This is a genomic window from Bradyrhizobium sp. 604_D8_N2_3, from assembly GCF_051810765.1.
In the GTDB taxonomy this organism is placed as follows: domain Bacteria; phylum Pseudomonadota; class Alphaproteobacteria; order Rhizobiales; family Xanthobacteraceae; genus Bradyrhizobium; species Bradyrhizobium barranii.
Genome location: NZ_JBPWPM010000001.1, coordinates 567,044 through 623,762, shown reverse-complemented (window position 1 = coordinate 623,762; position 56,719 = coordinate 567,044). Strand labels below are relative to the sequence as shown.

At 63.4% G+C, this 56,719-nt stretch carries 52 protein-coding genes, 1 tRNA gene and 2 pseudogenes (1 of these 55 only partly in view); 20 read left to right on the top strand and 35 right to left on the bottom strand.

The genetic code is table 11. The features are described from left to right. Together AB7245_RS02935 and AB7245_RS02930 are read right to left on the bottom strand one after the other, a co-directional pair. Positions 1-362: the start of a PLP-dependent cysteine synthase family protein gene (locus AB7245_RS02935; RefSeq protein WP_439033881.1), read on the bottom strand. It extends 802 nt beyond the left edge of the window; only the first 362 of its 1,164 coding nucleotides appear in the window; it begins with the start codon at positions 360-362; its stop codon lies beyond the left edge, outside the window. A gap of 106 nt (positions 363-468) precedes the next feature. Next, a complete protein-coding gene (locus AB7245_RS02930; RefSeq protein WP_038943290.1) occupies positions 469-933 on the bottom strand; it encodes an Lrp/AsnC family transcriptional regulator in 465 nt (154 codons plus the stop codon). A 163-nt stretch (positions 934-1,096) separates the two neighbouring features. Between AB7245_RS02930 and AB7245_RS02925 the strand changes: the two genes are divergently transcribed. Further along, complete coding sequence (locus AB7245_RS02925) at positions 1,097-2,110, top strand: 1-aminocyclopropane-1-carboxylate deaminase (protein ID WP_439035695.1); 1,014 nt, start codon at positions 1,097-1,099, stop codon at positions 2,108-2,110. Between the two features lie 104 nt (positions 2,111-2,214). On the opposite strand, the gene recQ is transcribed toward AB7245_RS02925, so the two are convergent. The 5 genes from recQ to AB7245_RS02900 form a co-directional block, all read right to left on the bottom strand. Next, on the bottom strand, positions 2,215-4,080 hold the full coding sequence (recQ, locus tag AB7245_RS02920) for a DNA helicase RecQ (protein ID WP_166346308.1): 1,866 nt from the start codon (positions 4,078-4,080) through the stop codon (positions 2,215-2,217). Positions 4,081-4,381: 301 nt separating this feature from the next. After that, entirely contained in the window at positions 4,382-5,125 is a 744-nt protein-coding gene (locus AB7245_RS02915) for a polysaccharide deacetylase family protein (RefSeq protein ID WP_439033880.1), read from the bottom strand. Between the two features lie 106 nt (positions 5,126-5,231). Beyond that, the gene (gene metA, locus AB7245_RS02910; protein ID WP_439033879.1) at positions 5,232-6,233 is read right to left on the bottom strand and encodes a homoserine O-succinyltransferase MetA; all 1,002 of its coding nucleotides are present in this window, start codon (positions 6,231-6,233) and stop codon (positions 5,232-5,234) included. A gap of 12 nt (positions 6,234-6,245) precedes the next feature. Then, a complete protein-coding gene (locus AB7245_RS02905; RefSeq protein ID WP_439033878.1) occupies positions 6,246-7,547 on the bottom strand; it encodes an O-acetylhomoserine aminocarboxypropyltransferase/cysteine synthase family protein in 1,302 nt (433 codons plus the stop codon). A gap of 306 nt (positions 7,548-7,853) precedes the next feature. Continuing rightward, positions 7,854-9,428, bottom strand: a complete 1,575-nt coding sequence (locus AB7245_RS02900) for an amidase family protein (protein ID WP_439033877.1) — start codon at positions 9,426-9,428, stop codon at positions 7,854-7,856. Between the two features lie 250 nt (positions 9,429-9,678). On the opposite strand from AB7245_RS02900, the gene AB7245_RS02895 reads away from it, so the two are divergent. Further along, on the top strand, positions 9,679-10,497 hold the full coding sequence (locus AB7245_RS02895; protein ID WP_354246814.1) for a uracil-DNA glycosylase: 819 nt from the start codon (positions 9,679-9,681) through the stop codon (positions 10,495-10,497). Beyond that, positions 10,494-12,104: an amidohydrolase family protein gene (locus AB7245_RS02890; protein ID WP_439033876.1), complete on the top strand. Its 1,611-nt coding sequence runs from the start codon at positions 10,494-10,496 to the stop codon at positions 12,102-12,104. Before AB7245_RS02895 ends, AB7245_RS02890 begins: the two co-directional genes overlap by 4 nt. Positions 12,105-12,111: 7 nt before the next feature. Here the strand turns inward: AB7245_RS02890 and AB7245_RS02885 are convergent, their stop codons facing one another. After that, a complete protein-coding gene (locus tag AB7245_RS02885; protein WP_439033875.1) occupies positions 12,112-13,146 on the bottom strand; it encodes an aldo/keto reductase in 1,035 nt (344 codons plus the stop codon). Positions 13,147-13,156: 10 nt separating this feature from the next. Next, a complete protein-coding gene (locus AB7245_RS02880) occupies positions 13,157-14,338 on the bottom strand; it encodes an MFS transporter (RefSeq protein WP_439033874.1) in 1,182 nt (393 codons plus the stop codon). A gap of 98 nt (positions 14,339-14,436) precedes the next feature. Here AB7245_RS02880 and AB7245_RS02875 point away from each other — a divergent pair, with 98 nt between their 5' ends. Continuing rightward, positions 14,437-15,387 carry a LysR family transcriptional regulator gene (locus AB7245_RS02875; protein WP_439033873.1) on the top strand — a complete coding sequence of 317 codons (951 nt, stop codon included), beginning with the start codon at positions 14,437-14,439 and terminating at the stop codon, positions 15,385-15,387. A gap of 47 nt (positions 15,388-15,434) precedes the next feature. Here AB7245_RS02875 and AB7245_RS02870 read toward each other — a convergent pair whose 3' ends face one another. From AB7245_RS02870 to AB7245_RS02860, 3 genes are all read right to left on the bottom strand, one after another. Next, positions 15,435-15,869, bottom strand: coding sequence for a cupin domain-containing protein (locus tag AB7245_RS02870; RefSeq protein ID WP_439033872.1), 435 nt, complete (start codon positions 15,867-15,869; stop codon positions 15,435-15,437). Between the two features lie 186 nt (positions 15,870-16,055). After that, positions 16,056-17,021: a LysR family transcriptional regulator gene (locus AB7245_RS02865; protein ID WP_439033871.1), complete on the bottom strand. Its 966-nt coding sequence runs from the start codon at positions 17,019-17,021 to the stop codon at positions 16,056-16,058. Between the two features lie 228 nt (positions 17,022-17,249). After that, a complete protein-coding gene (locus AB7245_RS02860) occupies positions 17,250-18,659 on the bottom strand; it encodes an amidase (RefSeq protein ID WP_439033870.1) in 1,410 nt (469 codons plus the stop codon). 100 nt (positions 18,660-18,759) lie between these two features. Between AB7245_RS02860 and AB7245_RS02855 the strand changes: the two genes are divergently transcribed. Further along, positions 18,760-19,320 carry a TetR/AcrR family transcriptional regulator gene (locus AB7245_RS02855; protein ID WP_354180251.1) on the top strand — a complete coding sequence of 187 codons (561 nt, stop codon included), beginning with the start codon at positions 18,760-18,762 and terminating at the stop codon, positions 19,318-19,320. Positions 19,321-19,415: 95 nt separating this feature from the next. Here AB7245_RS02855 and AB7245_RS02850 read toward each other — a convergent pair whose 3' ends face one another. From AB7245_RS02850 to AB7245_RS02840, 3 genes are all read right to left on the bottom strand, one after another. Beyond that, positions 19,416-19,742: a hypothetical protein gene (locus AB7245_RS02850; protein WP_439033869.1), complete on the bottom strand. Its 327-nt coding sequence runs from the start codon at positions 19,740-19,742 to the stop codon at positions 19,416-19,418. Next, entirely contained in the window at positions 19,675-21,408 is a 1,734-nt protein-coding gene (locus tag AB7245_RS02845) for a long-chain-fatty-acid--CoA ligase (protein ID WP_439033868.1), read from the bottom strand. Before AB7245_RS02845 ends, AB7245_RS02850 begins: the two co-directional genes overlap by 68 nt. A 104-nt stretch (positions 21,409-21,512) precedes the next feature. Continuing rightward, positions 21,513-22,289, bottom strand: a complete 777-nt coding sequence (locus tag AB7245_RS02840; protein WP_439033867.1) for a hypothetical protein — start codon at positions 22,287-22,289, stop codon at positions 21,513-21,515. 326 nt (positions 22,290-22,615) lie between these two features. Here AB7245_RS02840 and AB7245_RS02835 point away from each other — a divergent pair, with 326 nt between their 5' ends. Next, on the top strand, positions 22,616-23,005 hold the full coding sequence (locus tag AB7245_RS02835; RefSeq protein ID WP_439033866.1) for a hypothetical protein: 390 nt from the start codon (positions 22,616-22,618) through the stop codon (positions 23,003-23,005). 154 nt (positions 23,006-23,159) lie between these two features. After that, positions 23,160-23,255 (top strand): annotated as a pseudogene (locus tag AB7245_RS02830) (VapC toxin family PIN domain ribonuclease); the annotation flags it as partial. Positions 23,256-23,296: 41 nt separating this feature from the next. Here AB7245_RS02830 and AB7245_RS02825 read toward each other — a convergent pair. Both AB7245_RS02825 and AB7245_RS02820 read right to left on the bottom strand, forming a co-directional pair. Continuing rightward, complete coding sequence (locus AB7245_RS02825) at positions 23,297-23,764, bottom strand: metallophosphoesterase family protein (RefSeq protein ID WP_439033865.1); 468 nt, start codon at positions 23,762-23,764, stop codon at positions 23,297-23,299. An 80-nt stretch (positions 23,765-23,844) separates the two neighbouring features. Continuing rightward, positions 23,845-24,771: a Ku protein gene (locus AB7245_RS02820; protein ID WP_439033864.1), complete on the bottom strand. Its 927-nt coding sequence runs from the start codon at positions 24,769-24,771 to the stop codon at positions 23,845-23,847. A gap of 168 nt (positions 24,772-24,939) precedes the next feature. On the opposite strand from AB7245_RS02820, the gene AB7245_RS02815 reads away from it, so the two are divergent. Genes AB7245_RS02815 through AB7245_RS02805 form a run of 3 tightly spaced genes read left to right on the top strand, consistent with a single transcriptional unit; the run spans position 24,940 to position 26,528 of the window. Further along, positions 24,940-25,308 carry a hypothetical protein gene (locus AB7245_RS02815; protein ID WP_439033863.1) on the top strand — a complete coding sequence of 123 codons (369 nt, stop codon included), beginning with the start codon at positions 24,940-24,942 and terminating at the stop codon, positions 25,306-25,308. A 30-nt stretch (positions 25,309-25,338) separates the two neighbouring features. Next, entirely contained in the window at positions 25,339-25,788 is a 450-nt protein-coding gene (locus tag AB7245_RS02810) for a hypothetical protein (protein ID WP_439033862.1), read from the top strand. A 2-nt stretch (positions 25,789-25,790) separates the two neighbouring features. Then, positions 25,791-26,528, top strand: coding sequence for an SOS response-associated peptidase (locus tag AB7245_RS02805; RefSeq protein ID WP_439033861.1), 738 nt, complete (start codon positions 25,791-25,793; stop codon positions 26,526-26,528). A gap of 410 nt (positions 26,529-26,938) precedes the next feature. Here the strand turns inward: AB7245_RS02805 and AB7245_RS02800 are convergent, their stop codons facing one another. The 4 genes and pseudogenes from AB7245_RS02800 to AB7245_RS02785 form a co-directional block, all read right to left on the bottom strand. Beyond that, positions 26,939-27,322 carry a helix-turn-helix domain-containing protein gene (locus AB7245_RS02800; RefSeq protein WP_439035694.1) on the bottom strand — a complete coding sequence of 128 codons (384 nt, stop codon included), beginning with the start codon at positions 27,320-27,322 and terminating at the stop codon, positions 26,939-26,941. Positions 27,323-27,352: 30 nt separating this feature from the next. After that, positions 27,353-27,552 (bottom strand): annotated as a pseudogene (locus AB7245_RS02795) (RES family NAD+ phosphorylase); the annotation flags it as partial. Then, positions 27,549-27,983: a type II RES/Xre toxin-antitoxin system antitoxin gene (gene parS / locus AB7245_RS02790; protein ID WP_439035693.1), complete on the bottom strand. Its 435-nt coding sequence runs from the start codon at positions 27,981-27,983 to the stop codon at positions 27,549-27,551. The gene parS and the pseudogene AB7245_RS02795, both read right to left, overlap by 4 nt. 325 nt (positions 27,984-28,308) lie before the next feature. Then, positions 28,309-29,340, bottom strand: coding sequence for an IS110 family transposase (locus AB7245_RS02785; protein ID WP_439033860.1), 1,032 nt, complete (start codon positions 29,338-29,340; stop codon positions 28,309-28,311). A gap of 142 nt (positions 29,341-29,482) precedes the next feature. Here AB7245_RS02785 and AB7245_RS02780 point away from each other — a divergent pair, with 142 nt between their 5' ends. Continuing rightward, complete coding sequence (locus AB7245_RS02780; RefSeq protein WP_135217323.1) at positions 29,483-31,039, top strand: ISL3 family transposase; 1,557 nt, start codon at positions 29,483-29,485, stop codon at positions 31,037-31,039. A gap of 22 nt (positions 31,040-31,061) precedes the next feature. On the opposite strand, the gene AB7245_RS02775 is transcribed toward AB7245_RS02780, so the two are convergent. Together AB7245_RS02775 and AB7245_RS02770 are read right to left on the bottom strand one after the other, a co-directional pair. Then, on the bottom strand, positions 31,062-31,286 hold the full coding sequence (locus AB7245_RS02775; RefSeq protein WP_439033859.1) for a DUF6538 domain-containing protein: 225 nt from the start codon (positions 31,284-31,286) through the stop codon (positions 31,062-31,064). A 95-nt stretch (positions 31,287-31,381) separates the two neighbouring features. Continuing rightward, positions 31,382-31,471, bottom strand: a tRNA-Ser gene (locus tag AB7245_RS02770). Between the two features lie 196 nt (positions 31,472-31,667). Between AB7245_RS02770 and AB7245_RS02765 the strand changes: the two genes are divergently transcribed. Then, positions 31,668-32,009 (top strand): hypothetical protein, encoded by a 342-nt coding sequence (locus tag AB7245_RS02765; RefSeq protein ID WP_071908548.1) that lies wholly within the window; start codon positions 31,668-31,670, stop codon positions 32,007-32,009. A 37-nt stretch (positions 32,010-32,046) separates the two neighbouring features. On the opposite strand, the gene AB7245_RS02760 is transcribed toward AB7245_RS02765, so the two are convergent. The 5 genes from AB7245_RS02760 to AB7245_RS02740 all read right to left on the bottom strand — a co-directional run bounded on the left by AB7245_RS02760 (position 32,047) and on the right by AB7245_RS02740 (position 40,871). Continuing rightward, a complete protein-coding gene (locus AB7245_RS02760) occupies positions 32,047-33,510 on the bottom strand; it encodes a trehalose-6-phosphate synthase (RefSeq protein ID WP_085403638.1) in 1,464 nt (487 codons plus the stop codon). A 235-nt stretch (positions 33,511-33,745) separates the two neighbouring features. Then, a complete protein-coding gene (otsB, locus tag AB7245_RS02755; RefSeq protein WP_063980508.1) occupies positions 33,746-34,567 on the bottom strand; it encodes a trehalose-phosphatase in 822 nt (273 codons plus the stop codon). Between the two features lie 3 nt (positions 34,568-34,570). Continuing rightward, positions 34,571-36,058, bottom strand: coding sequence for an MFS transporter (locus tag AB7245_RS02750; RefSeq protein WP_439035692.1), 1,488 nt, complete (start codon positions 36,056-36,058; stop codon positions 34,571-34,573). Positions 36,059-36,560: 502 nt separating this feature from the next. Continuing rightward, positions 36,561-38,594: a methyl-accepting chemotaxis protein gene (locus AB7245_RS02745; protein ID WP_439033858.1), complete on the bottom strand. Its 2,034-nt coding sequence runs from the start codon at positions 38,592-38,594 to the stop codon at positions 36,561-36,563. A gap of 237 nt (positions 38,595-38,831) precedes the next feature. Continuing rightward, positions 38,832-40,871: a methyl-accepting chemotaxis protein gene (locus tag AB7245_RS02740; RefSeq protein ID WP_439033857.1), complete on the bottom strand. Its 2,040-nt coding sequence runs from the start codon at positions 40,869-40,871 to the stop codon at positions 38,832-38,834. Positions 40,872-41,212: 341 nt separating this feature from the next. On the opposite strand from AB7245_RS02740, the gene AB7245_RS02735 reads away from it, so the two are divergent. From AB7245_RS02735 to AB7245_RS02720, 4 genes are all read left to right on the top strand, one after another. Further along, positions 41,213-41,698 carry a (2Fe-2S)-binding protein gene (locus AB7245_RS02735; protein WP_071908555.1) on the top strand — a complete coding sequence of 162 codons (486 nt, stop codon included), beginning with the start codon at positions 41,213-41,215 and terminating at the stop codon, positions 41,696-41,698. A gap of 85 nt (positions 41,699-41,783) precedes the next feature. Continuing rightward, positions 41,784-44,126 (top strand): xanthine dehydrogenase family protein molybdopterin-binding subunit, encoded by a 2,343-nt coding sequence (locus AB7245_RS02730; RefSeq protein ID WP_071908556.1) that lies wholly within the window; start codon positions 41,784-41,786, stop codon positions 44,124-44,126. Positions 44,127-44,139: 13 nt separating this feature from the next. Continuing rightward, positions 44,140-44,940 carry an FAD binding domain-containing protein gene (locus AB7245_RS02725; RefSeq protein ID WP_028149283.1) on the top strand — a complete coding sequence of 267 codons (801 nt, stop codon included), beginning with the start codon at positions 44,140-44,142 and terminating at the stop codon, positions 44,938-44,940. Positions 44,941-45,171: 231 nt separating this feature from the next. Beyond that, on the top strand, positions 45,172-46,278 hold the full coding sequence (locus AB7245_RS02720; RefSeq protein WP_071916985.1) for a CaiB/BaiF CoA transferase family protein: 1,107 nt from the start codon (positions 45,172-45,174) through the stop codon (positions 46,276-46,278). 138 nt (positions 46,279-46,416) lie between these two features. On the opposite strand, the gene hppD is transcribed toward AB7245_RS02720, so the two are convergent. Then, on the bottom strand, positions 46,417-47,535 hold the full coding sequence (gene hppD / locus AB7245_RS02715) for a 4-hydroxyphenylpyruvate dioxygenase (RefSeq protein ID WP_071908557.1): 1,119 nt from the start codon (positions 47,533-47,535) through the stop codon (positions 46,417-46,419). A gap of 119 nt (positions 47,536-47,654) precedes the next feature. Here hppD and AB7245_RS02710 point away from each other — a divergent pair, with 119 nt between their 5' ends. Together AB7245_RS02710 and AB7245_RS02705 are read left to right on the top strand one after the other, a co-directional pair. Beyond that, positions 47,655-48,134 carry an Lrp/AsnC family transcriptional regulator gene (locus AB7245_RS02710; protein ID WP_071908558.1) on the top strand — a complete coding sequence of 160 codons (480 nt, stop codon included), beginning with the start codon at positions 47,655-47,657 and terminating at the stop codon, positions 48,132-48,134. 73 nt (positions 48,135-48,207) lie between these two features. Beyond that, positions 48,208-48,519 carry a DUF1272 domain-containing protein gene (locus AB7245_RS02705; RefSeq protein ID WP_071908559.1) on the top strand — a complete coding sequence of 104 codons (312 nt, stop codon included), beginning with the start codon at positions 48,208-48,210 and terminating at the stop codon, positions 48,517-48,519. A 113-nt stretch (positions 48,520-48,632) separates the two neighbouring features. On the opposite strand, the gene fahA is transcribed toward AB7245_RS02705, so the two are convergent. The 5 genes from fahA to AB7245_RS02680 all read right to left on the bottom strand — a co-directional run bounded on the left by fahA (position 48,633) and on the right by AB7245_RS02680 (position 54,300). Beyond that, positions 48,633-49,904 carry a fumarylacetoacetase gene (gene fahA, locus AB7245_RS02700; protein ID WP_071916986.1) on the bottom strand — a complete coding sequence of 424 codons (1,272 nt, stop codon included), beginning with the start codon at positions 49,902-49,904 and terminating at the stop codon, positions 48,633-48,635. Positions 49,905-50,121: 217 nt separating this feature from the next. Beyond that, positions 50,122-51,468 (bottom strand): homogentisate 1,2-dioxygenase, encoded by a 1,347-nt coding sequence (gene hmgA / locus AB7245_RS02695; protein WP_259259876.1) that lies wholly within the window; start codon positions 51,466-51,468, stop codon positions 50,122-50,124. A 2-nt stretch (positions 51,469-51,470) separates the two neighbouring features. Continuing rightward, positions 51,471-52,427 (bottom strand): MBL fold metallo-hydrolase, encoded by a 957-nt coding sequence (locus AB7245_RS02690; protein WP_439033856.1) that lies wholly within the window; start codon positions 52,425-52,427, stop codon positions 51,471-51,473. A 23-nt stretch (positions 52,428-52,450) separates the two neighbouring features. Continuing rightward, on the bottom strand, positions 52,451-52,675 hold the full coding sequence (locus tag AB7245_RS02685; RefSeq protein ID WP_071908562.1) for a DUF2783 domain-containing protein: 225 nt from the start codon (positions 52,673-52,675) through the stop codon (positions 52,451-52,453). 8 nt (positions 52,676-52,683) lie between these two features. Beyond that, positions 52,684-54,300: an FAD-dependent oxidoreductase gene (locus tag AB7245_RS02680; RefSeq protein ID WP_071908563.1), complete on the bottom strand. Its 1,617-nt coding sequence runs from the start codon at positions 54,298-54,300 to the stop codon at positions 52,684-52,686. 110 nt (positions 54,301-54,410) lie between these two features. On the opposite strand from AB7245_RS02680, the gene AB7245_RS02675 reads away from it, so the two are divergent. Continuing rightward, entirely contained in the window at positions 54,411-54,953 is a 543-nt protein-coding gene (locus AB7245_RS02675) for a MarR family winged helix-turn-helix transcriptional regulator (protein WP_071908564.1), read from the top strand. 45 nt (positions 54,954-54,998) lie between these two features. Further along, positions 54,999-55,763, top strand: a complete 765-nt coding sequence (locus tag AB7245_RS02670) for a class I SAM-dependent methyltransferase (protein WP_439033855.1) — start codon at positions 54,999-55,001, stop codon at positions 55,761-55,763. 19 nt (positions 55,764-55,782) lie between these two features. Here the strand turns inward: AB7245_RS02670 and AB7245_RS02665 are convergent, their stop codons facing one another. After that, positions 55,783-56,589 carry an N-acyl homoserine lactonase family protein gene (locus tag AB7245_RS02665; protein ID WP_063980498.1) on the bottom strand — a complete coding sequence of 269 codons (807 nt, stop codon included), beginning with the start codon at positions 56,587-56,589 and terminating at the stop codon, positions 55,783-55,785. Between the last annotated feature and the right edge of the window lie 130 nt (positions 56,590-56,719).

Below are 56,719 nucleotides of genomic sequence, written 5' to 3'. Positions count from 1 at the left end.
GTCGTGCGCGGCATCACGGCGTAGAAGGGCACGCCGATCATCTGCGCGAAATAGGCTTCCGACACCGCCGTCGATCCCGACGAGGCCTCGACCACAGGCGTGCCTTCGCGGATGTGCCCGTTGCAGAGCGCGTAGAGGAACAGCGAGCGCGCAAGGCGGTGCTTCAGGCTGCCGGTCGGATGCGTGGACTCATCCTTCAGATAGATGTCGATGCCTGATAGCGCCGGCACGATCAGCCGGATCAGATGCGTGTCGGCCGTGCGGCACTGGTCGGCCTCGATCGCGGCGACGGCCTCGTCCACCCAACCGCGCCGATAGGCCGGCCCGGCCGGATTGAGGTGGCGGAAGGAGAATGTCTGCATCGAACGAATCTCCCATGATGCGGATCGCGCATCAAGTGCACTGGATTTTGTTTTGACGCGTTTTATGACGCGAACCGGTTTCCACTTCGCTGGAAAACGCTATGGCTCAAAACTCCAGCGGCGCGTTGTCGACGACCTCCTTCATCACGAAGAAGGTCCGGGTCTGGCGCACGCCGGGCAGCGCGATCAGCTGTTCGCCGTGGATGCGGTTGAAATCCTCCATGTCGCCGACGCGGATCTTGAGGAAATAGTCGAAGTCGCCGGCGACGAGGTGGCAGTCGAGCACGCATTTCAGCCGGGTGATCGCTTGCTCGAAGGTGGCAAAACTCTCCGGGGTCGAGCGGTCGAGCACGACGCCGACCATCACCAGCGTGCCCTTCGCCACCTTCTTCGGCGCAACCATGGCGCGGACCGCGGCGATGAAGCCGTCCTCGAACAGGCGCTGGGTGCGGCGATGGCAGGTGGCGGGGCTGATGGCGACGGTTTCGGCCAGCTCGGCGTTGCTCAGCCGGCCGTTATTTTGCAGCAATCTCAACATTTTAAGGTCGGTGCGATCGAGTCGGGCAGCCATGGAAGAAGCTTTCGATCTTTGGCTTCAGTTCGGAAGAAAGTAGATCTATTCGACGCCAGAGCGCAAGCTTTGTGGAAGTTGTTGCGCAATATTTGAAAGCACATTTGTCCACGGCAGTGCTAGGCGCTAGAGCCAATTCAACGCCAATCGGGATGACCCAATGATGCTGGACAAATTCGCGCGCTATCCGCTGACCTTCGGCCCGACGCCCATCGAGAAGCTGGAACGGCTGTCAAAGCATCTCGGCGGCAATGTCGAGATCTATGCCAAGCGCGAGGACTGCAATTCCGGCCTCGCCTATGGCGGCAACAAGCTGCGCAAGCTCGAATATATCATCCCGGACGCGATCGCCTCGAACGCGGACACGCTGGTCTCGATCGGTGGCGTGCAGTCCAACCACACCCGCATGATCGCGGCGGTCGCCGCCAAGATCGGCATGAAGTGCCGCCTGGTGCAGGAAGCCTGGGTCCCGCACGAGGACGCCGTCTATGACCGCGTCGGCAACATCATGCTGTCGCGCATCATGGGCGCCGACGTGCGCCTGGTGGATGACGGCTTCGACATCGGCATCCGCAAGAGCTGGGAGCAGGCGATCGAGGAGGTGAAGGCGGCGGGCGGCAAGCCCTACGCGATTCCCGCCGGTGCCTCCGTGCACAAATTCGGCGGCCTCGGCTATGTCGGCTTCGCCGAGGAAGTGCGCAAGCAGGAAGCCGAGCTCGGCTTCAAGTTCGACTACATCGTGGTCTGCACCGTCACCGGCTCGACCCATGCCGGCATGCTGGTCGGCTTCGCCGCCGACGGCCGCGCGCGGAAGGTGATCGGCATCGACGCCTCGTTCACGCCGGCGCAAACGAAAGCGCAGGTGCTCTCGATCGCGCAGAACACCGCCAAGCTCGTCGAGCTCGGCAAGGATATCGTCGAAGACGACGTCGTGCTGATCGAGGAATACGCCTATCCCGCCTATGGCGTGCCGTCGGAAGAGACCAAGGAAGCGATCCGCCTCACCGCACGGTTAGAGGCGATGATCACCGACCCCGTCTATGAGGGCAAATCGATGCAAGGCCTCATCGACCTGACCCAAAAGGGCCATTTCGAGAAGGGCGCAAAGATTCTCTACGCCCATCTCGGCGGCGCGCCGGCGCTCAACGGGTATGGGTACGCGTTCCGGAACGGCTGAGGTCTGTAGCCCGGATGGAGCGAAGCGTAATCCGGGACTTGTACAATACGGAAAGACTTCCCCGGATTGCGCTTCGCTCCATCCGGGCTACGGGTCAGGATGCCCTACCGCGTCTTGACGATCTGGAGCAGCTCGTCGCCGTAATGCTCGAGCTTCTTGTCGCCGATGCCGGGCACGTTGCGGAGCTCGTCCAGCGTCGTCGGCCACGCCCGGACGATGCCGTCGATGGTCGCATCGTGCAGCACGACATAGGCCGGCACGCCCCGTTCGCGCGCGATGTCCGAACGCCAGGACCTCAGCCGCGCCCGCAATTCGGGATCGACATCGCCCTGCGGCGCGTTGGCCGCAGGCGCGAGGTCACCACGGCGCGATTTTGTCCGGCTCGCGCGAACACGCGTGCCCGGTGCTTCCTCGCGCAGCCAGACCTCGGTCTCGCCGCGTAGCACACCGCGCGCGCTCTCCGTCAGTTTCAGCGCGCCGAACGCCTCGCTGTCGCTGTACAAATGCCCCATCGCCACCAGCTGCCGCAGCACGGTCCGCCACTGCTTCTCGTTCAGCTCGCGCCCAATGCCGAACACGGACAATTTGTCGTGTCCGAACTGCGTCACCTTTTCGGTGAGGCGGCCAATCAGGACGTCGATCAGCTGCATCGCACCGAAACGCTGCCCGGTGCGATAGGCGCAGGACAACAGCTTCTGCGCCAGCACCTTGCCGTCGCGCATCTTGGGCGGCGTCAGGCAGTTGTCGCAATTGCCGCAATTGTTCGCCGTCTCGGCCTCGCCGAAATAGGCGAGCAGCCGCTTGCGCCGGCACTGCGCGGTCTCGGCGAGGCCGACCAGTGCGTCGAGCTTGCCGATCGACACCCGCTTGAAATCGTCAGAACCGCTGGACTCGTCGATCATGCGGCGCTGCTGCACGATGTCGGAGAGACCATAGGCCATCCAGGCCGCCGACGGCTTGCCGTCGCGACCGGCGCGCCCCGTCTCCTGATAATAGGCCTCGATGCTCTTGGGCAGATCGAGATGGGCGACGAAGCGGACGTCGGGCTTGTCGATGCCCATGCCGAAGGCGATGGTCGCGACGATGACGATGCCGTCCTCGTTGAGGAACCGGTCCTGGTTGCGCGAGCGTATGCTGCTGTCGAGCCCGGCGTGATAGGGCAGCGCCGCAATGCCGGCGTCGTCGAGCGCGGCGGCAACCTCCTCGACGCGATTGCGCGACAGGCAATAGACCACGCCGGCGTCGCCCGCATGCCGCTCCCGGATGAATTCTTTCAGCTGCGACACTGCGTTGCGCTTGTCGACGATCTCGTAGCGGATATTCGGGCGATCGAAGCTGGAGACGAATTGCGGGCTGTCGGCGAGCCGAAGGCGCTCGACGATCTCCTTGCGCGTCAGCTCGTCGGCGGTCGCGGTCAGCGCGATGCGCGGAACGTTCGGAAAGCGTTCGGCGATGATGGAGAGGCCGACATATTCGGGGCGGAAGTCATGGCCCCATTGCGAGACGCAATGCGCCTCGTCGATCGCGAACAGCGCGACCTTCGCCTGCGCCAGCAGCGACAGGCAGCGCGGCGTCACCAGGCGTTCCGGCGCGACATAGAGCAGGTCGAGATCGCCCGCGATCAGGCGGCGCTCGATGTCGGAAGCTTCCTGCAGCGTCAGCGACGAGTTCAGCGCGGCGGCATTGACCCCGGCCTCGAGCAGGCCGGCGACCTGGTCGCGCATCAGCGCGATCAGCGGCGACACCACGATACCGCAGCCTTCGCGCAGCAGTGACGGCAATTGATAGCACAGCGACTTGCCGCCGCCGGTCGGCATCAATACCAGGCAATTGCCGCCATCCGTGACGTGCCGGATGATCTCGCCTTGCGCGCCGCGGAACCCCGGCAAGCCGAACACCGAATGCAGCACCGACAGCGCGTCGCGGCCGTTGGCCGGCGCAGGCAGCGGGGCGGTGGAAGGTGCGGACATGGGTGTGTCGGTACAAGGCCGTAGGATTCGTCACAAGGCCAGTCGCATGACCGCGCGGGCATGGCAAGACTGTTTGGATGGCAGGCAGGACTCTTCCCCTCTCCCCTTGCGGGAGAGGGTGGATCGCCGCGTAGCGCGAGACGGGTGAGGGGTATCTATCCACGGATTCGGTAAAGCTTGCTCTGTGGAGACATACCCCTCATCCGGCGCCATAGCCGAAGCTTTGCTTCGGCGTTCCTAGGAACGGCGGCCGAAGGCCGCCTATGCCACCTTCTCCCGCAAGGGGAGAAGGAAGAAGAAGCTACGCCCCGATTCGTCGCAGCGCTTCCGCCACCGTCACGATCGGCATGTCGCGCTTCCCGGCCGCCTCCAGCGCATGGCGCATCAGGTGCGGCGTGCAGCCGTAGGGGCTTGGCGCGTCGGCGACGTCGTGGCCGTAGAAGATCAGCCATCCGCCGCTCGCCACCGCCTCGTCGAAATAGCGATCGACGCCAGCAATATCGATCTCGCGATCGACCAGAGGCGAGGCGCGCAGGAACTGGAGGTCGATGACGTCGCGATTGACGCCGGGAAGGATGCCGCGCGCCGAGCGAAAGGCCTTTGCAAGCTGCGGCTTGCGCCAGACAGAGGCGATTCCATAGGGGTAGGCGAAGTTCTCCAGCACGATCGAGGAATCGATGGTGTGGAAATGGCTGCGGTTACGCTCGATCTCGCGCGCCATGGCGGCCTCGTCGAGATCGGCCGAGCTCTGGTGCGAAAAGGTATGGCAAGCAATCTCGTGACCGGCCCGGTGAAGCCGCACGATCGCGTCGTTCGACAGGCCGTGCCAGTGATCCGACGGACGATCGATCAGGCTGCCGGCGAGGTAATAGGTGCCGCGGCCGCCATGCGTCTCCAGAAGCGCGGCGCCCTCGCCTGCGGCGCTATCGGGCGCGTCGTCAAACGTGAAGCTCACCATCGGCGCATGCGCAGGCAGCCGGTGCGGCGCGGCACGGAAATGCCGGGCCAGCCGATTGCTCACGCGTCCCTGGAGTGCCGACCACACCGACTGCGTTTCCTGCGATTCCCTATTTCTCTACTGAAACATTCGTGCGCTGGTAGAGGCAAGCCTAACGCCCGGGTAATCCTAACGCGGAACCAACGCCCTTCGTCTAGCGTGCCAGGACCGAAATATCGGCTTCCGCACCGAGACATTGCAGCCAGTTGCGGAAAAGCGCCGCCGCGGCGCTGCCGGCGGCGATATCGGCGCGCAGATTCAGCGCAGGCAGTTCGTTGGTGAGCGCGGGGTGGCGCTGTTGGGTCGCCTTCTTCTCGAAGCGGGCGAGCTTCTCTTCGGTCGCTGCGTCAAAATAGCTCACGGGCAGGTGCGGATAAGCCTCGCGCTCGCGCGCGAGATAGCGGCCGATATCGCGCAGATATTCGCGCTGAAGCGACAGCGCATCGTATTCCGGGTGGCCCTGGAAGAAGACGAAGCGGCTGGCATATTGCCTGACGAAGATATCGACGCCGGCCTTTGCCGAACGGGTCAGCACCTGGTAGCCGGCCTGCGTGAGGTCGCTCTCGGCGATCTCGTTCAGGCGGGAATGCGAGACCTTGAGGGGCGCAGGCGCAGCGCGCGTCAGCGGATCGTTCGTCGCAGCTTCGCAGTCGAAAATGCCGTGACATTTAGCCGGGAGCCGCCGCCGCGCGATGCGGTCGAGATGCAGCACCGCCGCATGCGCGGCGAGGCACGACCAGATCGTCGAGCGCGTGTTGACCTTGGCCCAGTCGATCAGGTCGGTGAGGTCGCGCCAATACGGCTCCTGGTCGAGCTCGGGCGCGACCGGCTCGGCGCCGGTCACGATCAACCCGTCGAACTTGTGGTGCCTGAGCTCGCTGAGCTCCGAATATTCGCTTTCGACATGCCACTTCGCCTCGGGCGACCGCTTCACCGAGGGCAGCGAGAAACAATGGAAACGGATGCGGCGCGGACCTGCAGCCGCCTGGAGCAGCCGCATGAACTGCCGCTCGGTCGCCTTCAGCGCCGGATCCGGCATGTTGTTGATCAGACCGATCGTGAGATCGGCGAGACCGTGGTCGCGCGCGAGATCGCCCTCGGCCGGCACCAGCGCCGGGCTCGATATACCTTGATCCCTGTCGATCAAGATCGTCATCGGCGCGGTCGCCTACTCCGCGGCCTGGAGGCGTGCCGACGGGCAGGCCTTCTCTAGCGCCTGGCCGATGTCCTCGATGATATCTGCGGAATGCTCGATGCCAATTGACAGGCGGATCGTCTCCGGCAGCACGCCGGCGACGCGCTGCTGCTCCGCCGACATCTGCCGATGCGTGGTCGAGGCCGGATGGCACGCCAGCGACTTGGCATCGCCGATATTGACCAGGCGTGTGATCAGCTTCAGTGCATCGTAGAAGGTCTTGCCGGACTCCATGCCGCCCTTGATGCCGAAGGTGAACAGCGAGGAGGCATTACCGTCGAGGTATTTCTGAACGAGCGGGTAATAGGGGCTGTCCGGAAAGCCGGTGTAGTTGACCCAGGCAACGCGCGAATCCTTGCGCAGGAATTCGGCGACCTTGCGGGCGTTCTCGACATGGCGCTCCATACGCAGCGCGACGGTCTCGATGCCCTGGAGCAGCAGGAAGGCGTTGAACGGCGACAGCACCGAGCCCATGGTGCGCTGATAGATACTCCGCGCGCGCTCGATATAGGCGGTCTTGCCGAAGCGCTCGGCATAGACAAGGCCGTGATAGGAGGCGTCCGGCTTGTTGTAGCCGGGAAAGCGGTCGGCGTGCTTCGCCCAGGGGAAATTTCCGGAATCGACGATCGCACCACCGAGCGTGGTGCCGTGGCCGCCCAGAAACTTGGTCAGCGAATGCACGGCGATGTCGGCGCCGTAGTCGAACGGCTTGAGCAGGATCGGGGTCGCAACCGTGTTGTCCACGATCAGCGGCACGCCGTGCGCATGCGCGATCTTGGCGAGAGCCTCGATGTCGCAGACATTGCCGGCGGGATTGCCGATGGTCTCGGCGAACACGGCGCGTGTGTTCTCGTCGATCAGTTTTGCGATCGCATCCGGCTTGTCGCTCTCGGCGAAACGGCCGGTGATGCCCTGCCGCGGCAGGATGTGCGAGAGCAGCGTGTGCGTGGTGCCGTAGAGCTGCGGCACGGAAACGATGTTGCCGCCGTGATCGGCGACGTTGACGAAGGCGAAATGCAGCGCAGCCTGGCCGGTCGCAACCGCGAGCGCGCCGACGCCGCCTTCGAGCTGCGCGATACGCTTCTCCAGCACCGCGCTGGTCGGATTGGCGATGCGGCTGTAGCGAAAACCCTCAGCCTCGAGATTGAAGAGCGCGGCGCCGTGATCGGCGCTGTCGAAGGCATAGGCCGCGGTCTGGTAGATCGGCACCGCAACCGCGTGCGTGGTGGCTTCGGGCTCGTAGCCGGCGTGAATAGCGATCGTCTCGTTGCGCATCGTGCCACCTCCGCGTGGAGCGGGCCGCACTTATTGGCCTGTATGAGGCACGTGCGTTGTCCGCCGTTCCTCTGTTAGAGGCGGGTGGTAAAGCGGACAATAATTCGCCTAGAGATCGAGGAAGTAACCCTAACGATTGTTGGTGAATTGGCTAAAACTTGAATCGAATTGGATTAATGAATTCGTACGCCTTAGCCTCGCCGCTGCGCCATAGCCGATGCAAAGCATCGGCGTTCCAAGGACGGCGGCCGAAGGCCGCCTATGCCACCCTCTCCCCTCGTCGTAGGAGAGGGTGGCATTTTCACCTTACTCCATCGTGTCCCAGAGCCGGTGAGCGAGCACTCCGGCACGCTTCTCGATCGCGGCCGCCGCATCGAGCGCGAGGTCCTCGCGATAGCGGCCGGCGATCAGCTGCACGCCGATCGGCTTGCCGTCATGCAAGGACACCGGCACCACCGCGCCGGGCAGGCCCAGCACGTTGATGGCAGAGATGAAGCGGATCTCGCCCCAGAAGATTTCCTTCACGCGATCGGCACTGACGGTGTCGTCGCGCGGACCCGGCGTCGGTTTCACCGTGGTCGGCGCCAGCACGACAGGATATTCCTCGAAGAACAATTGCCAGGCGCGGATATGGCCGTTGCGTGCGGCCGTCGCCTGCATCCAGGCCTTGAGATCGAGCACATTGGCCTTGGTCTTCATGCCGCCCCAGGCCTTGTGGAAGTCCTCGGACGTCACCTTCAGCATGCCGGCCTCCTGCATCACCACGGTCTCGTTGGTGATGATGTCGCACCAGGTCTGCCAGACGCCGTCGATGTCGGGGACATCGACTTCGCTGACGCGATAGCCGGAGCGCTCCAGGTGATCGGCGGCCTGACGCAGCGCCGCGCGGACGGACGGATCGACGTCCATGTCCTCCGGAATCCTGGCCAGTGCGACCTTGATCGGTCCCTTCGGCTTCGGCCCGGCCAGCGGCGCCGGCACCCACCAAGGATCGCGCGGATCGCGCTGGCTCATCACATCGAGCGCGAGGCGGACGTCGCCGACGTGACGGGCGAGCGGGCCCTGCGCCGACATCAGATGCGCCAGCATCGGACGCTCGGCCGTGGCGCTTCCGTTGAAGGCGGGGATGCGGCCCTGCGTCGGCTTGATGGTGGCAACGCCGTTGCAATGCGCCGGCCACCGCAGCGAGCCGCCGATGTCGTTGCCATGGGCGATGGTGCCGATGCCGGCGGCGACCGCCGAGCCCGCGCCGCCCGAGGAACCGCCGCAGGTGATGTTCGGGTCCCAGGGGTTCAGCGTCAACCCGTGCAGCGGATTGTCGGTGAAGCCGCGGAACGAAAATTCCGGCGTGTTGGTGAGGCCGAGAACGATCGCGCCGGCCTTCTTCAGGTTACGCACGACCGGCGAATCCGACGGCGCGACGAGATCCTTGTTGGCGGGCACGCCGTTGAAATTGGGCCGGCCCTCGTAATCGACGTTTTCCTTGATGGTGATCGGCACGCCGTGCAGGAGGCCGAGCTCACCGCCCCTGCCGCGCTGCTTGTCGGCCGCATGCGCAGCGGCAAGCGCTTCTTCAGAGAGATCGACGACAACCGCGTTCAGCCGCGGATTGACGGCGCGCATCCGTTCGAGATGTGCTTCGACGGTCTCGACCGCGGAGATCGCGCCGTTGCGGATCGCGGCCGCGGTGTCGACCGCGGACCATTGCCAGACCGGACCTTTCGGACGGCGTGCCGCGGCCGCCTTGCGCGGTGCCGGCTTCTTGACTGTCTTCTTGGCCGCCTTTGCAACGGCCCCCTTGCGGGCGGTGCTCGTCTTGACCGAGGTCTTCGTTACTTTCCTTGCAACACTTTTCTTCTTGGTCGCCGTCTTCTTCGCCACGCCGCATCTCCAAAAAATTACGCCGCGGAGGTTATGGAGGTCACGCGAGCGTGTACAGGTGCGTTTCTGCATGGCGCGTTGCCGCGACGCTCTGCCACGGGCCGGCGTGAGAGACGCGCATGAACCTTTGGCCCCGCTCTCCTGACCCATATACTGGTTGAATGGGAGAACAAACCACCGCCAAGATTGTGCCATGGCGATTAGGTTTTTGACGTAGCTATTCTGACAGCGACGCATCGGAGCATTTGCCATGCTCGTGGAATTCGACAGCGGATACGACCAGCAGCCATTTCGCGATCTGTGCGCCGACTACCCGGGCGCTGAAGCCTACGATCCCAACGATTTCCGGATTGAATGGGGGCCGATCTTTCATCGCGGCCGGCTCGACGGATCGGCGCGTGTGCTCGTCGTCGGTCAGGATCCCGCTCAGCACGAGACGATCGTGCGCAGAATTCTGGTCGGCACTGCGGGCCGCCGGACGCAAGGTTTCCTGGCGAAGCTCGGGATCACGCAGAGCTACGTGATGGTGAACACCTTCCTGTACAGCGTCTACGGGCAGAGCGGCGGCAACAAGCACAAGAACGAGCCCGGTATCGTCGACTATCGCAACAAATGGTTCAAGGCCGTGCTCGCGCCGGGCAATATCGAGGCCGTCGTCTCGCTTGGCGGCCTCGCCGACGAGGCCTGGAAGGCCTGGCTCAAGACGCCCGACGGCGCGGCCTACAAGACCCTCGCGTATCAGCACATCACGCACCCGACCTGGCCGGAAAGCTCGGCCCATGACAACGCGACGCGGGCCGCGAACACCAAGATCATGCTGACGAAGTGGAACGCCGCGCTCGCGGCTCTCGCACCTGAGATCCAGCATCCCGACGTGCCGACGACGCTTGTGCCATATGGTGATGCCTTCAAACCGACCGAGCTCTTCGACATCATCGCAAAGGATCTCCCGGCGGGACTGCCGGCGTGGATGCGCGGAGACACGCCATGGGCCGTGCGCCAGGGCGCCGACGCGACCACCAAGCGACGCACGATCACGATCACCATCCCCGACGGAGTGATCCCATGAGCCCGGCTGCCAACCCGAAGCGATGGGCCCTGAGCGGGCGGATCGTGACTATGACCACTGAGGGCGACGTCATCAAGAGCGGGACGATCTTCATAGAGGACAATCGCATCGCCGCGGTCGTACCCAAGGGGCAGCCGACCCCGGTCGGCTTCGAGGCCGTCGTTGCAGTGGCGACCGGCGGCACCATCTATCCCGGCCTGATCGAGCTGCATAATCACCTGAGTTACAACATCCTGCCGCTCTGGCGCGTGCCGCAGTCCTACGGCAATCGCGACCAATGGCAGAATGCCAAATCGTACAAGACGTCCGTAACCGGCCCCATGAGCGCGATCGCACTGGCCGACGACGGCTCGCTGCTGCCGGCCCTGGTTCGCTATGTCGAAGCCAAGTGCATGGTCGCGGGTACCACGACGAGCCAGGGGATCACGCTGTCGAACTGGAGCGGCACGATCCACAAATATTACAAGGGCGCGTTGCGCGCCGCCGAGATCGGCAGCCCGCCCGATCTGCCGCGGGCACACTCGAAGATTCCCGACATCGATGCCGAGGATTGGGCGAAATTCGACAACGAGCTGAAATCGTCATCGTGCTTCCTGCTGCATCTCAGCGAAGGCATCGACACCAAGGCGCATAGCCACTTCCTCGCCTTGCGCAATTCCGAGGGCGATTGGGCGATCGAACCGTCGCTGGCCGGCATTCATTGCACGGCACTCGATGCGACCGACTTCGGAACGATGGCGGAAAACCATGCCAAGGTGGTCTGGTCCCCCTTGAGCAATCTCCTGCTCTACGGAAAGACGACCAATGTCGTTGCCGCGCGCACGGCCGGCCTCATCATTGCGCTCGGCTCGGACTGGTCGCCGTCCGGCAGCAAGAACCTGCTCGGCGAGCTGAAGGCGGCCAAGGTCGTGTCCGCGCATTTCAATCTCGGCTTCAGCGACTACGACATCGTCTCGATGGCGACGCGCAATCCGGCCTCGATCCTCAAGTGGGATGCGAAGCTGGGAACGATCGCCAATGGCAAGTTCGCCGACCTTCTGGTCGTGAAGGGAGTCACCGGCGATCCCTACGCTCATCTGATCAAATCGCGCGAGCAGGACATCGTTCTGGTCACCATTGGCGGACGAGCCCGTTATGGGACGAAGACGGTCATGCAGAAGGCGGGCGGAAGCGGCGAGGCGCTCAGGATCGGCAGCAGCGCGCGGGTGATCGACTTCACCTCGCCCGACCAGGATCCCGGGATCGAGAGGATCACGCTGGCGGAGGCGACGAGCCGCCTCCGTGCCGCGCTCGGCAATCTCGGCACCTTGCAACCGCACAGCCTCGCCATAAGCGATGCGATCGCCCGCGGAGCGGTGTCGCGGACCGGATGGCGCCTCGCGCTGGACGAGCAGTTCGGCAACAATGTCCAACTGCGCCCGCGGCTCGAATTCAACGGTGTCAGGACCGGTCCGGATTTGGCGGCGGTCGCGGCAGCGGCCGAGCCGCTGCATCCGATCAAGCTGGATGGCCTCACGGTATCAGGCGATCCCGCGTTTCTGGACACGCTGAAGAACGAGCCGAATCTTCCAGCGGGAATCGCGACGGCGATCGCGGCTTTTTACTAGTCGTTCGTCACACCAGCGGCGGATTGAGGCGCGTAAAGCCTTCCTGGATGCGATAGGGGTAGTAGGGATAAGGCGGCATCACGGCGCTGACCTCGTCGAGACGCGTGATCTGCGCAGCGCTCAGCGACCAGCCAACCGCGCCGAGATTGTCGCGCAATTGCGCTTCGTCGCGGGCACCGATGATCACCGAGGATACGGTCGGACGCGACAGCAGCCAGGCAATCGCGATTTGCGGCACGGTGCGGCCGGTCTCCGCGGCGATTGTATCAAGCACGTCGACGATGGCATAGAGACGCTCATCATCCACGGGCGGGCCGAACTGCGCGGTGGCGTGCAGACGGCTGTTCGCAGGGAGCGGCTCGCCGCGCCGGATCTTGCCGGTGAGCCGGCCCCAGCCGAGCGGGCTCCAGACCAGCGCGCCGACGCCCTGGTCGCGAGCGAGCGGCATCAGTTCCCATTCATAGTCGCGGCCGAGCAGCGAATAATAGACCTGATGCGCGACATGGTGCGGCCAGCCGTGCCGTTCGGCAATTGAGAGCGACTTCATCAGCTGCCAGCCGGCGAAATTGGAAACACCGACATAGCGCAGCTTGCCGGCACGTACGAGCGTATCGAGCGTGGACAGCACCTCCTCGATCGGCGTGAACGCATCGAAGGCATGGAGCTGGAGCAGATCGAGGTAATCGGTGCCGAGCCGCCGCAGCGCTGCTTCGACCGAGGCGACCAGACGATATCGCGAAGAGCCGGCATCGAGCGGACCGTCGCCCATCGGCAGGCTCATCTTAGTGGAGATCAGCACCTTGTCGCGGCGTCCCCTGATCGCGGCGCCGAGGATTTCCTCTGACGCGCCGTTCGAATAGACATCGGCGCTGTCGAACAGATTGACGCCGGCCTCGAGGCAGATATCGACCAGCCTGCGCGCTTCGTCAGCGCCGCTGCGGCCCCAGGCCGAGAACAGCGGGCCTTCGCCGCCAAACGTGCCCGTGCCGAAGCTGAGGACGGGTACCCTGAGGCCGGAAGCGCCGAGATTGCGATATTCCATGATCATTCTCCTATTCCGCCGGGCACGCCGCGACTGCGGACTGCGTTCGATCGAGCTGAAGGCTCCATAGCGCGAGCACGAGACCGACGGCCGTGATGCCGGCCGCGACCAGCGGCAGCGCGGAGAGACCGAGCCCGCGATCGATGGTGACGCCGCCCGCCCAGGCGCCGAGCGCGTTGCCGAGATTGAAGGCGGCGATGTTGAGGCTGGAGGCGAGCGTGCGGCCGCTGGGGCCGGCGGCTTCCAGCACGCGAAGCTGGAGCGGCGCGACGGTCGCAAAGGCCGCAATGCCAAGCAGCAGGATCAGCGCGATGGCTGCGATCTTGACCGACAGCACTGCAGCAAGGCCAAGCAGCACGATGGCGAGCGCAGCGAGCGTGCCGATCAGGGCACGCGCAAGGCCGCGATCGGCGAGCTTGCCGCCGGCGACATTGCCGATCGCGAGACCTGCGCCGAACACCAGCAGGATCGGAGAGACCGCGGCTTCCGAGAAACCAGTGAAGCGCGTCAGGAGCGGCTGGATATAGGTGAAGACGACGAACAGCCCGGCAAAGCCGAACACGGTCATGGCAAGACCGAGCAGCACCTGCGGCCGGCCAAGCACCGCGATCTCCTCGGCCAACGATACTGGCTTGTCGCCATTGCCTACATGGCCGGGCACGAATGTGGCCACCACTGCGAAGGCGATCACGCCGATCACCGTCACCGCCCAGAATGCGGCGCGCCAGCCGAGCATCAGGCCGAACCAGGCGCCGAAGGGCACGCCCAGGAGTGTCGCGACCGTCAGGCCGATGAACATGGTGGCAATCGCCGACGCGCGCTTGTCCTCGGCGACGAGGCTGGTGGCGACCACCGAGCCGACGCCGAAGAAGGTGCCGTGGGCGAGCGAGGTCAGCACCCGCGCCGCCATCAGCCATTCGTAGTTCGGCGCCAGCGCGCAAGCCGCGTTGCCGAGCGTGAAGATCGCCATCAGCGCGAGAAGAACGGTTTTCCGCGGCATCCGCCGCGTCGCCAGCGTCAGGACAGGCGCGCCGACGAAGACGCCGAGCGCATAGCCGGAGATCAGCAGCCCCGCGACCGGCACGGTGACGTGCATGTCGGCGGCGACCTGGAGCAACAGGCCCATGATGATGAACTCGGTGGTGCCGATGCCGAAGGCACCGGCGGTGAGGGCGAGGACGGCGGGAGGCATGCGTGGCTCCAATGCGAGGGACGAGCCATGCAGATAGCCGCAGCGCAACAAAACCATTAGGATGTCCGCAATCCAATCATTTGTGACGTGAATTCAACATGGCCCGCTTCGACACCAACCGCTCCGCCGAGATGGAGGTTTTCGTCCGCGTCGTCGATCTCGGCGGATTCACCCAGGCCGCGCGAAAACTGCGCCTGACCCCGTCGGGCGTCAGCAAGCTGATCTCGCGGCTGGAGACGCGCCTCGGCTCACGGCTGATCAACCGCACCACGCGCAAGCTGACACTGACGGAGGAGGGCCAGGCCTTCTACCAGCGCGCCGTCCGCATTCTCGGAGAGATGGAAGAGGCCGAGCGCGAGGCGGCTTCAGGCGCCGCGCCGCGCGGCCGCCTCACGGTCAACTGCAACATCCCTTTCGGCATGCTGCACGTCCTACCGCTGATTCCCCGCTTCCTGGAACGGCATCCCGAGGTCACACTCGACCTCGTGCTGACCGATACGCTGATCGACCTGATGCAGGAACGGGCCGATATTGCCATCCGCGTCGGGCCCCTGAAAGCTTCACGTCTGGTCGCGCGAAAGCTCGGCACCAGCCGCATGGTCGTCGTCGGCACCCCAAACTATCTGGCGCGCTTCGGCACGCCGAAGATTCCGGCGGATCTCACCGAGCACCGCGGCATCGGCTGGACCTTTCCGCGCATCCGCGGCGGCTGGCCATTCCGGCGCGGCGACCGCACCGAGGAAGCCATGCCGCCACCGGCCGCCCGCGCCAGCGACGGCGAAATCGCCCGCCGCCTCGCCCTCGGCGGCGTCGGCCTCGCCCGCCTCGCCCTCTTCCACATCGGCCCCGACATCGAATCGGGCCGCCTCGTCCCGGTGCTGCAAGGCTACAATCCCGGCGACCGCGAAGACATCCACGCCGTCTATGTCGGCCACACCGCGCCCCTGCCCGCGCGCGTGCGCGCGTTCATCGATTTTCTCGCCGAGCATGTGCGGGTGAGCGACCCCGCGCTGAAGCGCGCGGGGGACGGGAGGTGGAGGGTGGCCTAGGGACGTCGAAATCGCGGCGATGCGCGCGTTCGGTGCTGCCCATCGTGTCATGGGAGCGGACCAACAATCCGTTGGCCGTTGCGCGCTGCGATCGTCGGCAGCATGTCCATGTGCTGCTCGCGCGGCTCGGGGATCCTGTGCAGATCGCGGAAGAATTCCTCGTGACGACGCGGCGTGGAGACGAGGATGTGTCTCGCGTCGGCCGGCCCCTCATTGGTGAAGCCGTGAACAACTCCTCTCGGCACGAGAATCCGCGAACCGGGTCCAGCGACCTCGGTCTGGTCTCCCACGAGGTATTTCACCTCGCCCTCCAGGAGGACAAACAGCTTGTCCTCCTCCTCGGAGATGTGGGCGGGTGCGCCGAAGCCCGGCTTGATGGTCATGTCCAGCACCGTGAACGGGCTTTCCTGCGGATTGATAATTTTCGTCGTGAGACCGGCAAATTCGGTCGTTTCGAACTTCGTCGTGATGACGCTCTGCATTGGCCAAGGCTCCATTGACTTCGGAGCTCCATAGATTGCATGCGGGAGGGCTGCGGATTAGTCCCCTTCCGCAAGCCACAGCGGCTGTAGTTCTGGCCAATTGGCATCGGAGTTTCCCGAAGACCAGTTCTGCTGCCCGAACGGTCCACCTCAAACTGTCGGCATGAACAACGACAACAACGGAGATCACCGCCCCGCAGCTGCAAGGTGTCGCTCGAACACACGGGTAAAATCCGCGACCTTGGCGCTTAGATCGGCCCGCGACGGATATGTGAGATGCAGGCGGATCGTCCCGGAGAACTGCTCTGGCAAAACCGGCACGACGAGCCCCGATGCGTATTCCACTCTGCAGAGGGCTTCCGGAAGCAGACCAATCCCCTGGTGATCCAGCACAAGCTCACGAGCAAGAGCGAAGGAGTCGACCGCGACATGAAAGGCGGGCCACGTCGCCCCGCCCGGCAAGGAGCGGGATAGAAGGCGCAGCAATTCACGCCTCGATGGCCCGATCAAGGTCGACGCGTCGCGAATATCGACGGGGATCCCGTGACTGCTCACATAGTCTGCGCTCGCATAAAGACCAAACTTCATGTCGATTGCGCCCTTGATCAGGGCTTCCTGAGGATTGGCCGCTCCGATGCGGAGCGCAATATCAATATCCTGGGAGATGAGATCGAGCACGTCGTTCGTGAGCGACACCTCAAAGCGCACATTGGGGTGTTCGTTTCTGAAATCCCCGATCGCGGCTGCCACGATCCTGACCGGAAAGTCGGCCGGCAGCGTGATGCGGATTTCGCCGGCATATGGGTCGTCAGCACCGCTTACCCCCCGGAGCGCGTTGACAAGCAGGGCAAGCGCGCCAGCCGAACGCTGGTAGAGTTCTCGTCCTGCGGCCGTGAGGGCAAAAGCGCGCGTGGACCTCTTGAAGAGCCGCGCACCGAGCGCCGCCTCCAGGCTGCGGATGCGCAAGCTGACGGACGACCTCGGCGTGTTGGTTTCGCGGGCTGCCGCCGCAAATCCGCCGGCGCGCACGACAGCGACGAATGTCTGCAGGGAATTCAAGTCGATCGGCTGCGCGTCGGTGTGAGCGAGACTTGAATGTTCATTCTGATCATCCTTCTCGGCCTCTTCGAGAGCGCTGCTGTGTGCCTTCATGACGTCCTGCTTCCGGTGATGGTCCGGCGCGCGCGGGAACTTCATAAGGGAAGGGAGCGGCAACCGATAGCGAACCTATGGACGGGAACAATGACCGGAGCGCACCAGGATTTGCGACGCAATTGAACGTGACCGTCGGTTGATTGAGCAAGCCGCGATATCGTCAGCTCATCCTTCATGGTGGATGCTCTCAGGGGAGAGGGCGGGATGAATCCCGCCCTTTCATCGTCAGATAGTCGGATGAAGGTTGCGGACCGGGCTCACCTCCTCGAGGAGCGAGGCGATCTTGAGCACCGTCGATTCCGCCAGCCAGGAGGAGACGATTTGCACGCCGATCGGAAGACCGTCATGGCTCGTTCCAAACCGCATTGATAGAGCGGGCATTCCCGTCAAGCTGAACGGTGATGTGGCGCTCATGACGTGAAAGGGTGAAACCGTCACACCATCGACCACGAGGTCGTTGAGACCATGCTTGGTCGCCGGGAACGGGGTCACCGGACATAGCAGCACATCGTACCGCTGGAAGTATTCGGCGAAGCTGTCGCGAAGGCGCTCTATGGCCTGCTCGGCGGCGACGAAATCGGCGATCGGCGTATCGGGTGCATCAAGGACCAGTTTGGCGTGCCTGAAGATCTCGGCCTCATGGCCGGCGGTGACCTTCTCGAACTCGCTCCGGGATTCCATCTGCTGGAGCTGCCAGAGGACGCTGTTGGCATCGGTCTGCTCCACCACCGGCAACCGGACCTGTTCGACGTGGTAGCCGGCAATGCGCAGCGCATGTGCCGCTGCCTTCACGGTCGCGACCACTTCCGGATCGATGGGTCCGAAGAAGCCCGGAGAGGCCATCCAGCCCACGCGAAGCTCACGGGTCGATTTCGTACCTAACCCTGTATCGAGGCTGGGCGAGCTGACCGAGAAGCCGTCGGCGCCGTCGGGTCCTGCCATCAAGGAATAAGCGAGCGCCACATCGCGAACCGAACGTGCCATCGGACCGATATGCCAGAAGCGACGTGGCACCCGGGGCCAGTGGCCTGTCATCGGCATTCGACCGTGAGTGGCCTTGAATCCGACGACACCGGTATGCGCTGCCGGGCCGCGCAAAGAGATCGAGAGATCGCTGCCCACACCGAGTGGCGACATGCCCGCCGCGATGGCAGCGGATTCACCGCCGCTCGATCCGCTTGGCGTGTAGTCGAGGTTCCAAGGGTTGTTGGTTTGGCCCGTCAGGAGATTGTCGGTTTCGATCGAATAGGAAAATTCGGGCGGGTTCGTCTTTGCGATGAGAATGGCGCCGGCGGCCTTCAGCCTGGCCACGACGGTGGCATCAGTATCAGGCACGCGCCCCCTGAAAATCGGCGAACCGCGCTGTGTCAGCACACCCGCCGTGTCGATTCCGTCCTTGACCGTGAACGGAACGCCATGGAGAGGGCCGAGCTGGGCGCCCGACATCACCGCCGCTTCGGCCGTCCTGGCGCCTTCGATCGCGCCGTCGGCCAGCGTCACGATCGCGTTCAGCCTGGGATTGACCGCCGCGATGCGGTCGAGATGCGCCCGCATGACCTCGACGGGCGAAAGCTCCCGTTGGGCAATGAGCTGGGAGATGCGGGTGGCGTCCATTTTAACGATGTCATCAGTCATATCTATCCTACCTGTCATTTGGTAGGCTGGACATGTCCCTCGCATTTACGGACTTCAATCCCTACCTGCCATTTGGTAGGGACACGTTGAGGTGATCACGATGAGCGAAAATGCGAGGGAAGCAATCCTGGCCGCGGCGCGCAGGACAGCGCAGGCCCACGGCTATGGCGGGTTGAACTTCCGCGACATCGGGGCTGAAGTCGGCATCAAGGCTGCGAGCATCTATCATCACTTCCCCGGCAAGGCCGAGCTGGGTGCGGCGGTGGCGAGACGCTACTGGGAGGATACGGCGGCGAACCTCGAAGCTCTTTCAAAAGCGAACGGAGATCCAAGAAAGGCGCTCCGCGCCTATCCGGGACTTTTTCGTCGATCGCTCGAGCAGGACAATCGCATGTGCCTCTGTAGCTTCATGGCAGCCGAATATGATGATCTGCCGGACGCCGTCAAAACCGAGGTGCAGGCTTTCGCCGATGTCAACGTGGCATGGCTGACCAGGATGCTCGCTGCGGCTTCAATTCCCGCCAGCAAGCGTGAAGCAAAAGCGCGCGCGATCTACGCGGCCGTTGCCGGCGCGCAGCTGATGGCGCGGAGCCGCGCCGACCTGAAATTGTTCGATGCGCTGATCGAAAGCTATCGGGGATCGGGCTTGATCCCGACTTGAAAGCCGATCCTGCCTGCGCCGCCCAAACGGCTGGTGGAGATGAATCGTGGACATCTTTGGCTTCTTCACGTCGGCGCTTGCGTGCCAATTGACAGTCAATTGGAGAACGTGCTCGCCCTGCGGACGAGCAGTTCATCGCCCTTTCGGCTGACTTCGAGCGCGGGGGCCTGGTATGGCGTTGAGACAACGACGCGCTGACCGGGCGCCAGTACTGTCACAAAGCGGATCGGCGTTCCCGCTTCACCCTGTGCAAGAGTCGTGACGACGCGGAATCCATCGGGCTCGACCGTGTAGTAGGCGACGCCGGATACATCGCCGAGATTGATGCGCAGGCCCTCGATCGGCCGCAGGCCGTTAGCGTGTGCGGCCCCGAGTGAGGCGAAGGTGACGGCGGCTGCGAGAAGCGAGCTGCGGACTGACATAGGAACCTCCGTTGGCTTCGGCGGCGGGCGGGTTGCCCGTCTGGCTGATCGCGGCGGAATCGCGGTTTCCGTAAAGCTCGCGCAATTTGGTCTTCAGGACTTTTCCGGTCGCCCCGTGCGGAAGCTCGTCGACGAACAGAACATCGTCCGGCATCCACCACTTCGCGATCTTGCCCTCGTAAAAGGTCAGGAGATCTTGCGCCTCGAGCCTCGATCCCTGGCGCCGGACCGCAAGCACGAGCGGGCGTTCGTCCCATTTTGGATGCGCAATACCAATCACCGCCGCTTCGACGATTTCGGGGTGGGCCATCGCCAGGTTTTCGAGCTCGATAGACGATATCCATTCGCCTCCGGACTTGATGACGTCCTTCGAGCGATCCGTAACCTGCATATAACCGTCGCTGTCGATCGTGACGACATCACCCGTGAAAAACCAACCATCGGCACGCTCGCTTTCCGGCATCTTGTAATACGTGCGGGCAATCCAGGGCCCCCGAACCACGAGGTCGCCAACTGCCTTGCCATCGTGGGGGAGTTTTCTGTTGTTGCCATCGCGAATGCCGATCTCGACCCCGAAAAGCGCACGTCCTTGTTTGACCTGGCGAGACCGCCGTTCAGCTCTCGACGAGGTCGTGTGCTTGCGCAGTGGCTTCGAGATCGTCGCGAGCGGGCTGGTTTCCGTCATGCCCCAGCCATGCAGAACTTCTACTCCGTATCCGTCCTGCAGCGTTTCCATCAGGGAGGCCGGACATGCCGTGCCACCGATCAGCGCGCGATTGAGCGTCGTCGGCTTCACGCCGGCGCTTTGCAGGTATCGAACATAGCCCAGCCAGACCGTCGGCACGCCGCCGGCGAAAGTCACCCCGTGGTCCTCGAACAACCTGTGCAGGCTCTCACCGTCGACGTTTTGTCCGGCCATCACCAGCTTCGAACCCGTCGCCGTTGCACAATACGGCATTCCCCAAGACATTGCGTGGAACATCGGCGAGACAAGCGCGACCGTGTCATCCAGAGAAATGCGACAAGCGTCTGGGAGCGCTGCGGCGCAGGAATGCAGCACGGCGCTGCGATGGCTATACAGCACACCCTTTGGGTTTCCTGTCGTTCCCGACGTATAGCACAGTCCGCATGCCGTGTTCTCGTCGAACTCGGGCCATGCATAAGCTTCCGAGCACCCGGAGAGAAATCCTTCATAGGATGGGAAGCCTTTGGCTCCCACGATCTTTGCGTCGCCCGCCTCGCCCAGATATATCCACGCTTCAACAGTCGGACATTGCGGCATTAAAGAGTGTACGAGATCGATAAAAGCCAGATCGAAGAATACAACCACATCTTCGGCATGGTTGATGATGTATATGACCTGGTCCACGAACAGCCTTGGATTGATCGTGTGGCAAACGGCTCCCATTCCGGAAATGCCGAAGTATAGCTCCAGATGCCGATAGCTATTCCAGGCTAAGGTCGCCACGCGATCGCCTGGCTTAATGCCGATCGAATCCAATGCATTTGCGAGCCGAGAGCTGCGCTCGAGAAGGCCGCTGTAGCTCGTGATGTGATCGGGCCTGTCGGGAGTTCGGGAGACGATCTCGACATCGGGAAAGGAGCGCGCCGCGTGCATGAGAATGGACGACAGGAGCAACGGAGTTTGCATCATTAAGCCAAGCATGGCGAATGTTCCCTCGGTTTCAACGCTTTCACTTCAGCCGCAAGCGACTGTTCGTGCGGGCAGGAGATGGTCCGCACGGGTATCCATTTGGCGAGAGGTCTTCATCAGCCAGGACGACTCGCCCGCCCTCTCGCCCTTGGGTGCCCGGTCCCCGAACACGCGCCTTCGCGCGAGACCTGAGAAGGATGGCGAGCTTGAAGTGAACGACTAGCAGCCTGATCGCAAAGGACGTGACGAGCATAGATCCGGCGTTTCGTCGGGAATTTGATGCCCAAGACTTCCGCGTAGTCTTCGATGATGTGCGCGCCAGGCGTGTTGCCGGCAATCTCGACATCATAGTCGTGGCGTTTCAGTAGTCCCTCAGCGTCGAAATAGAGCGTCTGCACGGTGCTGTGTGTTGCGATCCCGGCGGGAAATCGTACCGCAAGGCGGCGCCAGTCGCCGCTGTCGGTTGGCCAGGGCTCCAGTTCCTCGGTTTCGACTCCCGGCCACGCAAGCAGGAATGGCATGTTCAGATAGGTCCACATGGCGCAGCCGGCGAAGTAGGCGAGCTGCAGCTCCGTCCATGGCGTTTGCAACGTGTGGCCGGCGAAGCTTGCGCGCGGCTCGAGCAGTTCTTCGAGAACTGTTCCGTTCTCAGCTTCCAGAGCGACGCGGCCTGGCTCGAAGCGGGAGCGTCGATTGCCGGCGCCGAACGGAGCGTGCGAAGCCCATTCTTTCTTGAGACCCACCGTGACGTTGGTTTGCGCGAGGGTGTGCGCCTGCCCCTTCAAAGACCACAGGGCGCCCCCCTGTATGAGATCGGCAGAGACCTGCTCGAATTGCCGCCAGCGATCGAGGCCCCCATGAGCTTCGATGGCAAAATCCTTGAGTTGCTTCATTGGTGCGCTCCTGCGAGAGCCACGCGGGATCGCGCGGGCTTTGTGGCGGGAGCCTAGATGCTCGGCCAAGCCTGCCGAACGACTTAGATGCCTTGATTCCAGACACGACAGCGAGCCGCGCTTTCCAAACGCCTCTTCCAGCCGAGTGCGCTACTTTAGACGCTGGTACGATGCCGTTTCGACCCGGTCGACCGTTAACACATCGTGCCGACTGTTGAACGGTCGGATAGGCGTGGGCACTGGGTAACCGGCGCTGATCGAGGCTGAGGCCGGCGTGGAAAGCTGTCGCCGCGCCCGTCACAGAGAGTGATGCGCTGGAATCGGCCTTGGCGACGGCAAGAGAACGGGGGCAAGTCAAGGTCGCCGAGATTTTGAAGGGCGACGACATGCTGACCGCGAGCCATTTCGGTTCGCTCATCGGCGCTTCCCATGAGACCGTCAACGTTAAACGCGGCCGGGGCGAAGTCCTCGGACTACAGGGCGCGACCCGCGCCGTGAGATATCCGAACTGGCAGGTCACGGACGCCGGCCTGCCGTTGCCTAGTTTGCCCAGGCTGTTTGAGATACTGGGCAGACAGCCGTGGACAGTCTACCGCTTCCTGCGGACCGTGCACGCGGAGCTCGGCGGACGGACCGCCCTGGACGCCTTGAAGGCAGGGCAACAGGAGGCTGTCCTGGGTGTAGCCCAAAACCAGATGAACGGCGTCTTCTCCTGAGGATGGCGTTGTCGCTTAAGGCCGATGCCGTGCATCATCCGTAGGATACGCTCCTCCAGTGGATCGAGCGTCCTCAATGCAGGAGCGAGGACGGCAGAAAGCTCAAGATCATCAAATGACCGGTGAACGTGGTAGCGATAATCCGAATAGCCGAATGATCTTGCTCAATACCAATGTGGTCTCCGAGGCGATGAAGCCCGAACCGCATCCATCGGTCCGCGACTGGCTCGACGCCCAGGCGGCCGAAACGGCACCGGAAGTTTCGCCTGACTGGACGTGCGGCGGCGCGGTCTATCCAACTTCAAGATCGTGGATGATCGGTTTCAGACCGTCGGGCAAGATTTCGAGGCGCGCAAGCGTGATCGGGAGCTTGAAGCGTCGGCGCCCAGCACTGCCGGGATTCAGGTAAAGTACGCCGTCGACGTTAGTGATCTTCGGCACGTGAGAGTGGCCCGAAACAACGACATCGATGCCCTGAGCTACGGGATCGACCTGCAAGGTGTTGAGGTCGTGCAGAACGTAGAACAGCCGTCCGGCGAGCCGCACGAACTCGGTTTCGGCAAATTCGGTGGCCCACTCGCCCGTATCCACGTTTCCTCTGATCGCCGTGACGGGGGCAATTCTACGCAGCGCGGTGATGATCTCGGGATCACCGATGTCCCCGCCGTGAATGATGTGGTCGACATGGGCCAGCATGCGAAGAGCCTCCGGCCTGAGCAGGCCGTGCGTATCCGAGATGATGCCGATGGTGAAGGTCATCGAACCGCCCGGTTGAAGCACTTTATCGCGCGTTGGGCCGCGGCTTCCTGATGCACCGCGGTGCCCCGGACATCAACCGCCTAAGCCGACTTCCGCCGCTGACCCGTCACGGGTTTCTTCGCCGCAGCTTCCTTCGCCGGCTTCTGGCCTTGGATCGGCATCAACATCTCTTTCTGGCCCGCCGCCGCCCTGCGCGGCTTCTTGGTGGGCTTCGCTGCCTTCGCCGGCGCAGCCTCCCGACCGACGCTTTGGCGCAGCGCCTCCATCAGATCGACCACGTTTTCACCTTTGGGCCGCTCCTTCGGGCGGATGGTCTTGCCTGCACGCTTCTGGTTGATCAGGTCGACCAGCGCGGTCTCGTAATGATCCTCGAATTTTCCGGGGTCGAACGTGCCCGTCTTCTGGTTAACGATGTGCCTTGCGAGGTCGAGCATGTCCTTGGTGACTTTGACGTCCTGGATCTCGTCGAAGTACTCCTGCTCGGATCGGACCTCGTAGGGGTAACGCAGCAGCGTACCGACGAGACCTTTCTCCAACGGCTCGAGCGCGATAATGTGCTCGCGGTTGGTGAGAACCACGCGGCCGATCGCGACCTTATCCATCTCCCGGATGGTCTCCCTCATCACCGCGAAGGCGTCGTGACCGACCTTGCCGTCAGGACGCAGGTAGTACGGACGGATCAGGTAGCGCGGGTCGATGTCCGCCTTGTCGACGAACTCGTCGATCTCGATGGTCCGCGTCGACTCCAGCGCCAGCTCCTCGAGCTCCTCCTTGGTGACCTCGATGTACTGCCCTTTGTCGAGTTCGTAGCCCTTGACGATGTCCTCGTTCGCGACCTCGTCTCCGGTATCGGCATCGACCTTCACGTACTTGATCCGGTGACCGGTCGCTCGATTGAGTTGATTGAACGAGATCTTTTCGGATTCCGATGTCGCCGGGTAGAGAGCCACCGGACAGGTGACGAGCGACAGACGCAAGAAGCCTTTCCAGTTGGCTCTCGGGGCCATGTTACGCAGAACTCCAGTTCGGGACGGCTCGGATTCAAGACGAACGGCAGGGCATGGTTCCGACAGCATGGACGGGCCCACAGGTGGATATTTTTCACGCCGGCTATCGACTCTTTTGTTCCTGTTATGTTCTATTGAGACATGACGGACCGACCCGCGAGCTGGCGCATGCCGAACCCGAAGGAGATGGATAAGATGGCCGCTCTCGTCGGGAGAAATGTGCCTCGGGAGCCCGGATTGGCTCCGGAAGCTGATCTGCCGCCGGAATACTGGCAGGCGCTTCTGGACGACCCTCGCGCAGAGAGCAGGTCGGGCCCCTCTGGAGGGGCGCTGCGGCTGAGCCAAATTCCTCAACATATTCTGAGGGTGGGGTGCCGGCGCTGCGCCAGGATTGTCGAGATTCAGAAGGTCGATGCCGTCCGACTCTATGGTCGTGAGGCGCTCTGGAAGGATGTCGGGCGGCGGCTCTTGGACAATACCTGCACGCAGCGGACCGGGCGCCACGAGGAAGACGGCTGCTGGCCTGCGTTCGAGTAGTCGCCGGCGCGGCCGGAACTGGATGCTGCCATGGCACCGAAACATCACCCGACGCCGCTCAGCGGCGGCGACCGCAAGGCGCTCACCAAGGAATTGGGGAGGGCGCGCACGATGACGACGATTCTCGCCGACCAGTCTGCCGAAGCCCGCGCCAAGGGCGAGGGTCTCATCCGGCAGGCCGACAAGCTGCTCTGCGAATCGTGGAATGAGAAGATGTGGGCCGACGGAGGACCTATCGACCCATCGCCGAGCGTCGATCAGGCCATCAACGGCGGTTACGCCTGGCTTGAGATCGAGTGCTCGCGGTGCAAAACCCGGCGAGACGTCGACCTAGCGGCGCTGCGCCATCCACCGACCACATTCGTCCATGACTTGGCGAGCCGCCTCCGCTGCAGCAAATGTAGCAAAGCAGGTCGCCGGCCTTCAGCTACCCTTCTGCAACTCGCATCGCGCTCCCGCCTGGCCGTTCCGGAGACCTGACTGTGTGCAATCTCTACTCGATGACCAAAAACGTAGATGCGATCCGCCGCTTGTTCGGGGCGCTGAACAGCCGCGTCGGAAACCTGCCGTCGATGCCGGGCATCTTCCCGGACTACCCAGCGCCGATCGTTCGCAACGGGGCCGAGGGACGCGAGCTCGTCATGGCACGTTGGGGCATGCCTTCTTCGGCGCAGGCGCTCATGGACGCGACGAGGAAACGCGCAGAGAAACTAGACGCCAAGGGCAAGACGGTGGATTTCAAGGAGCTGCTGCGGCTGGAGCCGGACAGCGGTGCGACCAACATCCGCAACACCAGCAGCAAGCATTGGAAGCGATGGCTCGGGCCAGACAATCGCTGTCTGGTGCCGTTCACCAGCTTCAGCGAATACGACACCATCGACGGCAAGAAGGCGCCAGTGTGGTTTGCTCCGGATGAGAGCCGCCCGCTGCTCGCGTTCGGAGGCATCTGGACGAACTGGACTTCAGTGCGCAAGGCGAAGGAAGGCGAGGTCACAGCCGACGTTTTCGGCTTTCTGACCTGCGAGCCGAATGCCGAGGTAAAGCTCGTCCATCCCAAAGCAATGCCGGTCGTCCTTACGACGACCGAAGAGTACGACATATGGATGCAGGCCCCTTGGGAAGAAGCCAAAGCACTGCAGCGGCCGCTTCCGGACGGTTCGCTCAAGATCGTCGCCACCGGGGAGAAGGAAGACCCGGGCGCGGCTTCGCCGGAGATTTAGACGCATTGCCGTCCGCTCCGACCAGATGGAAACCGTCCCGACGGCGACGGAGCACTATGCCGAAGCCACCCGCCATAAGGCGTCCCCTACAAGTTGGTCCCTAATCGGGGCAAAGTGGGTCCCTTAGCCTGAAACGCAAAAAGCCCCGCCAGCACGGCGGGGCTTTTCATTTCGGATGTCTCGGGCTGAGGACGAACGCCGATACCTCGGCAGGCCGGCATCCAGGATGGACCAAAAGATCTTTCAGCTGCCCCTCTTCGATATTTCGGCTATCCGTATTTTAGTGTGGGCTCGCGTGCGAGCTGACGAAATTCCGAAATCGCCGCTGCACCCAGGATCGGCTGGCGTCGATGTTCGCCTGCGTGATCGAGTTCGGCAGCGCGCTGACTAGACGGGATATGAGGGCAACCTCACATCCCCATCGAGTGGGACGGCTCGCGCTCGGAAGCGGGTTCGGACTCACGGACCGAGACCTCGCCCCTGGTCCAGTCGGGAAGCTCTTCCAACACGACGGACACGCCGACGCCGAGGTTGTTGAGCAGTCGATAGAGGCGCTCGAGGCTATAGTCGGTGGCGCGTCCGTTGCGCAGTTCCGAGACCTTTGGTTGGGGGAGACCCATGATGCGGCCAGCCTCGGCTTGGGTTAGACCGCGCTTCTCGATAACCTCGCCGATCTTGCCGACGAGTCTCGATTTCAGGAGTCGATTTTCCGCGTCTGGCAGACCGAGATCGGCGAACACGTTGTCCGATCCGATCGCACCGGCGGAGGTCTGACGAAGCTCATTTCGGCTCATTTTTTCGTCCCTTCTCATCCAACTCTGCCTGGCTTTGAAGCCTTTGTGAACCGCCACTTCGAGGATCGCGGTCGCTGGATCAAGCGCGCAATACACGACGCGAACGCTTTTGCCGTTCCACCGGCCGCCGACCTGGAATGCGTCTTCGCCACTAACGACGCAAAGCGCGCCCGATCGAGGCGCCAAGCGATGAGCTTGCCGCCTCCGAATGGCTCAACAGAAGGCGTCATGCATAGACGCCGTGTGCGAGGCGTGTGAGGTATTGTTCAACGAGCTCGATGCCCGCTGGAGTGGCAAGCAGGTCGATCGGGCGGCGCTGGTCAAGACCGATGGCCGGACGCTCGAGCCACTGCTCTGCCTCTTCCTGCGAACCGAACCCGTCCGTGGCCTTGGCCAGGATTTCGGCAAACTTCCAGGTCCGCCCACTTTGCTCCCGGCTGAGCGGCTTGTCCGGAGCGTCCTTGCGTCGCTGAAAGGTGCGAAGACTCATTCCGAAGGCTTTTTCCAGCGAGTCCGTTTGAATGAAGAGGAGGTGACGGACGAAGTGGGTCAGCGCGGAGCTTGGCAGTCCGTCCAGCAGCAGTTCGTGGGCGTCGAGGGTGCTTGTGATGCGGCGCGACAGGATGCGCGGCCCGCCGAGCAAATCGGCCACCTTCTGCAGATCAGTGCTTGGCCCCTTTGAAGCCGATTGTCAATCGGCCTGTAAATTTGGCTCTGACTCATATGTGGAACGGCCCGGGCTGCAAGATCTTTCTCTGTTTGAACAACGGATGACGGTGCGGTCATATGTTCGGCCTGTAGTCGCGGCACCTGGCCGCTGGCCACGATGATATCCGCGGAAGCAATCGCCCAATCAATTTCTCGCGCTCGAAGCGCAGTGAGTCAGGCGGTCTGATTGCTGCCGGGAATGTCGTCACTCGAGGTTCATCCAGATTTGCACCTCGCCTCCTCGGCAGCTTTCCTCTTCCGCCGGAGAGCTCTTAAGCTTAGGATTTCAGCATTGCGGCTGGCGCCTGATACACGCCGCCCCTGACCAGCAAGGCCCAAATGGTGCGCGCGATCTTGTTGGCGAGCGCCACCGATACAACTTTGACCGGCCGTCTTTGCAACATAGTCCGAAGCCAGAGCGGAACTTTCAAGCCTCGCTTCGCCAGCTTGATGATAGAGGTCGCACCGACGATTAACAGCGTCCGTAGCTGCCGATTCCCGCGCTTTGATATCGCCCCAAGCCTTTCTTTCCCACCGCTCGACTGTGCTCTCGGCGTTAGTCCCGTCCAAGCTGCAAAATCTCGTGCAGTGGCAAAACCGCGAGCATCCAAGACCGATGTCCGAACGGTAGCTGCGATGAGAGGACCAACACCTGGAATGCTCATCAGGCGCCTGGCATCGGGGTCCTTTCTGACGGCAACCAAAATCTCCTTATCAAGCTTCTCTATACGGACGGTGAGTAGCTCAATTTGTTCAGCGAAGTGGATCAGGGCAAAGCGGGCGGTGGCGGGGATCCTATCGTCTTCCCTGTCCCGGAGCAGCCCCAGGAGTTTCGTGACGCTCGCCATGCCTGTCCCTGCGATAATGCCCAATTCGGCCATATGAGCTCGCAGAGCATTTGCGGTCTGGCTCCGCTGTCTCATCAGCATCTCTCGCGCGCGCAAGATCATGCCGGCCGCTTGTTGTTCGGCAGTCTTCATGGGTACGAACCGCATTGTCGGACGGGTGACCGCCTCACAAATGGCTTCTGCATCCGCCATGTCGGTCTTGTTTCGTTTGACGTAGGGCTTCACGTAGGCTGGCGGCATCATGCGGACCAAGTGCCCCAGCGCCGCGATCTCGCGCGCCCAGTGATGTGCACTTGCGCAGGCCTCCATACCCACCAAGCAGGAGGGGAGCCCTCGAAAGAAAGGCAGCACCTGCGATCGTCGCAACGTGCGGCGAACCAAGACTTCCCCATTTTCACCGACGCCGTGAACTTGAAAGATCGACTTAGCCAAATCCAAACCCACTGTGATGAGCTTCTCCATGAAACGGTCCTTCCTCTGTGGCGCTTCTCAACGCGACCACGTTAGGCACTTTTGATGCCGGTTCGAAGGGCCGTTCCACACCATCACTTTTGATGCAGTTCGAGGGATGTCTGGCGCTTTGATTTGGGGGAGAATCAGCGCCATGCAGCAGGCACTCCAGCGCTCCAGTCTGGTGCCGAGTGGATTTGTTGTAGAGAGTGCGTACTACGAAGGTGATAAGGCTGTTATTGCGGTCCGGGCGTCGGGAAGCATTGGTCTGTGCCCATCTTGCGGAACGGTTTCCCGACGCGTCCATAGCCGATACCGGCGTCGTGTGACTGATCTTCCCCTTTCGGGGCGGATCGTACAGCTTCTGGTGATTGCTCGTCGCTTCCGTTGCGGCGCCGTCCTATGCGGGCGCCAAATCTTCACCGAGCGCTTCGCCGAAGGGGTGCTGGCACCGTCGGCGCGACGCACGGCAAGGCTGGACTCTATCGTCCATCACCTCGGTCTGGCACTTGGCGGTCGACCGGCAGCAGGCTTCGCAAAACGGCTAATGCTGCCGGTGAGCAAGGATACGCTCCTTCGCGTGGTCCGACGCCGTAGCCGTCCGCCAGCTGATCCGCTCAGGGTTATCGGCATTGATGATTGGGCCTGGCGGCGCAACCACAGATACGCCAGCATCATCTGCAACCTGGAGCGGCGCCGAGTAGTCACCCTGCTCCCGGATCGGGAGCCCGCAACTGCCCAAGCCTGGCTCGCTGCTCATCCCACGATCGCGATCGTTGCCCGTGACCGTGGTGGGGGATATGGCGAAGCGACAGCAAGAGCCTTACCGCATGCGGTACAGGTTGCAGATCGTTGGCATCTGATGGAGAACGCCAGTCGGGCCTTCCTCGATGCCGTTCGCAAATCGATGCGCCAGATACGCACAGTGATCGGCGCGACCACGATTGATCCCAAGCTGCTAACAGCCGCAGAGCGGATCCAGTATGAGGGTTATCTGCGCCGCGAGGAGACCAATGCGGCTATCCTGGCTCTGTCGAAGAATGGCATACCTATCAAGCAGATCGTGCGTCAGACTGGTCACAGCAGGCAGCTGGTACGGCAGGCGATTCGCGGCGAACGACACGATGTCTTCCGGACCCGGCAAAGTTCGTTGGACTTACACTTGCCGTGGCTCGACGATCAGTGGGCGTCCGGCTGCCGAAACGGGGCTGAACTTTGGCGTCGTTTAACGGCGCGTGGCTTCAGAGGCTCGCTCCGCGTCATCAGCGAGTGGGCGACCCGCAGACGAAGGGCTGAAAAGCCCGACGCACGAAACCTTCAGCGGATTCCATCGGCCAGAACGATCGCGCGCCTCATGACAATCGGCGGAGATCTGCTCACGAAAGCAGAGACCGTCACGGTCGCGGCAATCGAAGCTGGCGTACCATCCTTGGTCGAGGCTCGCGAGATCATCGCCGAATTCCACTTGATGATCCGGCGCAGAGCCGAAGCAGGGCTCACGCCGTGGATCGACCGCGCCCGCGCCAGTCTCGTGACTTCCTTCGCCAGCGGCGTCACGAAGGATGAAGCGGCGGTTCGGGCGGCAATCACTTCGCCCTGGTCCAACGGACAGACTGAAGGTCAGATCACCCGCCTCAAGCTCGTGAGAAGGCAGATGTACGGTCGCGGGAAAATCGATCTCCTTCAGGCCAGGCTAATCGGTGCAGAATAATCGGAGCTGCACCAAAATTGCGTCAGAGCCAATTTTGGACGCCGATCCCCCGGCTTAGGGGGTCAATATTGCAGGCCGAATGACACTCTAGATGACGGATACGAGCGACGTCCGGATCGCGGGTTCGCAGGGAGATTTTGATCTCGCGTTTGCCTACCGCGTTTCTCAGGCGGTCTGGAACGCGCTTGCGCAGGAAGAAGACGCCGCTTTGCGGATTCCGCTTCGGAGTGCCAAATGCGTGGACCATGTGTACCGACCTTGTGTACCGAGAGCACAGTCGGCCGTCCGAAAAAACCCTTGCTGATCAAGGGTCAGGCTGATTTCCGCGATTTCTTGCAAGGGTGGCGGAGAGAGTGGGATTCGAACCCACGGTACGGTTTCCCGCACACACGCTTTCCAAGCGTGCGCCTTAAGCCACTCGGCCATCTCTCCGGAGCGCCCTCTCTTGAAGGGGAGCCGATGATTTTGCAAGAGACCGCGGGTAAATCGGGTGAATTTTCCGTAAGATATTGTATTTGAAAGACAATATCTGGCGCCGGCTGGCGCCTCGGAACCGCCCAATGGCTGAACCGGAAGCGGGTTTGGCGCGACGATTCACTCAAGACCGCCAAACACGACCGGGGACGCCATGACCATCCAAAAGACCATCGTCGCGCTGGGCCTGATTTCGGCCCTTGGCTCCGCCTTCGCCGTGCCGGCCGCCGCACAGGTCTGCACCCGGCAGGGCGTCGACGTGAGTTGCGACGACGGGCGGCGCGGCGTGCTTTCGGGCGATGCCATCATCTGGCCGGACGGGACGCGCTCGAGCGCCTCGCCGCATCCGAGCGTGATCATCGGCAACAAGAGCTCGGTGCATGTCGGACCCGGCGTGTTCGTCGGCCAGGGCAAGGGCATGGTGCCGCTGGACGATCCCAACGCGCCGAACAAGCGGCAATGCGCGATTCTGGACGGGGTGTCGTATTGTTATTGAGCGCCTCTCCCCGCGAGAACGGGGAGAGCAAGAGAGCTTAAATCAACCTTACACCTGATATCGCCGACTTCAGCCAGCGTAGCGCCTGCGGCGGCTGGGTCTCGAGCGGCGCGACGACGGCCTTCTCGGTCCGGCACTTCTCCAGCTCGGCAACGAAGTCGGCGGACCACTGCTGGATGGTGTGGCCGCGCAGCGTCTTCATCATCGCGTCCCAGCGCATCTTGCGCTCGGTGAGCGACATCGCGGCCGCGACCGCGATCGCGCGGGCCATGCCGTCGATATCGTGCGGATTGACCAGCAGCGCCGTTTCGAGCTCGTTGGCGGCGCCGGCGAACTTCGACAGCACCAGCACGCCGGGATCGGCCGGGTTCTGCGCGGCGACATATTCCTTGGCGACGAGATTCATGCCGTCATGCAGCGGCGTCACCACGCCGATCTGCGCGGTGCGGTAGAGACCCGCAAGCACGGCCTGGCTGAAACCCTTGTTCAGGTAGCGGATCGGCGTCCAGTCGACCTCGCCGTGGCGGCCGTTGACGTCGCTGACGAGACGCGCGACCTCGTTCTGGAGATTGCCATAGGCCTCGATCGCACCGCGCGAGGGGTTGGCGATCTGGAGCAGCGAGATGCTGCGCGCAAACTGCGGATGCTCGGTCCAGAGCCGGTCGAACGCGCTGATGCGATTGACGAGACCCTTGGAATAGTCGAGCCGGTCGACGCCGATCGCGAGCCGCTCGCCGTTGAGACTGCGGCGCAGCCGCGACACGTCGGGATGCGAGGCCGATTTCGCCGCGTAAGCCGCGAACTTTTCCGCATCGATGCCGATCGGAAAGACCTCGCAACGCGTACGGCCATGCTGCGAGATCGCGACGCCGTCTTCGACGGCGAGACCGAGTTCACTCGCGACATAGCCGAGGAAATTCTGGCAATCCTCATTGGTCTGGAAGCCGAGCAGATCGTAGGCCAGCATCGCCGTGATCAGTTCGCGATGATTGGGCACGCCCTGCATCACCGCGACGACCGGCCACGGCGTGTGCAGGAAGAAGCCGATCGGATCATCGACGCCGAGATCGCGCAGCTCCGCGCCGAGCGCGAGGAAATGATAATCCTGCACCCAGAACGCCGTTTTCGCTTTCCGGAAGCGCATCAAGGCGCGCGCCATGAAGGCGTTGACCTCGCGATAGCTGACATAGTCGTCGCGCGAGACGCGGATCAGATCGCTGCGCGAATGCAGCGCCGGCCACAGCGCCGAATTGGCAAAACCTTCGTAATAGCCGCCGTAATGCGCCGCCGGCAGATCCAGCGTCGCTATCGCACCCGACCCAAGCGCTTCGATCTCGGCGAACGGTTCCTTCTGATGGCCGTCGCGCACACGGCCCGACGAACCCACCCAGATAGCACCCGAATGTTCCACCACGGGAAGCAATGCCGCAGCCAAGCCGCCCGTCATCGGCTCGTTGGGTTTACCGCGCGCAACTCGATTTGAAACGACGACTAAATTCACAGGTCGTCCCCTCCTTCATTCCAACCCGTTTAACTGCTGTTCATCAATATGGTTCCTGTCCATCATTTGTACGAAATGAAACCAAAATCAGGCACATGCGTTGGAACCAGTTTTTCTGCTGGGAACCCGGCGGTTTCGCTCAACAAAGTCAGTTTTCGTGACTGTGTTGCCCAGCATGAATTGCGCGCGCAAGCGAACGACGCGAGCGACAATGTGGCCCCGAGGTGTCGGTGCCTTATTCCAACCTTGTGTCGTCGAGCAGACGCGCGAGGAACGCGCGCACATCCTTCGGCTCATCGAAATGGCCGTTGACGCCGATGGCGCGGCGACCGACCGAGAAGGACAGCCCGTTCATGTCGGGCATGATCGCGAACACGGTCTCATCGGTAACGTCGTCGCCAATGAAGATCGGACGGCGCCCTTTGAAGGGCTCATGCTTCATCAATTCGCGCACGCCGGTGGCCTTGGTGAAGCCGGAATGCTTGATCTCGCAAACGAACTTGCCGGGCAGCACCTCGATCGGCGCATTGGGCAGATCGGCGCGGATCAGCGAGACGGCTTCGAAGATCGCCTTCTCCGCATGCGGCGCGAGACGATAATGCAGCGCCAGCGAATAGCCCTTGTCCTCGAGTAGAATGCCGGGGCTGAGCTTTGCAATCGCAGCCAGGCGACGCTTCAGCTCCTTGTCCATCGGCGGCGCATGCACGTCGTCGGCCTCATTGCCCACCGACAGGCGCATTTCCGCGCCGTGACCGGCGACCGCGCGAAACACGTCGGGTGCGAAGATCAGGTCGATGTCGTTGAGCGAACGGCCGCTGACCATCGCCAGCGCGCCGGACGTGCGCTCGGTCAACAGGTTCAGCGTTTCCGACAGGCCCGGCGGCACCCACACCTCGCGCGGCGTCGGCATCAGGTCGAGCAGCGTGCCGTCGATGTCGAGCAGGATCGCGGTCTCGCCGAGATGCGGCACGAGCGCATGCGGCACCGGCACCGCGTCGGGCGCTTCTTCGTCAACCATGGGGCGCTTCTGATCCAATTCCGCGAGCTCCGATTTCATAGTCTACTCCATAAAGGCAAGCGGCCGCGCGATTTGTTCGAGCGATTTGCGTTCCGCGGCGACGGCGTAGCGCCACGCCACGATCGCAGCCACGATCATCAGGAAGGCCCCCAGCAAATAGCCCGCGAACACGCTGGTGCGTGATCCCGTGTCGATCAGCGCGCCGAACAGCGCGGGCCCGATCACGCCGCCGATGCCGGTGCCGATTGCGTAGAACACCGCAATCGCCAGCGCGCGCACTTCCAGAGGGAACGTCTCGCTGACGGTCAGGTAGGCGGCGCTCGCGGCGGGCGAGGCAAAGAAGAAGATCACCATCCAGGCAATGGTCTGCCCCTGCGCGCTCAGCGCGCCGATCGAGAACAGATAGCCCGAGAGCGCCAGCAGCACGCCCGATACGCCGTAGGTAAACGTGATCATGACGCGGCGGCCGAGCGTGTCGAACAGGCGGCCGAGCAGCAGCGGCCCGAGGAAGTTGCCGGCGGCGAACGGCAGGAGATACCAGCCGACATGCTCGGCGCTGATGCCGTAGAAGTCGGTCAGCACCAGCGCGAAGGTGAAGAAGATCGCGTTGTAGAAGAACGCCTGCGCGCTCATCAGCACGAGGCCGACCAGGGAGCGCTGACGATAGACGAAGAACAGCGTGTGCACGACCTCCCTGATCGGAGTGTGGTCGCGCATCTTCAGGCGTATTTTCGTGAAGCGGCCATCGCTCGCATGCCGGTCATGCCCGATCACAGAGCGCTCGATCTCGTCCACGATGGCGTGGGCCTGGTCGGGCCGGCCGTGGATCATCAGCCAGCGCGGGCTCTCCGGAATCCACATCCGCATCAACAGCACGACGAGGCCAAGGGTCGCGCCGATGAGATAGGCGAGGCGCCAGCCGAGATCGGGACCGATCAATGCGGGATCGAGCAGCACGATGGCCGCCACCGCGCCCATCGCCGCGCCGATCCAGAAACTGCCGTTGATGACGAGGTCGGTCCAGCCGCGATAGCGCGCCGGCACCAGTTCCTGGATCGTCGAGTTGATCGCAGTGTATTCGCCGCCGATGCCGGCGCCGGTGAGAAAACGAAACAGCGCGTAACTCGCGACATTCCACGACAAGGCGGTCGCGGCGGTCGCGGAGAGATAAAGCGCCAGTGTGATGAAGAACAGCTTCTTGCGGCCGATGCGGTCGGTGAGCCAGCCGAAGCCGAGCGCGCCGAGCACCGCACCGGCAAGATACGCGGAATTGGCGATACCGAGATCGAGATTGGAGAATTGCAGCGACGGACTCTGCTTCAACGCGCCGGAGAGCGCGCCGGCCAGCGTCACCTCGAGCCCGTCGAGGATCCAGGTGATCCCGAGCGCCAGCACGACGCGGGTATGAAAGCCGCTCCACGGCAGCGCATCGAGCCGCGCGGGAATGCTGGTCTCGATGATGCGGTCATCCGCGACCGCCGCAGAGACTGCAGGTCCATAATTCAGCGCTGGGCTTTGCTGCAATTCCATCGCGTTGCTGGGTCTAACCAATGGAAGCGGCCCCGGTTCACATGGTGTGGACGGGGGCGTTCCGATCATGGAGGTGCGGCATTCCGCCTGCCACCTGCGACAACGCCTGCGGCAAAGGCGGGTTCCCGCGGGAACAGCGCTTGGGATCGTCCGTTTCCGATGGAGCCGCTGGGAGTTGACGCATGGCTCACGTCAGAAAGACGACACATTCGCGCAAAACCTGGAGCGCGCGAAGGTGGAGTTGAAGCGGACGTTCGGGAGGGAGTGAGACTCGCGCTCTTTACCCCCCGTCGTCCCGGACAAGCGAAGCGCAGATCCGGGACCATAACCACAGGGAGTGGTTTGGCGAAGACTTGGAGTTACCACCGTCCGTCTCAACTATCCGCTGGGAGTATGGATCCCGGATCGGCGCGCGCCTAAGGGCGCGCTTGTCCGGGACGACAGCGGAGTATGAGGCGATAGCGAGGTCTTCAAGCGCCAAGCGCCTGACGCGCGGCGAGCCTTACGCGGCCCTGATATTGCCCATGAAGCGATCGAGCTCGGCGCGCAGGCGCGTGCTTTCGGATGACAGCGTTTTGGCCGAGTTCAGCACCTCTTCCGAGGCTGAACCGGTTTCGGCGGCGCCGCGGTTGACCTGGCCGATGTCGGTGGCTGCGGTCTGGGTGCCCTGCGCAACGGTCTGGACGCTGCGCGCGATTTCCTGCGTTGCGGCGCCCTGCTGCTCGACGGCGCTCGCAATCGACGTCGAGATCGACGAGATCTGGCCGATGGTCGCGCCGATCTCCTTGATCGCGGCGACCGACTCGGCGGTCGCGCCCTGCATCCCCGTAATGTGGGAGGAGATTTCGTCGGTCGCCTTCGCGGTCTGGCTGGCCAGCGACTTCACTTCGCTGGCGACCACTGCGAAGCCGCGGCCGGCCTCACCCGCGCGCGCCGCCTCGATGGTGGCGTTGAGCGCAAGAAGATTGGTCTGCTCGGCAATCGCCGTGATCAGCTTGACGACTTCGCCGATCTGCTGCGCGGCATGGGAGAGTTTTCCGATGCGGCCGTCGGTTTCCTTCGCCTGCACCACGGCATTTTCTGCGATTCGGCTGGAATCGCGGACTTGGCGGCCGATCTCCTCGACCGAGGCCGAGAGCTCTTCGGTGGCGGTTGCGACCGACTGCATGTTGCTGGAGGCCTGCTCGGAGACACCGGCGACCTGGCTCGACAGGCTCTGCGTGGTCTCGGCGGTGCGGGTCAGCGTGGAGGCCGCCGATTCGAGCTGCACGGCCGAGGCCGAGACGTTGGAGACGATGGCGCCGACGGCGCTCTCGAAATCGTCGGCAAAGCGAATCAGCTCGGAGCGGCGGCTTGCGGCCTGCTCCCGGTTCTGGGCTTCGCTGGCGGCGGCGTCGCGCTCGGCTTTCGCGACGGCCTGAACCTTGAATTCCTCGACCGCGCCAGCCATCTCGCCGATCTCGTCCTTGCGGCCCAGGCCCGGCAGCACGACGTCGAAATTGCCGGACGCAAGCTCGCGCATCGCCTTGCACATCGCGATCATCGGACGCGAGATGCCGTTGCCGAGCATCAGGGCCAGCACGGCGCCAATGGCGAGGCCGCCGAGCGCCATCATCAGCATCAGCCGTTCGGTCTCGGTGATGGTGGAGTTGGCGCTCGCTTCGATGCGCTGCTGATCCGAGGTCAGATCGGACCGCAACTCGGCCGAGAGCTTGAGAATGCCCGCCGCCGTCTTGGTCATCTCGCCGTTCAACTTGACGATGATCTTCACGTTCTCGGTCAGCTTCGAGAAAGAGGTGCGGTACTGCTTCAGCAGGTTGCCGATCTCGGTGACGCGGTCGGTGATCTTCTGGTCATTGGCATAGATCGAGACCAGCAGGGTCTCCAAAAACTTGATGCGGGCGATCACGCCGTCGGCGGTCTTCGGCTCCGGCTTGGCGACGAAGGCGCTGACCGAGGTGGAGACCGCGAGATATTGCGAGGTGACGTCCTTGGCGGTGGTCTGAACCGAGTTCAGGCCCGCCAGCGCGGCCGTATCGGCGAGATCGTCGAACTTGAAACGGATCTTGTTGCCGACGCTGTTGAGCTCGTCGGCGGCGATCTTGTTGTTCTCGCGCGTCAGCGTGATGATCTCACCGAACACCTTGGTGAAGCGCTGGAATTCGGCCTCGAGCTTGCCGACCTGCTCGCGGCGCGCCGCGCTGGTCGTGGCCGCCACCGACTTGGCGATCGCGCCCTTCAGATTCTCTTCGGCGGCCTTGGCCGCGGTCTCGTCATCGGTCGCGCCCGTCAGCGTATAGGCCCGCGCCAGTCCCTGATAGGCGATCAGCTCGCGGTCCACGGTCCGCGCGAGGTCCGCTTCCGACACGCTGGCCCGGTAGGAGGCCACGGCGGCCTGGATCCGCTCGAAGCCGAAATAGGCGAAAGCCATGCTGACGGCGAGGATGGCCAGCACCGCCACGAAGCCGAGGATGATTTTTGCACGAAAACGCAGGGTGAAGAGCTTCGATGTGTTCGGCGTCGACTTGACGGGCATTCCCCACCCCATTCCATTCGCGGAAAACTAGGCGCAGCCCGGAAGCAGCCCGCTTCCTGACTCGTGAGCACGGTAGAGTGCAAAGGATAAGCGGCGGTAAATGTGGGGCACCGCAACTTGCGGTTCGGTGACGCGGGCCCAGGTCCTCTCCGCTCGTCATCCCGCACAAGCGTAGCGAGGTTCGCCGGGACGACAGCGGAGGATGGCGCGGCCGCGAGGGCCTCAGGCGTAGCGCAGCTACGCCGCCCGGATATTCCCCATGAAGCGATCGAGCTCGGCGCGCAGGCGGGTGCTTTCGCTGGACAGGGTTTTGGCCGAATTCAGGACCTCCTCCGAGGCCGAGCCGGTTTCGGCGGCGCCACGGTTGACCTGGCCGATGTCGGTGGCGGCGGTCTGGGTGCCCTGCGCGACGGTCTGGACGCTGCGGGCAATCTCCTGCGTCGCGGCGCCCTGCTCTTCCACCGCGCTCGCGATCGAGGTCGAGATCGACGAGATCTTGCCGATGGTGGCGCCGATCTCCTTGATCGCGGCGACCGACTCGGCCGTCGCACCCTGCATGCCCGCGATGTGCGAGGAAATCTCGTCGGTGGCCTTCGCGGTCTGGCTGGCCAGCGACTTCACTTCGCTGGCGACCACGGCAAAGCCGCGGCCGGCCTCGCCCGCGCGCGCCGCCTCGATGGTGGCGTTGAGCGCCAGAAGATTGGTCTGCTCGGCGATCGCGGTGATCAGCTTAACCACTTCGCCGATCTGCTGGGCGGCGTGCGAGAGCTTGCCGATCCGGCCGTCGGTTTCCTTGGCCTGGACCACCGCAGCTTCGGCAATGCGGCTGGAATCGCGGACCTGGCGGCCGATCTCCTCGACGGAGGCCGAAAGCTCTTCCGTCGCGGTTGCGACCGACTGCATGTTGCTGGAGGCCTGCTCGGACACGCCGGCAACCTGGCTCGACAGGGTCTGCGTGGTTTCGGCGGTTCGGGTCAGTGTGGAAGCCGCCGATTCGAGCTGCACGGCGGAAGCCGACACGTTCGACACGATGGCACCGACCGCGCTTTCAAAATCATCGGCGAAGCGAATCAGCTCGGAACGGCGTGCGGTGGCCAGTTCCTTGTTCTGGGCTTCGCTGGCGGCGGCGTCGCGCTCGGCCTTGGCCACGGCCTGAACCTTGAATTCCTCGACCGCGCCGGCCATCTCGCCGATCTCGTCCTTGCGGCCGAGGCCCGGCAGCACGACGTCGAAATTGCCCGACGCGAGCTCGCGCATCGCCTTGCACATCGCGATCATCGGACGCGAGATGCCGGTGCCGAGCAGGAAGGCGAGGATCGCGCCGAGCAGCGTGCCGCCGACGGCCAGCATCAGCACCAGATGCTCGGTCTGCCCGATGGTCGCTTCCGACTCCGATTCCAGCCGCTGCTGTTCGGCGACGAGGTCCGCCTTCATGGCGGTGGCGCCTTGCAGGATCGCGCCGGCCGAACCGCTCATCTCGGTGACGAGTTCGTCGACCATCTTGGCATTCGCGATCAGCTTCTCCAGCGCTTCGCGATAGGCCACGAGGATGGTCTTGGCGTCCTTCAGGCCGGCGACGATCTTGTCGTCCATGGAATAGACCGCGCCGAGCGAGTTCTCGACGAATTTCAGCCGCGCCAGCGCGCTGGTCGCGATCGCCTGGTCGGACGTCAGCACGAAATTGGTGGCTGCGGCGCTCGCGGTCTGGAACTGGGCGTTGACCTGCTTGGTGCCGAACTCGATCGACTGCGCCTCGGAATCGGAGGCGTTGTTGCCGATATCGTCAAGCTTGTACTTCAGGAGATTGGCTTGGCGCGTCAGCTGGTTCTGCACCAGCAGCGCGCTGTCGCGCTTGGCCTGGAGGACCTTTGCGAAGGTCGCAGAGAAGTTGGAGAATTCCTTGGCGAGCTTGTTGAGGCCCTCCTGCCGCGCCGGCTTCTGGGCACTCTTGACCGCCTGATCGATGGCGCTCTTCAGGCCGGTCTCGGCGTCCAGCGCTGCCTTGGCATCGTCCTCCTTGCCGGTGACGACGAAATAACGGACGGCCGAGCGGTAGGCGAGCAGCTCGCGGTCGATGTTGCGGGCGAGATCGGCCTCGGTGACGCTGCTGCGGTAGGACCCGACCCCGGCCGAGACCCGCTCGAAGCCGAAATAAGAGAAAGCCATGCTGCCGGCGGAGATCACCAGCACCGCGGCGAAGCCGAGGATGATCTTGGCGCGGAACCGGAGGGTCGGAAATATTGTACGCTTCGACGGCGACGCGATACGCCCGGACATTCCAACCCCCATTTTCTATTCAGCCGTGATCCGGAGGCGCCCCGCCTCCAGACCCGGATGCGCAAAACTAGGGCAGAATGGATAAAGGGCGGTAAATTCGCCGCACCTGCGCAATTTCCGGCTTTGTCGGCCAAAAGCCGGCCGGATGGGATGACGGCTGGCATCCCACTTGGGCCGACCATTTTGCGGCGGTCGACCCGCTTCGCCGGCCCAAGTCATTGCCCGCTCGTCAGGATCGATGACTTTTCCATGACCGGCGTGACCAAAATCCTAGTTGCAATGTCAGGGGGCGGCGGTCTCTAATTAGAAACAATCAAAATCAATCCGGGGAGGTATGTTCCGTGTCTACAGTCAAACTGACGGTGAACGGCAAGGCCGTTGCCGTCGACGTCGAGGACCGCACGCTGCTGGTCCAGCTCCTGCGGGATCACCTCAATCTCACCGGGACCCATGTCGGCTGCGACACCAGCCAGTGCGGCGCCTGCGTCGTACACGTGGACGGCCGGGCGGTGAAATCCTGCACCATGCTGGTGGGCCAGGCCGACGGCGCCAGCGTCACCACCATCGAAGGCATCGCCAAGGGCGACGAGCTGCACCCTATGCAGGCCGCCTTCCGCGACAATCACGGCCTGCAATGCGGCTATTGCACGCCGGGCATGATCATGTCGGCGATCGACATCGTGCACCGCCATGGCGGCCAGCTCGACGAGCCCACCGTGCGCCAAGAGCTCGAAGGCAATATCTGCCGCTGCACCGGCTACCACAACATCGTCAAGGCCGTGCTGGACGCAGCCGGGCGCATGAAGGTCTCGCAGGCGGCCGAGTAAATCGGCGCGCCTCGAATAAAGAACCACCGCTGCCGCTTTCGAGGGAAAGCGCAGTCAAAGAAACTTCCGGTCGGGAGGACCAGACATGGGTGTTGAAGGCATCGGCGCGCGCGTCGTGCGCAAGGAAGACAAGCGTTTCATTACCGGCAAAGGCCGTTACGTCGACGACATCAAATTGCAGGGCATGACCCATGCCCATTTCATCAGAAGCCCGCATGCGCATGCCAAGGTGAAGAAGATCGATTCATCCGCCGCGCTCAACATGCCGGGCGTGGTCGCCGTGCTCACGGGACAGCAGATCGTCGACGACAAGGTCGGCAATCTCATCTGCGGCTGGGCCATCACCTCCAAGGACGGCAGCCCGATGAAGATGGGCGCATGGCCGGCGATGGCGCCGGAAACCGTGCGCTTCGTCGGTCAGGCCGTCGCGGTCGTGATCGCCGACAGCAAGAACCTCGCGCGCGACGCGGCCGAAGCCGTGGTCGTGGATTATCAAGAGCTGCCGGCAGTCGCCGATATCCATGCCGCGATCAAGGCCGGCGCAGCCCAGCTTCACCCCGAAGCCCCCGGCAACCAGGTCTATGACTGGGTGATCGGCGACGAGGGCGCGACGGATGCCGCCTTCGCCAAGGCCGCCAATGTGGTCAAGCTCGACGTCACCAACAACCGCCTCGCCCCGAACGCGATGGAGCCGCGCGCGGCGATCGCCGACTATGACGCGGCGGAAGAGCACTTCACGCTCTATACGACCTCGCAGAACCCTCACGTCGCCCGCCTCGTGCTGTCGGCGTTCTACAACATCGCTCCCGAGCACAAGCTGCGCGTGATCGCCCCCGACGTCGGCGGCGGCTTCGGCTCAAAAATCTTCATCTATCCCGAGGAGATGGTGGCGCTGTGGGCCTCGAAGAAGGTCGGCCGTCCGGTAAAATGGACCGGCGACCGCACCGAGGCCTTCCTCACCGATGCGCATGGCCGCGACCACGTCACCCATGCTGAGATGGCGTTCGATGCCAACAACAAGATCACCGGCTTGAAGGTGAAGACCTACGCCAATTTCGGCGCCTACATGTCGCTGTTTTCCTCGTCGGTCCCGACCTATCTCTACGCCACGCTGCTGTCGGGCCAGTACAACATCCCGGCGATCCATGCCGAGGTGGTCGGGGTCTACACCAACACCACGCCGGTCGACGCCTATCGCGGCGCAGGCCGCCCCGAGGCGAGCTATTTGATCGAACGGTTGATGGAGACGGCGGCGCGGCAGCTCAAGGTCGATCCGGCAGCACTGCGCCGGAGCAACTTCATCACCCAGTTCCCGCACCAGACGCCTGTCATCATGGCCTATGACACCGGCGACTTTAACGCCTCGCTCGACGCCGCGATGAAGGCGATCGACTATGCCGGCTTCGCAGCCCGCAAGGCCAAGGCGAAGGCGGACGGCAAGCTGCGCGGCATCGGCGTGTCCTGCTACATCGAGGCCTGCGGCATCGCGCCGTCGAAGGCCGTCGGCAGCCTCGGCGCCGGCGTCGGCTTATGGGAATCCGCCGAAGTGCGGGTCAACCCGGTCGGCACCATCGAGATCCTGACGGGCTCGCACAGCCACGGCCAGGGTCACGAGACCACGTTCTGCCAGCTCGTCGCGGAGCGCCTGGGCGTTCCCATCAGCCAGGTCTCGATCGTCCATGGCGACACCGACAAGGTGCAGTTCGGCATGGGCACCTACGGCTCGCGCTCCGCGGCCGTCGGTCTCACCGCGATCCTGAAGGCGATGGAGAAGATGGAGTCCAAGGCCAAGAAGATTGCAGCGCATGCGCTCGAAGCGTCCGAGGGTGACATCGTCATCGAGAACGGCGAGTTCAAGGTCGCCGGCACCGACAAGGCGATCGCCTTCCCGATGGTCGCGCTCGCGGCCTACACCGCGCACAATCTGCCTGACGGGATGGAGCCGGGCCTGAAGGAAAGCGCCTTCTACGATCCGACCAACTTCACCTTCCCGGCCGGCGCCTACATCTGCGAGCTCGAGGTCGATCCCGGCACGGGCAAGACCTCCTTCATCAACTTCGTCGCGGCTGACGATTTCGGCCGGCTGATCAACCCGATGATCGTCGAGGGACAGGTCCATGGCGGCCTTGCCCAGGGCATCGGGCAGGCGCTGCTCGAGCACGCCATCTACGATGCCAACGGCCAGCCCGTCACGGCCTCGTTCATGGACTACTCCATGCCGCGCGCCGACGACCTGCCCTCGTTCAATCTCTCCCACACCACGACGCTGTGCCCGGGCAATCCCCTGGGCATCAAGGGCTGCGGTGAGGCCGGCGCGATCGGCGCCTCTGCGGCCGTGATCAATGCGATCACGGATGCGATCGGCAAGAACAACCTGGAAATGCCCGCAACCCCGGATCGGGTGTGGCGCACGATCCACGCGGCCTGAGAGGAGCAACAAGATGTACCAGACCACTTATCATCGCCCCTCCTCGGTCGACGAGGCCGTCGCCCTGTTCGGCAAGAGCAGTGAGGCGAAATTCCTCGCCGGCGGCCAGACCTTGCTGCCGGTCATGAAGCAGCGGCTCGCCAGCCCGTCCGACGTGATCGACCTCGGCAAGATCAAGGAGCTGCAGGGCGTCGAGCTCTCGGGCGACGTGCTGACCATCAAGGCCGGCACGACCTATTTCGACATCATGCAGAATGCCGATGTGAAGAAGGCGATCCCCGCGATCGCCTATCTCACCTCGGTGCTCGGCGATCCCGCCGTGCGTTATCGCGGCACGATCGGCGGCTCGATCGCCAACAACGATCCCGCCGCGGATTATCCGGCCGCGCTGCTGGCGCTCGGTGCCACCGTCAAGACCAACAAGCGGTCGATCTCGGCCGAGGACTTCTTCCAGGGCCTGTTCACGACGGCGCTGGAAGACGGCGAGATCATCACCGCAGTGTCGTTCCCGGTGCCGGCGAAGGCGGGCTACGAAAAGATGCGGCATCCGGCCTCACGCTTCGCGCTGACCGCCGTGTTCGTCGCGCAGACGAAGTCGGGCGAGATCCGTGTTGCCGCCACCGGCGCCTCGCAGAGCGGCGTGATGCGGGTCCCCGCGATCGAAGCCGCGCTGAAGGCGAACTGGTCGCCGTCGGCGCTCGACAATGTCAGCATTCCGGCGAGCGGATTGCTGGCCGATATCCACGGCACGGCCGAATACCGCGCCAACCTCGTCAAGGTGATGGCGCAGCGCGCGGTGGCCGCCGCGGGCTGATCGCGTCGATAAAGCGCGACAGCGCGTCGCGCCTTAGCGCCTCAACACAAATCTTCCGCGGCGCGCAGCAATGCGCGCCGCTTTTATTATGCGCCCATGCATGAAAACCGCTTGCCTCGCGGACATGAAGGCGAGAAAAGTTAATCAGCCAATTAACTCGCCCCCAAAGAGGAACGTCAAAGGCGATTGCCGGACCACCGGAATTCGCCGGCGACCCGAGGAAACAACAACGTGCTCGATAAACCAGCGCCCACCTCCTCCGTCCGCACCTCCGGCCCGCTCTCGGGTTTCCGTGTCGTCGAATTCGCCGGCATCGGACCCGGCCCATTCGCCTGCATGATGCTCGCCGACATGGGCGCCGATGTCGTCACGCTCGATCGCGTCGGTGCGAAGAAGAGCATGAAGTCGGTCGCGGGCCGCGGCCGCAAGGTGATCGAGCTCGACCTCAAGGACAAGGCGGCGATCGCAGAGGTGCTCGACCTGCTTGCCAGCGCCGACGCGCTGGTCGAGGGCTTTCGTCCCGGCGTGATGGAGCGGCTTGGACTCGGGCCCGACGTCGTGCTCGCGCGCAATCCCAAACTCGTCTACGGCCGCATGACCGGCTGGGGCCAGGAAGGCCCGCTCGCCAACGCCGCCGGCCACGACATCAATTACATCTCGATCACCGGCGCGCTGGCCGCGATCGGCACCAAGGAAGCCCCGGTGCCGCCGCTCAATTTGGTCGGCGATTTCGGCGGTGGCGCGCTCTATCTCGTCGTCGGCGTTCTCGCCGCCCTCCTCGAAGCGCAAAGGTCCGGCAAGGGCCAGGTCGTGGACGCCGCGATGTGCGACGGCGCGGCATCGCTGATGTCGTTCTTCTTCGACATGAAGACGATCGGCCGCTGGAGCGAGGGGCGCAACCAGAACTTCCTCGACGGCGGCGCACATTTCTACGGCGTCTATGAATGTGCCTGCGGGCACTTCGTCTCGATCGGCTCGATCGAACCGCAGTTCTACGCGCTGCTGCGCGAGCACGCGGGCCTGACCGATGCCGACTTCGACGCGCAGATGAACCCCAAGGCCTGGCCCGCGCTGAAGCAGAAATTGCAGGCCGTGTTTAGGAGCAAGACCCGCGAGGACTGGTGCAGGATCATGGAAGGCACCGACATCTGCTTCGCGCCGGTGCTCACCATGTCGGAAGCGACCGAGCATCCGCACATGGTCGCCCGCAACGTCTTCCTCGAACGCCACGGCGTGAAGCAGCCCGCGCCCGCGCCGCGGTTCTCACGCACGCCGTCGGCGGTGCGGGAGCCGGAGGGCGCGGAGATTGGTGCGGTGATGGCTGCGTGGAAGAGGTAGATCTAGCCTCGGCAAAGATCGCGTAGGGTGGGCAAAGGCGCGAAGCGCCGTGCCCACCATCTCTCCACAATCCTGATAAAAGTGGTGGGCACGCTTGCGCTTTGCCCACCCTACGGCAGTGTGCCCGAACGCAGCGACCTACGCCGCCGTATCCACCTTCAACACGCCGCGCCGGATCTGATCCTCCTCGATCGATTCGAACAGGGCCTTGAAGTTGCCCTCGCCAAAACCATCGTCACCCTTGCGCTGGATGAACTCGAAGAAGATCGGGCCGATCGCGTTGGCGGAGAAGATCTGCAGCAGCACCTTGGTCTGACCGCCATCGACCACGCCCTCACCATCGATCAGGATGCCGTTGGTCCGGAGCCGCGCGACGTCCTCGCCGTGCTTCGGCAGGCGCGCATCGATCCGCTCGAAATAGGTCTCCGGCGGTGACGGCATGAAGGGCAGGCCGGCTTCGCGCAGGCCTTCGATGGCGGCGTGGATATCGCGGCAGCCGCAGGCGATGTGCTGGATGCCCTCGCCGCGATAGATATTGAGATATTCCTCGATCTGGCCGGACTCGCCGGCGTCCTCGTTGATCGGAATCCGGATCTTGCCGTCCGGGCTCGTCAGCGCGCGCGAGAACAGGCCGGAGGCGCGGCCCTCGATGTCGAAGAAGCGGATCTGGCGGAAGTTGAACAGCTTTTGGTAGAAGCCCGTCCACACATCCATGCGGCCGCGATGGACGTTGTGGGTGAGATGATCGAGATAGAACAGGCCGGCGCCGACCGGCTTGGGATCGCGTGCCCCCAACCACTCGAACTCGGCATCATAAGCCGAGCCCTTGGCGCCGTAGCAATCGACGAAATAGAGCAGGCTGCCGCCGATGCCCTTGATCGCGGGTACATCAAGCGTCTTCTGCACCGACGACACATCGGCAGGTTCGGCGCCGAGCGCGATCGCACGGTCATAGGCCGCCTTCGCATCGACCATGCGAAACGCCATCGACGGCGCGCAGGGGCCGTGCGCGGCGACGAAGTCGAAGCCGTGGGTGCCGGGCTCCTCGTTGACGAGATAGTTGATGTCGCCCTGGCGGTAGACCGTGATCTTCTTGCTCTTGTGGCGGGCGACGGGCGCATAGCCCATCAACTTGAACAACGCGTGCAGCTCTTCCGGATTGGGATGCGCATATTCGACGAACTCGAACCCGTCGGTGCCCATCGGATTGTCGGCGGTGACGGTGGCCGGCGGTGCATCGTGCGGAAACGGACCCATGGTGCTCTCCAATTGCTGCTGCCATGAACTATCCTTCATCGGGCGTGCAATGAGCGTGCAAACGGGGCGCATTTTGGCTATCATATGCACGGTCTGTGCATGAAATGGATAAATGACGCATGATCTCCGTAGACGCATTCGACCTCAAGATCCTGGACGCGCTCCAGGACGACGGCCGCCTCACCAACCAGGAGCTCGCCGATCTCGCGGGTCTCTCGGCCTCGCAATGCTCGCGGCGGCGGATGCGGCTGGAGGAGGAGAAGGTGATCTCGGGCTATCACGCCGATCTCTCCAGCGAAGCGCTGGGCTTCGGTGTGATCGCCTTTATCCAGGTGGGGCTCGCGACCCACTCGCCGGACAATTCGAAACGCTTCCGCGCCTTGGTCAACCGCATCGACGAGATCCAGGAAGCTTATTCGCTGACGGGCGACGCCGATTACGTGCTCAAAGCCGTGCTGCGCGATCTCAAGGGTCTCTCCAATCTCGTCAACGACGTGCTGATGCCGCACCAGAGCGTGGCGCATGTGCGCTCCTCGATCGTGCTCGACAGGCTCAAGGAAAGCTCGCGGCTGCCGCTGAAGGATTTGAAGGCTGGCTGAAATCGAGGGAACTACGGCATTCGCGCTTCACGCGCCGTCTGCGATGATCAAGCCAATCTGCGGAGATTCTGCCATGGCCCTCCAGCTTCGACCGAACTGCGAATATTGCGACCGCGACCTGCCGCCTAATGCAACGGACGCGCGGATCTGCTCCTATGAATGCACGTTCTGTGCGGATTGCGTCGAGACGAAACTCTCCAACGTCTGCCCGAATTGCGGCGGCGGCTTTGCGCCGCGCCCGATCAGGCCGACGCAGGAATGGCGGCCGGGCGTGTGCGTCACCAAACACGTGCCGTCCGACAAGCGGGTGCATTTGAAATACAGCCCGGAGGATGTCGCGGCGCATTGCGCGCGGGTGCGGGATGTGCCGCCGGAGAGGCGGTGACTTCGTAGGGTGGGCAAAGGCGCCCTTGCGCCGTGCCCACCATGTCTCCGCAAGCGCGATCGTGATGGTGGGCACGCTTCGCTTTGCCCACCCTACGACACCGGAACGCGCGGCTACTCCGCCGCCAAAATCGTCCCCTCGACCTCCCCGAACCCGACCCGGTAGCCACTGCCCTGGCACCAGCCGCGCATGACGAGGCTGTCGCCGTCTTCCAAAAACGAGCGCTTGGCGCCGCCGGGCAATTCCACCGGCTCGGTGCCGTTCCAGCTGATCTCCAACAGGCTGCCGCGCTGGTTCTTCTCCGGGCCGGAGATCGTGCCGGACCCAAGGAGATCGCCGACATTCATCGCGCAACCGCTGGAGGCGTGGTGCATGAGCTGCTGCACCGAGGACCAGTACATGTATTTGAAATTGGTGCGGCTGATGCCGGCGTGCGCATTGGCGCCGGCCGCGCGCAAGGAGACGTCGAGTTCGAGATCATAGTTCTGCGGCTTCGCCTGCTTGAGATAATCCAGCGGCACCGGCTCCTGCTCCGGCCCCCCCAGCCGGAACGGCTCCAGCGCCTCGCGCGTCACCACCCACGGGCTGATCGAGGTCGCGAACGCCTTTGCCAGGAACGGGCCGAGCGGCACATATTCCCATTGCTGGATGTCGCGCGCGCTCCAGTCGTTGAGCAGCACGAGACCGAAGATCATCTCCTCGGCCTGTTGCTCGGTCAGCATACCGCCCATCGGCGATGGCTGGCCGACCACGACGCCCATCTCCAGCTCGAAATCGAGCCGCTTGCACGGCCCGAAGCTCGGCAGCTCGACATTCGGCGGCTTCAACTGCCCGCGCGGCCGCTTCACCTTCGTTCCCGAGACCACGACGGTCGAGGCACGGCCGTTATAGGCGATCGGCATGTGCAGCCAGTTCGGCTGCAGCGCGTTGTCCTTGCCGCGGAACATCACGCCGACATTGGTAGCGTGCTCCTTCGACGAATAGAAATCGGTATAGCCGGACACTGCGAACGGCAGATGCAATTTTGCATCGCGCATCAGCACCAGGGCCTGCTTGCGCAGCTCCTCATTGTCACGCAGCTCCGGATGATCATGACGCAGTAGCTCGCTGATCCGCGCGCGTGTCTTCGTCCAGATCTTCGGTCCCAGCGTCATGAACGGATTGAGCGAGGGGCCGGAGAACACCCCGAGCGGGCCGACGTCGAGACGGCAATCCTGCTCGAGCGCCCAGAGATCGAACACGTAGTTACCGATCGCGACACCGACGCGCGGCGTCGGATTGGCCGAGGTCGAGAACACGCCATAGGGCAGGTTCTGGATCGGGAAGTCGGAGGCGGGATCGACCTCGATGAAGGAGCGGAGGCTGGGGTCGTTGGGGTGGGGCATGTTTCCTGCCATACGAATTCTGGTGCTGAACTTCTGTCACCCTCCCCTGGAGGGGGAGGGTCGGCTCATATTGAGCGCAGCGAAATATGAGACGGGGAGGGGTGATCTCTCAACACGGGCAGTGTTCCTTGCGGAGAGACCATCACCCCACCCCGCTACGCATTCCGCTTCGCTGCATGCGTAGCGACCCTCCCCCTCCAGGGGAGGGTAAGCAAGACTACCGCTTGTTCGGATCGAACCGCTTCTCCAGTCCCGTCCAGCAATCCGCGTAATTGTCCTGCAGCGTCGACGACTTCGCGGCGTGCGCTGTCACGCGCTGCGGGTAGCGGGTCTCGAACATGAAGGCCATGGTGCCGGTCAGCTTCACCGGCTTCAGCTCGCCGTTGCTGGCATGCTCGAAGGCATCGCGGTCGGGGCCGTGCGGCAGCATGCAATTGTGCAGGCTGATTCCGCCCGGGACAAAACCCTGCGGCTTGGCATCGTAGACGCCGTAGATCAGGCCCATGAACTCGCTCATGATGTTCATGTGATACCAGGGCGGGCGGAAGGTGTTGTCGGCCACCATCCAGCGCTCGGGGAAGATCACGAAGTCGATGTTCGCGGTGCCCGCGGTCTCCGACGGCGAGGTCAGCACTGTGAAGATCGAGGGATCGGGATGATCGAAGCCGATCGCGCCGACCGGAGAGAAGGTGCGCAGATCGTATTTGTAAGGCGCGTAATTGCCGTGCCAGGCCACGACGTCGATCGGCGAATGTGGCAACGTGGTCTTGAACAGCGATCCGCCCCATTTCACGTAGAGTTCGGTCGGCGTGTCCTTGTCCTCGTAATGCGCGACCGGGGTGAGAAAGTCGCGCGCGTTGGCGAGGCAATTGGCGCCGATCGGCCCGCGCTCCGGCAGCGTGAAGGCGCCGCCGTAATTTTCGCAGAGATAGCCGCGCGCAGGACCGTTCGGAATCTCGACGCGGAATTTGACGCCGCGCGGGATCACCACGATCTCGCCGGGCTCGGCGTCGATACGGCCAAACTCGGTGACGACGCGCAGGTTGCCCTGCTGGAGCACGAACATCAGCTCGCCGTCGGCATTGTAGAAGTGCTGGTCCACCATCGAACTGGTGATGAGGTAGACATGCGCGGCCATGCCGGCCTGCGTGTTGACGTCGCCGGCGGTCGTCATGGTCTGCACGCCCTGAAGGAAGGTCATGTCCTCCTTCGGGATCGGCGCCGGGTCCCAGCGCAGCTGCGCGATCGGTAAATCGTATTCATGGCAGGGCGCCGAGCGCCACAGGCCGGCATCGGCCTTCTCGAACCGGCCGGAATGCTTCACCGAGGGACGGATGCGATAGAGCCAGGAGCGCTCATTGGTGCCGCGCGGCGCGGTGAATGGCGAGCCGGAAAGCTGCTCGGCATAGAGCCCGTAGGCGCAGCGCTGCGGCGAGTTGCGCCCGATCGGCAGCGCGCCCGGCAGCGCCTCGGTCTCGAAGCTGTTGCCGAAGCCGGACATGTAGCCCGGCGTGACCTGCGCCGAGCTGCGAATGATCTGATCAGGCGAGGTGTTGACGTTCATGACTATCCTCCTCCTTGCAGGGCGGCCCACATTTCCTGGTCGCGCTTATCGGTCCAGATCACGGGGTCGTCGATCCCCGACGCCTCGTCATAGGCGCGCGAGACGTTGAACGGCAGGCAGTGCTCGTAGATGGCGAAGCTGTGGAATTTCGGATCCATGACTTCGCGCGTCGCCGCCATCGATTCCTTCAGCGTGCGCCCCCTGGCGACGGAGATTTCGGCCGCGCCGTAGAGCGAGGTGACGAAGTCGCGCGTCATCGCGATGGCTTCGCGCACCGTGGCTGTGCCCTTCAGCGCATCGCCGCGGCCCGGCGCGATCGCCTTGGGATTGAAGTTGCGGATCTCGTTCAGCGTCAGCGGCCATTCGCGCAAATGCGCGTCACCGCAATAGCAGGCCGAGTGATATTCGATGAGGTCGCCGGAGAACATCACTTCGGCATCCGGCACCCAGGCGACGATGTCGCCGGAGGTGTGGCCGGCCCCTAACTGCATCAGGCGCACTTCGCGTTTTCCCAGATAGATCGACATCTCGCCTTCGAAGGTCAGCGTCGGCCAGGTCAGGCCGGGAATGCTCGCGGCATCCTGGAACAGGCGCGGGAAGCGGCCATATTCGGAATCCCAATCCTGCTGGCCGCGTTCCTCGATGAGGCGATAGGTCTCCTGCGAGGCCACGATGCCCTGCGCCTTGTAGGCGGAGGCGCCCAGCACGCGCACGGCGTGATAGTGCGACAGCACGACATATTTGACCGGCTTGTCGGTGACGGTCTTGACGCGCTCGATCACCTTGTTGGCCATCGCCGGCGTCGACTGCGCGTCGAACACCAGACAGCCGTCGTCACCGACGATGATCGCGGTGTTCGGATCGCCCTCCGCGGTGAAGGCATAGAGATCGGTGCCGATCTCGGAGAAGGTGATCTTCTTTTCGGAGAGATCGCCGGTGGATGCGAAGTTCTTCGCCATCAATTCATCCTCAGGTCTTTGGGTTATTGTTGTTGCTGTTGTTGCTGCTGGCCGTCGGTCATGCGCCGCTTCGCGAGCACGATCGCTTCCCGCAACACGTCGATGTCGCCGATATGGTTGGCGAGGATCAGGACCAGTGCCGCGTCGAAATCGGCGCTCTGCTCCTCGGTGAAGCCGCGGTGCGCCTCGACGATGGCGCGAAAGGCATCGTCGGGCCGCGCGAAGTTGGAGCTGGTTGAAAGCGGCATGCGAATCCTCAATTCAAACCTTCGGCCCGCGACAGCGCGGCGGCAATGGCCTTGCGCGTCGGGTGGCGGAAGCGCGCCGCGACGTAGCCGTCGGGCCTGAGCAGATAAGCCGCACCGGGCTCGGCGTCATAGCGCTTTGCGACGAGGCCCGAGGGATCGGCAAGCCCGCCCTCGCCACCGATGCGGATATCCTTCACGCCATCGGGCGCGTCGATCGCCGCGCCATTGCTGAACGACAGCAAGGTGAAGCCTGTTCCACCGCGGCGGAATGCATCCGTCAGATAGGCCTGCTCGCCAGCGGGGGCGTCGAGCATTGAACAGCCGGGCGCCGGTCCGCCGCGCCACGCATCCGCATCGGGCGATGACAGCGGCGAGTCGTAGCTGCACGGCACCGAGAGCCGGCCGCCATTGACCATGCGCTTGCCGAACTCCGTCTCCTTGGCCAACGACAGCACCGCCTTGCGCAGCCGCGCCTCCTGATGCGAGTTCGGCGCCATGAAGTCCGTCGAGCGGGTCGACTCGCGAATGTTCTCGTCGGCAGCCCCGCTGCGCTCGACATGGTAGCTTTCGAGCAGGCTCGCGGGCGAGGCGCCGCGCAGCACGCGATCGAGCTTCCAGGACAGGTTCTCGGCGTCTTCGAGGCCCGAGTTCGCACCACGCGCACCGAAGGGCGAGACCTGATGCGCGGAATCGCCCGCAAAAATCACCCGGCCGTGGAGGAAGCGATCCATCCGCCGGCACTGGAATTTGTAGAGCGAGATCCACTCGAACTCGAACTTGTCGTGACCGAGCATGCGCGCGATCCGCGGCCGCACGTTCTCCGGCTTCTTCTCGACGACGGGATCGGCATAGCGATTGAGCTGGAGATCGATGCGCCAGACGTCGTCGGGCTGACGGTGCAGCAGCGCGGAGCGGCCGGCATGAAACGGCGGATCGAACCAGAACCAGCGCTCGGTCGGGAACTCCGCGGTCATCTTGACGTCGGCGATCAGGAACTGGTCCTCAAACACCTGGCCGGCGAAGTCGGCGCCAACCATCTGCCGCAGCGAGGAGCGCGCGCCGTCGCAGGCGACGACATATTGCGCGTGCAGGCGATAGGCGCCCTCCGGCGTTTCGATTGTCAGCGCGACGGAATCGTTGCGACTCTCCAGCGCCGTCACCTTGTTGCGCCAGCGGAGGTCGATCGCAGGCAGATCGCTGATGCGATCGACCAGATAGGCCTCGGCGTAATATTGCTGGAGGTTGATGAAGGCCGGCCGCTTGTGACCGTCTTCCGGCAGCAGGTTAAACTGGTAAAGCTGCGACTCGCCATGAAAAATGCGGCCGACGCTCCAGACCACGCCCTTGTCGACCATGCGGTCGCCGACGCCGAGCCGGTCCCAATATTCGAGCGACCGCTTGGAGAAGCAGATCGCGCGCGAGCCTTCGCCGATCCGGTCGGCATCATCCAGAAGGACGACGCGCTGGCCGCGCTGGGCAAGGTCAATCGCGAGCGACAGCCCCACCGGCCCCGCGCCGACGACCACCACGGGATGCTCGGCCGCACTCTGGCCGGGACGATCCTGGTCGGGGTGGCGGCGATAGCCGAACTGGGTTTTGGCCTGCTGCGTATTGGCCTGCGCCATGCGCTAACCTCGGCTCTGGTCAAGAGAGGACTGATCTGCTAGATAGTCTCACGTGCAACTATTTTGGACCGGAGCCGGCCGGCCGTCAACTGGAATTCGGAGCGCAAGCCTTGGCGAGGACATCCAGCGACATCGCGCTGAAGGCACGTGAGGCTGACGAGGCTTCATTGCGGCCGAAGGCGCGGCTCGATTTGTTCAAGTTCGTGCCGTTCCGCCTCAACCGGCTAGCGGCTGAGGTGAGTTCCGCGCTTGCGGTCGAATATCAGGAGCGTCACGGCCTCGACATTCCGGCCTGGCGCGTGATCGCCACGCTCGGCTTCCGCAACGATGCCTGTAGCGCGCAGTACGTCTCGCAATGCACCCGCACGCACAAATCCACCATCAGCCGCGCCGTGACCACGCTGCTGCACCAGGGGCTGATCGAGCGGGTCGAGAACGAAGCCGACCGCCGCGAATTCCGCCTGCAACTGACGAAGAAAGGTCGCGCGCTGTACGAAGAGCTGTTCCCGCAATTGCTGCGGCGGGAAGACGAGATCCTCGCCTGCCTCTCCGCGCAGGAGCGCAAGCAGCTCTCGGCCCTGCTCGGCAAGATCGAACAGAGCCTCGACCTGATCCAGACCAGCGAAGAGGCCGACGCGAAAGAGGCGTATTAGGGCGCGTACTCATAGAGGTGCAGACGTCGGCTTTTGGGAGGCCGATTGAGAAAGCTTGGCAGGTCCGTGACGGCACTGGCTTATATAACGGCGCTACTTGCGGCGTTTGCCGCAACTCGCGCATACGCCGCTGACATAGGTTATCTGGCTTCCCCCGGAGTCGCTGCAAACGAGTTTCCCTCACCACAGCGCCCTGTTGCACGGATCGTCAGCCCGCGCCGCGCCGCCGAAGAGCGCCGAGACGCCCTCAATGAGGCCGGTCAAATCGCACGTGCTCTTGAACTGAAACCAGGTATGACAGTGGGCGACATTGGAGCAGGCAGCGGCTACCACACGGTCAGGCTCTCGCACCTCGTCGGCCCCGCCGGCTCTGTCGTTGCCCAGGACGTCACGCGGGATTACCTCATCGAGCTCGCCAGGCGAACAGAACGTCTGAAGTTGACGAACGTGCAATTCGCGCTCGGCGAACCACACGACCCGCGTCTGCCCGCTTCCTCGCTGGATGCCGCAATCCTCGTGCACATGTATCACGAGATAGCCCAACCCTATGCCTTCCTCTACAATCTCGCGCCCGCCTTGAAGCAGGGTGCGCGGGTCGGAATTGTCGATCTTGAGCTTCCGACGTCGAAGCATGGCACGCCAATTGAGCTCTTGCGCTGCGAATTGACCGCCGTCGGCTATCGCGAGGTTGCCACATATAAGCTCGCAGGGGACGGAGGATACCTGGCGGTATTCTCTCCGCCGGAGGCAGCGGCTCTAGAATCTCCCCGCGATATCGTTGCTTGTGCGGATCCTGCCGGCACTCGCTGACACCACGCCCCGGATTCCGTCACTTCGCAAACGACCGCGACGGCGGCAAATGCAGCGCCCAGGCATCGACCTTGTCGCTGGCACGCGGATAGATCTCCGTGACGATCGGATCGTGGCCGGGAATGAACCTGTCAGGATGACCGGCGAGGCGTTCGATCGTCTCCCAGCCCTGCGCCATGTCACCGATATTGTAGACGATGGGGAACGGGCTCTTGCGCTGCAGATTGGCGTAGTAATGCGCGGCATCGGACGCCAGCACCACCGGCCCGCGCGCGGTCTCGACCTTGACCACCTGCAAGCCGTCGGAATGGCCGCCGACACGGTGCACGGTGACGCCGGGCGCGATCTCGCCGTCGCCGGAATAGAAATTGACGCGCTCGCCATAGACATGGCGCACCATCTGCGTGACGTGCTCGACCGAGAACGGATGTCGCAGCAGTCCGTTGCACATGCAGCGTCCCGTCGCGTAAGCCATCTCGCGCTCCTGGAGATGGAAGCGCGCGTTCGAGAAGCGATCGAGATTGCCGGCGTGGTCGTAATGCAGATGCGTCACGATAATGTCGCGAACGCTCGACGCCGCGACGCCAAAGCGCTCCAGCGCATCGACCGGATTGAGCGTCAGCTTGCGCGCCCGCGCGCTCGCCTCCTCGGCGTTGAAACCGGTGTCCACCAGGATCTCGCGGCCCTGCCCTCGGATCAGCCAGACGAAATAGTCGAGATCCTGCGCCGCGCTGTCATGCGGGTCGGGCTGAAGGAAGTTCATGTTGGGGGTGCGTGGCGACATCGTCGCATAACGCAGGGCGTAGATTTCGTAGGCGTTTCCCATGGTTTTCTTTTCTGAGTTGGACCTTCGGGGACGATCGAGCGCACCAAGCCATTGTCCGCAGCAAAGGTCAAACACCGGAGGGCTGCGACAGCGTCCAGCCTGCTATGTGAGACCCCTCACATCTTCTTTG

Coding starts and splice junctions, on each gene's coding strand:
- AB7245_RS02685 (WP_071908562.1), bottom strand. CDS start 52,675: ATGCCGCTTTCAACCAGCTCCAACTTCGCGCGGCCCGACGATGCCTTT.
- AB7245_RS02780 (WP_135217323.1), top strand. CDS start 29,483: ATGCAGCAGGCACTCCAGCGCTCCAGTCTGGTGCCGAGTGGATTTGTT.
- AB7245_RS02690 (WP_439033856.1), bottom strand. CDS start 52,427: ATGGCGAAGAACTTCGCATCCACCGGCGATCTCTCCGAAAAGAAGATC.
- AB7245_RS02885 (WP_439033875.1), bottom strand. CDS start 13,146: ATGGAATATCGCAATCTCGGCGCTTCCGGCCTCAGGGTACCCGTCCTC.
- AB7245_RS02860 (WP_439033870.1), bottom strand. CDS start 18,659: ATGACTGATGACATCGTTAAAATGGACGCCACCCGCATCTCCCAGCTC.
- AB7245_RS02705 (WP_071908559.1), top strand. CDS start 48,208: ATGGCCCTCCAGCTTCGACCGAACTGCGAATATTGCGACCGCGACCTG.
- AB7245_RS02810 (WP_439033862.1), top strand. CDS start 25,339: ATGGCACCGAAACATCACCCGACGCCGCTCAGCGGCGGCGACCGCAAG.
- AB7245_RS02865 (WP_439033871.1), bottom strand. CDS start 17,021: ATGAAGGCACACAGCAGCGCTCTCGAAGAGGCCGAGAAGGATGATCAG.
- AB7245_RS02855 (WP_354180251.1), top strand. CDS start 18,760: ATGAGCGAAAATGCGAGGGAAGCAATCCTGGCCGCGGCGCGCAGGACA.
- hppD (WP_071908557.1), bottom strand. CDS start 47,535: ATGGGTCCGTTTCCGCACGATGCACCGCCGGCCACCGTCACCGCCGAC.
- AB7245_RS02905 (WP_439033878.1), bottom strand. CDS start 7,547: ATGCGCAACGAGACGATCGCTATTCACGCCGGCTACGAGCCCGAAGCC.
- AB7245_RS02815 (WP_439033863.1), top strand. CDS start 24,940: ATGCCGAACCCGAAGGAGATGGATAAGATGGCCGCTCTCGTCGGGAGA.
- AB7245_RS02665 (WP_063980498.1), bottom strand. CDS start 56,589: ATGGGAAACGCCTACGAAATCTACGCCCTGCGTTATGCGACGATGTCG.
- AB7245_RS02825 (WP_439033865.1), bottom strand. CDS start 23,764: ATGACCTTCACCATCGGCATCATCTCGGATACGCACGGCCTGCTCAGG.
- AB7245_RS02765 (WP_071908548.1), top strand. CDS start 31,668: ATGACCATCCAAAAGACCATCGTCGCGCTGGGCCTGATTTCGGCCCTT.
- AB7245_RS02850 (WP_439033869.1), bottom strand. CDS start 19,742: ATGTCAGTCCGCAGCTCGCTTCTCGCAGCCGCCGTCACCTTCGCCTCA.
- AB7245_RS02925 (WP_439035695.1), top strand. CDS start 1,097: ATGCTGGACAAATTCGCGCGCTATCCGCTGACCTTCGGCCCGACGCCC.
- AB7245_RS02750 (WP_439035692.1), bottom strand. CDS start 36,058: ATGGAATTGCAGCAAAGCCCAGCGCTGAATTATGGACCTGCAGTCTCT.
- recQ (WP_166346308.1), bottom strand. CDS start 4,080: ATGTCCGCACCTTCCACCGCCCCGCTGCCTGCGCCGGCCAACGGCCGC.
- AB7245_RS02880 (WP_439033874.1), bottom strand. CDS start 14,338: ATGCCTCCCGCCGTCCTCGCCCTCACCGCCGGTGCCTTCGGCATCGGC.
- AB7245_RS02745 (WP_439033858.1), bottom strand. CDS start 38,594: ATGCCCGTCAAGTCGACGCCGAACACATCGAAGCTCTTCACCCTGCGT.
- AB7245_RS02845 (WP_439033868.1), bottom strand. CDS start 21,408: ATGCTTGGCTTAATGATGCAAACTCCGTTGCTCCTGTCGTCCATTCTC.
- AB7245_RS02895 (WP_354246814.1), top strand. CDS start 9,679: ATGCTCGTGGAATTCGACAGCGGATACGACCAGCAGCCATTTCGCGAT.
- AB7245_RS02890 (WP_439033876.1), top strand. CDS start 10,494: ATGAGCCCGGCTGCCAACCCGAAGCGATGGGCCCTGAGCGGGCGGATC.
- AB7245_RS02930 (WP_038943290.1), bottom strand. CDS start 933: ATGGCTGCCCGACTCGATCGCACCGACCTTAAAATGTTGAGATTGCTG.
- AB7245_RS02875 (WP_439033873.1), top strand. CDS start 14,437: ATGGCCCGCTTCGACACCAACCGCTCCGCCGAGATGGAGGTTTTCGTC.
- AB7245_RS02725 (WP_028149283.1), top strand. CDS start 44,140: ATGTACCAGACCACTTATCATCGCCCCTCCTCGGTCGACGAGGCCGTC.
- AB7245_RS02800 (WP_439035694.1), bottom strand. CDS start 27,322: ATGAGCCGAAATGAGCTTCGTCAGACCTCCGCCGGTGCGATCGGATCG.
- AB7245_RS02730 (WP_071908556.1), top strand. CDS start 41,784: ATGGGTGTTGAAGGCATCGGCGCGCGCGTCGTGCGCAAGGAAGACAAG.
- AB7245_RS02840 (WP_439033867.1), bottom strand. CDS start 22,289: ATGAAGCAACTCAAGGATTTTGCCATCGAAGCTCATGGGGGCCTCGAT.
- AB7245_RS02820 (WP_439033864.1), bottom strand. CDS start 24,771: ATGGCCCCGAGAGCCAACTGGAAAGGCTTCTTGCGTCTGTCGCTCGTC.
- AB7245_RS02680 (WP_071908563.1), bottom strand. CDS start 54,300: ATGGCGCAGGCCAATACGCAGCAGGCCAAAACCCAGTTCGGCTATCGC.
- AB7245_RS02785 (WP_439033860.1), bottom strand. CDS start 29,340: ATGGAGAAGCTCATCACAGTGGGTTTGGATTTGGCTAAGTCGATCTTT.
- metA (WP_439033879.1), bottom strand. CDS start 6,233: ATGACGATCTTGATCGACAGGGATCAAGGTATATCGAGCCCGGCGCTG.
- AB7245_RS02870 (WP_439033872.1), bottom strand. CDS start 15,869: ATGCAGAGCGTCATCACGACGAAGTTCGAAACGACCGAATTTGCCGGT.
- AB7245_RS02775 (WP_439033859.1), bottom strand. CDS start 31,286: ATGGTCCACGCATTTGGCACTCCGAAGCGGAATCCGCAAAGCGGCGTC.
- otsB (WP_063980508.1), bottom strand. CDS start 34,567: ATGAAATCGGAGCTCGCGGAATTGGATCAGAAGCGCCCCATGGTTGAC.
- AB7245_RS02740 (WP_439033857.1), bottom strand. CDS start 40,871: ATGTCCGGGCGTATCGCGTCGCCGTCGAAGCGTACAATATTTCCGACC.
- hmgA (WP_259259876.1), bottom strand. CDS start 51,468: ATGAACGTCAACACCTCGCCTGATCAGATCATTCGCAGCTCGGCGCAG.
- AB7245_RS02710 (WP_071908558.1), top strand. CDS start 47,655: ATGATCTCCGTAGACGCATTCGACCTCAAGATCCTGGACGCGCTCCAG.
- fahA (WP_071916986.1), bottom strand. CDS start 49,904: ATGCCCCACCCCAACGACCCCAGCCTCCGCTCCTTCATCGAGGTCGAT.